At 71.6% G+C, this 41,751-nt stretch carries 31 protein-coding genes and 2 pseudogenes; 12 read left to right on the forward strand and 21 right to left on the reverse strand.

The genetic code is table 11. The features are described from left to right. The first annotated feature begins 124 nt into the window (after positions 1-124). Positions 125-646, forward strand: a complete 522-nt coding sequence (locus BMG523DRAFT_RS08225; protein WP_043590820.1) for a DUF2752 domain-containing protein — start codon at positions 125-127, stop codon at positions 644-646. Positions 647-656: 10 nt separating this feature from the next. Here BMG523DRAFT_RS08225 and BMG523DRAFT_RS08230 read toward each other — a convergent pair whose 3' ends face one another. Beyond that, complete coding sequence (locus BMG523DRAFT_RS08230) at positions 657-1,562, reverse strand: RNA methyltransferase (protein WP_043590821.1); 906 nt, start codon at positions 1,560-1,562, stop codon at positions 657-659. Between the two features lie 197 nt (positions 1,563-1,759). On the opposite strand from BMG523DRAFT_RS08230, the gene BMG523DRAFT_RS08235 reads away from it, so the two are divergent. Beyond that, on the forward strand, positions 1,760-3,271 hold the full coding sequence (locus BMG523DRAFT_RS08235; RefSeq protein WP_035941668.1) for an 8-oxoguanine deaminase: 1,512 nt from the start codon (positions 1,760-1,762) through the stop codon (positions 3,269-3,271). A 350-nt stretch (positions 3,272-3,621) separates the two neighbouring features. Next, complete coding sequence (locus tag BMG523DRAFT_RS08240) at positions 3,622-4,983, forward strand: aldolase/citrate lyase family protein (protein ID WP_043590800.1); 1,362 nt, start codon at positions 3,622-3,624, stop codon at positions 4,981-4,983. A 23-nt stretch (positions 4,984-5,006) separates the two neighbouring features. On the opposite strand, the gene uraH is transcribed toward BMG523DRAFT_RS08240, so the two are convergent. Beyond that, positions 5,007-5,333 carry a hydroxyisourate hydrolase gene (gene uraH, locus BMG523DRAFT_RS08245; protein ID WP_023841201.1) on the reverse strand — a complete coding sequence of 109 codons (327 nt, stop codon included), beginning with the start codon at positions 5,331-5,333 and terminating at the stop codon, positions 5,007-5,009. 122 nt (positions 5,334-5,455) lie between these two features. Between uraH and BMG523DRAFT_RS08250 the strand changes: the two are divergent. Then, a pseudogene (locus tag BMG523DRAFT_RS08250) lies at positions 5,456-5,740 on the forward strand (hypothetical protein); the annotation flags it as partial. Between the two features lie 40 nt (positions 5,741-5,780). Here the strand turns inward: BMG523DRAFT_RS08250 and BMG523DRAFT_RS08255 are convergent. The 7 genes and pseudogenes from BMG523DRAFT_RS08255 to BMG523DRAFT_RS24325 form a co-directional block, all read right to left on the reverse strand. After that, a complete protein-coding gene (locus tag BMG523DRAFT_RS08255) occupies positions 5,781-7,331 on the reverse strand; it encodes an allantoicase (RefSeq protein WP_011435293.1) in 1,551 nt (516 codons plus the stop codon). Positions 7,332-7,577: 246 nt separating this feature from the next. Continuing rightward, a complete protein-coding gene (gene allB, locus BMG523DRAFT_RS08260; RefSeq protein ID WP_023841199.1) occupies positions 7,578-8,939 on the reverse strand; it encodes an allantoinase AllB in 1,362 nt (453 codons plus the stop codon). Then, positions 8,936-11,281 (reverse strand): xanthine dehydrogenase subunit D, encoded by a 2,346-nt coding sequence (gene pucD / locus BMG523DRAFT_RS08265; RefSeq protein ID WP_043590803.1) that lies wholly within the window; start codon positions 11,279-11,281, stop codon positions 8,936-8,938. The genes allB and pucD overlap by 4 nt, the downstream gene beginning before the upstream one ends. Continuing rightward, positions 11,278-11,880 (reverse strand): (2Fe-2S)-binding protein, encoded by a 603-nt coding sequence (locus tag BMG523DRAFT_RS08270; RefSeq protein ID WP_011435290.1) that lies wholly within the window; start codon positions 11,878-11,880, stop codon positions 11,278-11,280. The genes pucD and BMG523DRAFT_RS08270 overlap by 4 nt, the downstream gene beginning before the upstream one ends. Beyond that, entirely contained in the window at positions 11,877-12,764 is an 888-nt protein-coding gene (locus tag BMG523DRAFT_RS08275; protein ID WP_049761047.1) for a xanthine dehydrogenase family protein subunit M, read from the reverse strand. Before BMG523DRAFT_RS08275 ends, BMG523DRAFT_RS08270 begins: the two co-directional genes overlap by 4 nt. Before the next feature lie 536 nt (positions 12,765-13,300). Beyond that, positions 13,301-15,106: an adenine deaminase C-terminal domain-containing protein gene (locus BMG523DRAFT_RS08280; RefSeq protein WP_235462951.1), complete on the reverse strand. Its 1,806-nt coding sequence runs from the start codon at positions 15,104-15,106 to the stop codon at positions 13,301-13,303. Between the two features lie 238 nt (positions 15,107-15,344). Beyond that, positions 15,345-15,437, reverse strand: a pseudogene (locus BMG523DRAFT_RS24325) (ABC transporter permease); the annotation flags it as partial. Positions 15,438-15,818: 381 nt separating this feature from the next. Between BMG523DRAFT_RS24325 and BMG523DRAFT_RS08285 the strand changes: the two are divergent. The 5 genes from BMG523DRAFT_RS08285 to BMG523DRAFT_RS08305 all read left to right on the forward strand — a co-directional run bounded on the left by BMG523DRAFT_RS08285 (position 15,819) and on the right by BMG523DRAFT_RS08305 (position 20,249). Then, complete coding sequence (locus BMG523DRAFT_RS08285; RefSeq protein WP_035732629.1) at positions 15,819-16,121, forward strand: urease subunit gamma; 303 nt, start codon at positions 15,819-15,821, stop codon at positions 16,119-16,121. Next, positions 16,118-16,498, forward strand: coding sequence for an urease subunit beta (locus BMG523DRAFT_RS08290; RefSeq protein ID WP_011435286.1), 381 nt, complete (start codon positions 16,118-16,120; stop codon positions 16,496-16,498). Before BMG523DRAFT_RS08285 ends, BMG523DRAFT_RS08290 begins: the two co-directional genes overlap by 4 nt. Further along, positions 16,495-18,222, forward strand: coding sequence for an urease subunit alpha (locus BMG523DRAFT_RS08295; RefSeq protein ID WP_011435285.1), 1,728 nt, complete (start codon positions 16,495-16,497; stop codon positions 18,220-18,222). The genes BMG523DRAFT_RS08290 and BMG523DRAFT_RS08295 overlap by 4 nt, the downstream gene beginning before the upstream one ends. A gap of 127 nt (positions 18,223-18,349) precedes the next feature. Next, positions 18,350-19,147 carry an urease accessory protein UreF gene (locus BMG523DRAFT_RS08300; protein ID WP_023841194.1) on the forward strand — a complete coding sequence of 266 codons (798 nt, stop codon included), beginning with the start codon at positions 18,350-18,352 and terminating at the stop codon, positions 19,145-19,147. 142 nt (positions 19,148-19,289) lie between these two features. Then, positions 19,290-20,249: an urease accessory protein UreD gene (locus BMG523DRAFT_RS08305; protein WP_011435283.1), complete on the forward strand. Its 960-nt coding sequence runs from the start codon at positions 19,290-19,292 to the stop codon at positions 20,247-20,249. 279 nt (positions 20,250-20,528) lie between these two features. On the opposite strand, the gene BMG523DRAFT_RS08310 is transcribed toward BMG523DRAFT_RS08305, so the two are convergent. Continuing rightward, positions 20,529-22,001 (reverse strand): glycosyltransferase, encoded by a 1,473-nt coding sequence (locus BMG523DRAFT_RS08310; protein ID WP_235462964.1) that lies wholly within the window; start codon positions 21,999-22,001, stop codon positions 20,529-20,531. Between the two features lie 466 nt (positions 22,002-22,467). Between BMG523DRAFT_RS08310 and BMG523DRAFT_RS08315 the strand changes: the two genes are divergently transcribed. After that, a complete protein-coding gene (locus tag BMG523DRAFT_RS08315; protein ID WP_011435281.1) occupies positions 22,468-23,145 on the forward strand; it encodes a TetR/AcrR family transcriptional regulator in 678 nt (225 codons plus the stop codon). Positions 23,146-23,339: 194 nt separating this feature from the next. On the opposite strand, the gene hpnH is transcribed toward BMG523DRAFT_RS08315, so the two are convergent. Together hpnH and BMG523DRAFT_RS08325 are read right to left on the reverse strand one after the other, a co-directional pair. Next, positions 23,340-24,344: an adenosyl-hopene transferase HpnH gene (gene hpnH, locus BMG523DRAFT_RS08320; protein WP_011435280.1), complete on the reverse strand. Its 1,005-nt coding sequence runs from the start codon at positions 24,342-24,344 to the stop codon at positions 23,340-23,342. 313 nt (positions 24,345-24,657) lie between these two features. Further along, a complete protein-coding gene (locus BMG523DRAFT_RS08325) occupies positions 24,658-25,233 on the reverse strand; it encodes a PaaI family thioesterase (RefSeq protein WP_011435279.1) in 576 nt (191 codons plus the stop codon). A 59-nt stretch (positions 25,234-25,292) separates the two neighbouring features. Here BMG523DRAFT_RS08325 and BMG523DRAFT_RS08330 point away from each other — a divergent pair, with 59 nt between their 5' ends. Then, complete coding sequence (locus tag BMG523DRAFT_RS08330) at positions 25,293-25,658, forward strand: helix-turn-helix domain-containing protein (protein WP_011435278.1); 366 nt, start codon at positions 25,293-25,295, stop codon at positions 25,656-25,658. A gap of 86 nt (positions 25,659-25,744) precedes the next feature. On the opposite strand, the gene ispH is transcribed toward BMG523DRAFT_RS08330, so the two are convergent. From ispH to BMG523DRAFT_RS08370, 8 genes are all read right to left on the reverse strand, one after another. After that, the gene (ispH, locus tag BMG523DRAFT_RS08335; protein ID WP_023841192.1) at positions 25,745-27,571 is read right to left on the reverse strand and encodes a 4-hydroxy-3-methylbut-2-enyl diphosphate reductase; all 1,827 of its coding nucleotides are present in this window, start codon (positions 27,569-27,571) and stop codon (positions 25,745-25,747) included. Continuing rightward, positions 27,568-29,808: a prenyltransferase/squalene oxidase repeat-containing protein gene (locus BMG523DRAFT_RS08340; RefSeq protein ID WP_043590807.1), complete on the reverse strand. Its 2,241-nt coding sequence runs from the start codon at positions 29,806-29,808 to the stop codon at positions 27,568-27,570. Before BMG523DRAFT_RS08340 ends, ispH begins: the two co-directional genes overlap by 4 nt. A gap of 100 nt (positions 29,809-29,908) precedes the next feature. Next, a complete protein-coding gene (locus BMG523DRAFT_RS08345; RefSeq protein ID WP_011435275.1) occupies positions 29,909-30,925 on the reverse strand; it encodes a polyprenyl synthetase family protein in 1,017 nt (338 codons plus the stop codon). Next, positions 30,922-32,631, reverse strand: coding sequence for a hydroxysqualene dehydroxylase HpnE (gene hpnE, locus BMG523DRAFT_RS08350; protein WP_011435274.1), 1,710 nt, complete (start codon positions 32,629-32,631; stop codon positions 30,922-30,924). The genes BMG523DRAFT_RS08345 and hpnE overlap by 4 nt, the downstream gene beginning before the upstream one ends. After that, complete coding sequence (gene hpnD / locus BMG523DRAFT_RS08355; protein WP_011435273.1) at positions 32,628-33,542, reverse strand: presqualene diphosphate synthase HpnD; 915 nt, start codon at positions 33,540-33,542, stop codon at positions 32,628-32,630. The genes hpnE and hpnD overlap by 4 nt, the downstream gene beginning before the upstream one ends. Beyond that, a complete protein-coding gene (hpnC, locus tag BMG523DRAFT_RS08360; RefSeq protein WP_043590808.1) occupies positions 33,539-34,618 on the reverse strand; it encodes a squalene synthase HpnC in 1,080 nt (359 codons plus the stop codon). The genes hpnD and hpnC overlap by 4 nt, the downstream gene beginning before the upstream one ends. Positions 34,619-35,057: 439 nt before the next feature. Continuing rightward, on the reverse strand, positions 35,058-35,837 hold the full coding sequence (locus BMG523DRAFT_RS08365) for an SDR family NAD(P)-dependent oxidoreductase (RefSeq protein ID WP_085014068.1): 780 nt from the start codon (positions 35,835-35,837) through the stop codon (positions 35,058-35,060). 994 nt (positions 35,838-36,831) lie between these two features. Then, positions 36,832-37,794, reverse strand: a complete 963-nt coding sequence (locus tag BMG523DRAFT_RS08370) for a TetR/AcrR family transcriptional regulator (protein WP_083494770.1) — start codon at positions 37,792-37,794, stop codon at positions 36,832-36,834. 158 nt (positions 37,795-37,952) lie between these two features. On the opposite strand from BMG523DRAFT_RS08370, the gene BMG523DRAFT_RS08375 reads away from it, so the two are divergent. After that, on the forward strand, positions 37,953-40,229 hold the full coding sequence (locus BMG523DRAFT_RS08375; RefSeq protein ID WP_043590810.1) for an MMPL family transporter: 2,277 nt from the start codon (positions 37,953-37,955) through the stop codon (positions 40,227-40,229). A gap of 280 nt (positions 40,230-40,509) precedes the next feature. Here BMG523DRAFT_RS08375 and BMG523DRAFT_RS08380 read toward each other — a convergent pair whose 3' ends face one another. Continuing rightward, positions 40,510-41,202 carry an NUDIX hydrolase gene (locus tag BMG523DRAFT_RS08380; RefSeq protein ID WP_043590823.1) on the reverse strand — a complete coding sequence of 231 codons (693 nt, stop codon included), beginning with the start codon at positions 41,200-41,202 and terminating at the stop codon, positions 40,510-40,512. Between the last annotated feature and the right edge of the window lie 549 nt (positions 41,203-41,751).

The following is a 41,751-nucleotide window of genomic DNA, read 5'->3' on the forward strand; positions in this document are numbered from 1 at the left end:
CCGGTCCGCCACCCCCGGTCCGCCACCCACTGGTCCGCGCCCCGGTTACGCTTCTCCGGTGGAGGTCGCGGCACCGCACCCAGACCACCCGGCACCCACGGCGTCGGAACCGACCGGCGCGGCCATGGCTCTGCGCACCCCGGGCACCCCGGGCACCCCGGGCACCCCGGGCACCCCGGGCACCCCGGGCACCCCGGGCACCCCGGGCACCCCGGGGACGATTATCGGCGCGGGCCGGGTCTGGTCACCGCGGGCCCGGTTGGCGGGTTTCGCCGTGCTCGGTGTAGCCGCCGTCGGCGTCTGCGGCCGGGTGTACCTCGTCGACCCCGCCCAGCCGGGCCACTACCCTATGTGCCCGTTCCGGTGGGCCACGTCCCTGGACTGCCCTGGTTGCGGCACCCTCCGCGGCCTGCACCAGCTCCTGCACGGACACCTCGCGGCCGCGGCCGACTACAACGTCTACTTCGTCATCGCCGCCCCGATGCTGGTGTTCGGCTGGATCGTGGCGGTGGCGCGGGCGGCCGGCTGGCGCCACCCGTTGCCCCGGGTACCGGCCCGCCTGCTTCCCGCCGTTCCGATACTGATCATCGCCTTCTGGGTGCTGCGGAACCTGCCGTTGCCCGGCTGCCGCTGGCTCGCATCCTGAACCCGGCGGCTCAACGGCGGCCCAGCAGGTAGCAGGCGATGGCGGCGGTCGCCGCGACGTTCAGCGAGTCGACCCCGTGCGCCATCGGAATCCGGACCCGGGCCGTCGCCGCGGCCTGTGCCGCCGCCGACAGCCCGGCGCCCTCCGTGCCCAGCAGCAGCGCGACCCGGGCCGCCGCCGGCACCGGCGCAGGTGCGGGCGCAGGTGCGGGCGCAGGTGCGGGCGCAGGTGCGGGCGCAGGTGCGGGCGCAGGTGCGGGCGCAGGTGCAAGCGCGGGCGCGGCGCGGGGGGTGAGTCCGGCCGCGAAGGAGCCAAGATCCTCGGCGTCCGCCGCCGGAGTCAGCGCCAGCAGCGTGAACCCGGCATCCCGCAGCAGACCAAGGGCCTCCGGCCAGGGTTCGAGCCGGGCGTAGGGGACGGCGAACACCTCCCCCATCGACACCCGCACGGAACGCCGGTAGAGCGGATCGGCGCAGCGCGGGCTCAGGAGCACCGCGTCCATCCCGAGTCCCGCGGCCGAACGGAAAATCGCCCCCAGGTTGGTGTGGCTCACGATGTCCTCACACACCAGTACCCGCCGGGCATCGACCAGGAGGTCGGCGGCGGCGCGGGGCGGCTGGCGGCCCATCGCCGCAAGCGCCCCCCGATGCACCTCGAAGCCGGTGATCGCCGCGAGCACGTCGGGTCCCGCGACGTACACCGGGACGTCAACGCCGAGGTCCGCGGGCACGGCCGCCAGGCGCGCCGGCGAGACCAGGACCGAGCGCGGCCGGTAGCCGGCCCGCAGCGCCCTGGTTATCACTCGTTCACCCTCGGCGATGAACAGCCCGTCGGCCGGCTCCCGCCGACGGCGCAGCGCGACGTCGGTCAACGAGATGTAGTCGTCGACCCGGGGATCACCCGAATCGTCGATCATGATGACTGGTGGGGTGGCCACGACCGTCACGCCGACCGTCACGCCGACCGGCCCGCCAGCCGACCCCGCACACCTGCTCACGTCACCTGGCACGCCACGACCTCCCGGGCACGGACGCTTCACCCGACCGTAACGTGCCGGCCGCAGAATCAGCGGCCATGGCCGATCCGCAGAAGGCCCCCACGCTGACGTCCGCCATGCCCGCCATGCCCACGTCCGCCACGCCCGCCGTCTCCCGTCCCGTCGCCGTTCCCGTTCCCGCCGACCTGGTCGTCGTCGGCGCCGAACTGGTCGCGACGGTGGACGCCGACCGCCGGGAGATCCGTGGCGGGTGGATCGCAGTGACGAACGGCCTGGTCAGCGCCCTCGGCGGTCCCGACGAGCCACCGCCTCCCGCCGTGCGCACGTTGCGGGCGGACGGCTGCCTGATCACTCCCGGCCTGGTGAACACGCATCACCACATGTACCAGAACCTCACCCGCGCGTTCGCTCCGGCCCTGAACGGCACGCTGTTCACCTGGCTGTCGACCCTGTACCCGCTGTGGTCCCGGCTGGACGAGGAGGCCGTGCACGTCTCCGCCTACGTCGGGCTCACCGAGCTCGCCCTCGGCGGTTGCACGACGACCACGGACCACCTGTATGTGCATCCGCGCGGGGGCGGAGACCTCGTCTCCGCCGAGATCGCCGCGGCGACGGCGCTGGGCATGCGCTTCCATCCCAGCCGCGGATCGATGTCGCTGTCGGTGAAGGACGGCGGACTGCCGCCCGACTCGGTGGTGCAGGACGACGACGAGATCCTCGCCGAGTCGGCCCGGCTGGTGGCCCGCCATCACGACCCCTCGCCGGGCGCCATGGTGCGGATCGCCCTGGCGCCCTGCTCACCGTTCTCGGTCAGCCCGGAGCTGATGCGGGCCACGGCGGAGCTCGCCGAGTCGCTCGACGTGCGGCTGCACACGCATCTCGCCGAGGACCCCGAGGAGGACGAGTACTGCCTCGCGCGGTTCGGCCGGCGTCCCATCGACCAGTTCGCCGAGGTCGGCTGGGGCGGCGACCGGGCCTGGGTGGCGCACTGCATCCGCCCGAACCCCGCCGAGGTGGCCCGGCTGGGCGCCTGGGGCACCGGGGTCGCGCACTGCCCGAGCAGCAACATGATCCTCGGCGGTGGGCTCGCCCCGGTCGCGGAGCTGCGTGCGGCGGGGGTACCGGTGGGACTGGGCTGTGACGGCTCGGCGTCGGCGGACTCGGCGTCGCTGTGGCTGGAGGCCCGCACGGCGATGCTGCTCGGGCGGCTGCGGCACGGCGCCGCGGCGATGTCGGCCCGGGACGCGCTGGAGATCGCCACTCGGGGCGGGGCCGGCTGCCTCGGCCGGGCCGGGAAGATCGGCGAGCTGTCCGTCGGGGCGGTGGGCGATCTGGTGGCATGGCCCCTCGACGGGGTCGGCTTCGCCGGGGCGCTGTCCGATCCCGTCGAGGCGTGGCTGCGCTGCGGCCCGGTCGCGGCCCGCCACACGGTGGTCGCGGGTCGCGCGGTCGTCCTGGACGGCCATCCGGTGCATCCCGACCTGTCGGCGATGCTCGCCCGCCACCGCGAGCTCGCCGCCGGCATGCAGGCAGCCTTTGACGATGCCGGCATCGCTGATGCCGGAACCGCTCCCGGCGCCGGGCGGGCCGCGGGTACGACGGGAGCCAGGGCGGCCGGGGCCCGGTGAACGCCGACGGGACCGACCCTGGTGGGATACCTCCGCGAGGTGTTTGATACAAAGCAATGGGCCAGTCCGGGTCGGTTGGCGACGTCACCCGTTCGGCCCCGGCGATGGCGTTCCGGCGACACCCGCCGGGACGTCACCCCCCAGCAGCCGCCGCCGGTGCCGCGTATCGACCCCCCCGATCGGTGCGCATCGCACCGGCGGCGGCCTCGACCGGTCCAGGACCAGGGCGGCCGCGGGCCGGATGAACTGCGCGCCTTCGCCGTCCGCGTGGGCGTGCAGCTGTAGAAGCGGACAGGGGCATCCCGCCGGGGGAGGTATCCGGCGGTGTACGTGAGGCCGACACTGGGGGCATGCCGACGTTGCCGACCGATGTCGTCGCCCGTCTGACCGCCGCGCTCGCACCGATCGATACGGCGGTCATCGCTCGTCATCCCGGTGATCCGGGAACCCGCCAGCCGGTGCACACCTGCTACCTGCCCGCCGACCGGATGCGCCCGGACATCGTGCTGGCCTGGGGGGAGGCAGCCCGGGAGCTCCTGGCCGCCCGCGGCACCGACCCGGCCAGGCTCGCCGCCGCCACCGGGGGCGACCCGGACCCGGTCATCGCCGAGCCGGTCCACGCACACGTGCTGCACGCGCTGACCGTTGAACCGGTGCAGGATCTGCGGATCGACCTGGAGGACGGCTACGGCGTCCGGATGGACGACACCGAGGACGCCGACGCCGTCGCGGCGGCCGTCGCCCTGCGCGCCGCCGCGGCGGCGGACGCCCTGCCCGCGTCCTACGGCCTGCGGATGAAGTCGCTGGACCCGGCCCTCCGGGACCGGGGACTGCGCAGCCTGGACCTCTTCCTCACGGCGCTGGCCGGCGACGACGGCCCACCCGCCGGGTTGGTGCTGACCCTGCCCAAGGTGAGCGCCGCCGCGCAGGTCGCGGTCTTCGCCGATCTGCTCGCCGAACTAGAGCAACGCCTCGACATCGCCCCGGTGCCCTTCGAGGTGCAGGTGGAGACCCCGGCCGCGGTTCTCGCCCTGCCGGCGCTGGTCGAGACCGGTCTTGCACTGGGCCCTGGACGCCTCGTCGGGCTGCACGTCGGCACCTACGACTACTCGGCGGCTCTCGGCATCACCGCCGCGCACCAGGCCAGCGACCATCCGGCGGTGGAGTACGCCACCACGCTGATGCAGCTCGTCACCGCCGGCACCGGAATCCGGGTCGCGGACGGGTCCTCGAACCTGCTGCCGATCGAGAGCCCGACGGACGCGACGGAGGGCACCGCAACTACGGAGGGCACCGCAACTACGGAGGGCACCGCAACTGTCGAGGACACGGCGGGCCGAGGTGTCCACCGGGCCTGGCGGCGGCACGCCGAACTGGTGCGCCGCGCCTGGTACCGGGGCATCTACCAGGGCTGGGATCTGCATCCGGGTCAGTTGGTGAGCCGGCACGCGGCGGTGGCCGGCTGCCTGCTGGCCGGGCTCGACGAGGCGCTGGGCCGGCTTTCCTCCTATGCCACCGCGTACGCCACCACGTACGCCACCGCCCGGCATCCGGGAGCGGTCGCCGACGAGCCGGCCACCGGCCGCGCGCTCGCCGGGCACGTCCTGCGGGCGCTCGACGCCGGCCTGCTGGACGACGCGAGCCTGACCGCGGCTGGTCTCGACCGGGTGACGGTCAACCGCTTCGGCGGCAGACCGGTCGCCGCGGGTTGACGACACCCGCCATCCAGGGCGGGTCAGCTCCCCCGATAGGTCGAATAACCGAACGGAGCGAGCAGCAGCGGGACGTGATGATGACCCGCCGGGTCCTCGATCACGAACGCGATGGTCACCTCGGGAAAGAACGCCGAGCGGCTCGCGGTGTCGAAGACGAGCCGCCAGGGGCCTGGGATGGTCGCCGGCAGATCCGCCACCCGGCCGTCGTCGTCGGTGACGGCCTCGGTGACCGCGATCCAGCCCGTGGTCGTGCCGTCAAGGGTACGCACCGCCCGTTCCAACCGGAGCGGCAGCCCGGCGGCTGGCCGCCCCGTGGCCGTGTCCAGGACATGGGTGGACAGACTCACCACGCCTCCTCGGTCGCGTCCTCCGTCGCCGCGGCCCGGGTCGGGCCTCGACCATCCCACCATCCGGGCTGACCATCGCACCACACCGCTCCTGGTCGACCGTGGTGGATACGCCGGTACCCCCGGCTGTCGGCGCCTACTGGAACCGCTCCAACACTGTCGAGATCGACGTCGTCGGCACCGACCGGGAACCGGTCGCCAAGGAGCTGTACTTCCTCGGCTCCGTCGCATGGCTGGAACGCGCACCGTTCGATGACCACGACCTGGCGGCACTGCGGAAACACCGGGCGGCGCTCACGAACCTTCCGCTGCCATTGGTCGCCATCGGCCGCAGCGGAGTTGCGGCCACCGGTCTCGCCGCATCCTACGGCCCAGCCGAACTCATCACCGCCTGGCAGCAAAGATGAACAGTATTGTGCCACGGTCGTTCGACCTAGGCGCCGGTGATCAGGCGCCGGTGATCAGGCGCCTGATGCGCAGGGCCGTGATCTCAGCCTGCTGACCGGCCGCGATGCGCAGCTCGTCCGCGGGATCGTTGTCCAGCCGTGCCCGCAGCAGAGCGAGCATCTCCTCCGCGTCGCGGCCCGCCGCCCGGACCAGGAAGATGTAGCCGAAGCGCTCCTCGTAGGCCGCGTTTCCCTGCTCGAAGGCCGCCCTGACTTCCGCCGTCGCCTGGTCCATCGCCGCCTGCTCCCGTCGGGGGGCGTCGAGGGACACCACGGTCGCCCTCGCCGTGGTGGGCGGGGCGGGCGTGTGGGCCGGGCGCTCCCCGATCCGGGGATGCGCGGTGAACGCCTCCAGCCAGGCCGATGCGGGCAGGTTCCACCATTCCTGCTCGGCTGCCGGCAGCAGGGCCGCGAGGGTCCCGAAGGGCCGACGGGCCGCCACGGCCGCAGCCCAGTCCTCGGACTCGCAGCAGGCCAGCAGCTCCTCGCGAGCCGCGTCCGGGGACAACGCGTCGAACCAGCGCATCGCGAGCGCCTCCCGCCCGACGGGCGTCGGAGCGCCGGTGAGCCGCAGCCTCGCCAGCCCGCCGTCGGGTATCGCGTCGACCCGCACGTGGGTGGCCTGGATCGGGACCTCGAGATCGAAAAGGTGACGGGTGTTCGGCTGCACCCGGGTCCGCGGCAGCATCGGGTACCACTCGGTGATCGCGGTGACGTCGTCGGGGTCGAGAAGGTCGGGGTTGTCCGCCGCCCAGAGGGCCACCGCCCGGGGCGCGTTGCCGCGGAAGTGCCGGGTGTCAACCTCGGCCCGCACGATCGTGCCCTGCGTCGCGAGCCGGACCACCGCCCAGTCGTGGCCGTCCCCACGGCGCCGGCGGGTCTCCCAGCCCTCTCCCATCGCCCGGGCCTCACCCGAGGCGTTCAGGTTATGGCGGTCACCGTAGTGCATGTCGCTGGCGGCCACCACGACACCGCCCAGGTAGGCGGCGGCGAGATCGGAGGTCACCCGGTCGAACATCCGGGGGTCCGGCACCACCGTGCCATGCACGCGCAGCCGGGCGACTCCGCCATCCGGGTGGATGGTCAGGCGCAGATGGGTGATGCGGGTCCGGCCCTGGTCAGCCACCGGCAACACGTTGGCCGCGTCCGGCACGATCGGCGTCCGCGGCACCAGCGGGACCCAGGCCACGGACTCCTCGGCGACCTCCGCCGCGGAGGGATACCCGGGCAGGGTGGCGCCGTGCACCTCGACGGCCCCGGGAGCGTTGCCGGTGAAGTGGGTGGTGTCCACGGTCACCGCGTGGGCGATGCCGGGTGAGCCCAGCCGGATGATGGCCCAGTCGGATCCGGGAAGATCCCGCCGCCGACGGGTCTCCCAACCGTCGGTCCACTGGCCCCGTTCGGTGAACACGCCCGGCCGCACGATCGGCGGTTCGGGCAGCAGCATCCGTTCGGCGAACGCGAAGAACTCGTCGTTGACGGCCACGACCGTACCGCCGAAACGGGCCGCCGCGAGATCGACAAGATTCGTCAGGTCGGGCGCGTCGCTCATCGGGTCCTTTCACGGGGTCAACCAGCCGTACGAAACCGGACTGTTCACGTGTCGTCGGGTGGCCGCACGGCCCGTCACCACCGTGCGGACCGGATCAGGTCAGGACGGGACGACGTGTTAGCGGGGCGCAAAGCGTACTTCGGGCCTGCTCCCTCGGGAGTGGTCCGCGTCGGTGGGTGCATCGGATCACATCCGTGGGGAGGGCTCCGGTACGCCGGACGGTCCCGCGGCCCGGCCGGGTGATGCCTACCTCTCTAATAGCCGCCCCCGCGGAGGACGATCCCCGTCCGCTCGCCGCCCCCGCAGATAGGTCGCCAGCACCACCCCGTTCAACACGCGTCCGGCATAGGGGGTGAGCGGGTGGCGGTGGCGCAGCATCGAGGGCTCCACCAGGAACGACGCATCCGCGTCGAAGATCACCAGATCGGCGTCAGCGCCGATCGCGATGCGCCCCTTGCCGGCCAGTCCTACCAGGTCGGCCGGTCCGGCGCACATCCAACCGACGACGTCGGTGAGGGTGTGCCCCCGCGCCCGGGCCTGAGTCCAGACCGCGGGTAGCCCGATCTGGACAGACGCGATGCCACCCCACGCCGCCGCGAAATCACCGGCGTCGATCTGCTTCAACGCGGGAGTGGACGGCGAATGATCAGTGACGATCCCGGCGAACAGGCCCTGGGCCACCCCGTCCCACAACCGGTCCAGATTCCTGCTGTCCCGGATGGGAGGTGCGCACTTGAAGACGGTAGCTCCGTCGGGGACCTCCTCGGCCGTGAAGGTCAGGTAGTGCGGGCACGTCTCCACCGTCATCGGCAACCCCGCGTCCCGCGCCGCGAGCACGTCGTCGAGGGCATCGGCCGCCGCCAGATGCAGCACGTGCAGGCGGGCACCGGTGGCGGCGGACAGCGCCGCCAGCGCGGCCACGGCCTCGGTCTCCGCGGCCGGCGGGCGCGACGCCAACCAGCTGGCGAAGGCCCGCCCCACGGTGGGAGGTGCCAGGGCGAGAACGGAGGGCGCCTCGGCGTGCACGACGGTGAGGGCCCCCATCCGGGCGGTGCGCCGGGCGGCGGCCCCGAGGACGTCCATCGAGACGTGCGGGAACTCCTCGACCCCCGACGGGGCCAGGAAGGCCTTGAATCCGAAGACCCCGGCGCCGTGCAGGGCGGCCAGATCATCGAGGTTGCGGGCGTCGGCGCCGATGATGCCGCCCCAGAAGCCGACGTCGACGGCGACCTGGCCGGCCGCCACCGCACGTTTGGCGGCCAGGGCGGCGAGCGAGGTCGTTGGCGGAACGGAATTCAGCGGCATGTCGATGATCGTGGTGACACCACCGGCCGCGGCGGCCCGGGTCGCGGTCGCGAACCCCTCCCACTCGGTCCGCCCCGGTTCGTTGATGTGCACGTGGGAGTCGACCACGCCGGGAAGCAGAGCCAGCTCGCCGAGGTCCGTGACCAGGGTCCCGGGAGGGATCTCGTCCGCGGCGGTGATCGCGGCGATCCGGCCGTCCGCGACGTGCACGGCTGCCGGACGCTCGCCCCCGGGCAGCACGACTCGCCGTGACCGTAGCGCCTGTGGCCGCTCCGGCAGAACGTCCGCGGTGGGCTCGTTCATGCCGCCGGAACACCTTGTCCCGGCGTCGTCGGAGGCGCGGTCGTCGGAGGCGCGGTCGTCGGAGAGATGGTGACGAGGTCCTCGGGTCGCACCGGAACGCGCCGCAGATCCCGTCCGACGGCGACCCGGATCGCCGCGATGATCGCCGGGGTCGCGGTACAGGTAGGCGCCTCCCCCACGCCCTTCACCCCGTAGGGCGCATCCGGCTGCGGATGGGTAACGGCGACGAAATCGAGGTCCGGGACGTCGGCGATGGTCGGCAGCAGATAGTCGTGAAACGTGGGATTGACCACCACCCCGTCCACCGTGACCAGCTCCTCCATGACGGCGAGGCCCAGCCCCTGGGCAGTTCCCCCCTCGACCTGACCACGCAGCGCCAGGGGGTTGAGCACCGTACCGCAGTCCTGGGCCAGCGCCATCGACACGACCCGCACGAGACCGAGGTCGACATCGACATCGACAACCGCGCGGTGCGCCGCGGCGGCGAAGGCCACGTGCGGATCGCCCTGTCCGTCGGCGTCCAGCGCGGAGGTACGCCGGTGGTGGAAGGTGTACTCCGCTTCGATCGGCCCGTCGGCCAGCGCCTCGGCGAGCGGAACCCGCAACCCGGCCTCCACCCCGACGATCTCCCCGGCGTTGACGGTCAGCGTCCGTCGAGGTGCCTCGACGACCTCCGCGGGCAGCCCCGCGGTGCGGGCGACCCGGGCGAGCAGGCGATCGGCGACCGCGGCGCAGGCTCCGCGCACGGCGCCTCCGCTCATCCAGGTCTGCCGGGACGCGCTGGTCGATCCGGCACTGCCGACCGCGGTGTCCGCGGGCGCCAACACGACCTGTTCGACGCCGAGCTCGGTGCGGGCGATCTGCCCCGCGATCGTCACAAACCCCTGGCCCACCTCGGCGCACGCGCTGTGCAGCCGGACCCGTACCGTTCCGTCCTCAGCCAGCTCCAGGCGGGCACGGGCGACGGAGGAGTCGTCCATGCCCTCCGAGAAGAGCAGGTTCTTGTAGGCCAGGGCGTAGCCGACCCCCCGACGGACCCGGCTCGGTTCGGCCGCGGCCGGTCGGCCGCCGGGCAACGCGGTCACCGCGACGTTCGCCGGCATCGCCGGCGGGAGCGGACGCGAGGCCACCGCCTCGATGACCTCCCGCGCCGGCAGCGGTGCGCCCATCACCTGACCGGTGGGCAGCACATCCCCCGGTCGGACGGCATTGCGGACGCGCAGGTCCACCGGATCCATGCCGAGGGCGTCGGCCAGCCGGTCCATCTGGGCCTCGTGACCGATGGTCACCTGCGGCACCCCGAACCCCCGCATGGCGCCGCACGGGGGGTTGTTGGTCCGCACGACGACTCCGTGCAGGTGGGCGTTCGGGACCCGGTACGGACCCGCGGCATGGGTGACCGCGTTCGCCAGCACCGCCGGCGAGGACGACGCGTAGGCACCGCCATCCAGCACCAGCCGTGCCCGCACGCTGACCAGGTTTCCGTCGGCGGTGGCGCTGTGCTGGAACCACATCCGGGCCGGATGCCGGTGCGGATGGCCCAGGAAGGACTCAACCCGGTCGTAGGCGATCCGCACCGGAAGCCCCGTAGCCCGGGCGAGCAGGGCGCCGTGGATCTGAAGGGTGACGTCCTCCCGGCCGCCGAAGGCACCCCCCACACCGGCCAGGGTGAGACGGACGAGCTCCTCCGGGAGACCGAGGCAGGCCGCGATCTGCTCCCGGTCCGAATGCAGCCACTGGGTCGCCACCCGCAGGTCCACCCCACCATCGGCGGCCGGCATCGCCAGGGCCGCCTCGGGAGCGAGAAACGCCTGGTCCTGCATCCCGACGAGGTACTGGTCCTCGACCACCACCGGGCCGAGCGCGTCGGGATCCCCGTGGCGCAGCTCGATCTCGCGGTACAGGTTGCCCGCCGGATGCAGCGGCTCGGCATCCGGCTGCCATACCCGGTCGGGGTCGGTCGAAGGTGCCAGCGGCTCGTAGTCCACCTCGATCGCGGCGAGCGCCCGGCGCGCGGTCCGGACGTCAACCGCGGCCACGGCGGCGACCGGCTCCCCTGCGTACCGAACCTCGGTCGCGGCGAACACCGGCTGGTCGGCGACGATCAGCCCGTAGGTGGCCATGCCGGGGACGTCGGCGGCGGTCACCATCCCCACGACGCCGGGCAGCCGGCGCGCGGCGTCGACGTCGACGCGCCGGATCCGCGCCCGGGCATGGGGCGATCGCAGGGTGCGGGCGTGCACCATCCCCGGAACACGCAGATCACCAACGTAGAAGAAGCTGCCGGTCACCTTGTCCGGCCCATCCGGACGACGCACCGGACGACCGATCCCCAGACTCATCGCCCCACCCCCCGGTGGGGCGGAGCAGGTGCATCCCCCGAAAGTAGGGTGCCCCGCTCAGCCTGCACTGTTCTGATGGCAGCGAGTATCCGGCCGTAACCCGTGCACCGGCAGATGTTGCCGGCCAGCGATTCCCTGATCTCCTCCTCGTCCGCATCCGGCCGCCGGGTGAGCAGGTCCGTCACCGCGACCACGAACCCGGGGGTGCAGAAGCCGCACTGCACGGCACCCTCCTCGAGGAACGCCGCCCGCACGGCCCTGGCGGGTCCCGCCGTCCTCAGACCGGCAACGGTGCTCACCTGGGCGTCGTTGGCGTCCGCGGCGAGCACCGTGCAGGACGCCACCAACCGGCCGTCCAGGAGAACGGAGCAGGCACCGCAGCGCCCCTGCTCACACGCGTCCTTCACCGAGGTCACCCCGATGACGTCCCGCAGGACGGTGAGCAGGGAGTCCCCGATCCAGGCGCCGGCCACCGTGTGCAGGAAGCCGTCGACATGGAGGTGATATGGCGCGACGACGCCGTCGTCCGGCCAGGACGACCCGGCCGGCGGTCCGGCCGGCGGTCCGGCCGGGACTTCCCTCGCGAAACGGGCGGTCATGGCCGGACGTCCCGCTCGACTCGGGGGTCCACCGGCGCCCCCGCGGCATCCAGGCATCGGGTGAACGCCCGGGCGGCCAGCACGCCGGCAGCATGCCGGCGGTAGTCGGCGGAGACCCGCGGACCCGCCGCGAGCTCCGGCCCGACCCGCGAGACCGCCTCGCTTACCAGCTCACCGAACCGGCGGGCCGCCGACGAGGACGCGGCCCCTGCGGACCAGTCCACCGCGTCGTGTGCGAACCGCTCGGCGACGGTCATCCGGATCGGCAGCCGACCCACCCCCCCGATCGCGCAGGCCAGTCGATGGCGCATCCGGTCGACGAGGACGGCGCACGACACCAACGCCTGGTAGGCGGCCTGCCTGCCCCCAATCTTGAGATAGCTCTGCGGTCCGGCCGGCCGCGGCAGCCTTACCGCGGTGACCAGGGCGTCGGGGGCGAGCCCGTCGGCGAGGAACGCGGGCAGCGTCATCCGGCCGGGTCCGCGCGGCGAGGCCACGAGGATCTCGGCGTCCGCGGCGGTGAGGAAGGTGAGCAGGTCACCGGTGGGACGTGCCGAGCCCAGCGCGCCACCGACCGTGCCGAGGTTGCGGATCTGCGCGGAACCGACCACCCGGGCGGCGAGGGCGAGGCCGGGCGACAGTGACCAGCCCGCGAGGTCGGTGTAAGTCACGCCCGCACCGACGGTGAGCGAATCCGCCCCGGCGCCGCGGACCCGCAGTTCCAGGACCCGGCGCAGGGCGACTACCGCCCCCGGCCGACGCTCGCCGGACCGGAGGGCGGGGACGAGATCGGTGCCGCCGCCCAGCAGATCGACCGCCCTGCCAGCGTCATGGGCGGTCGCCAGCATCTCCACTGCCTCCCCTACCGTACGTGGACGGAACATGACGGCCGTCGCACCGCTAGTCGTCACAGCGGCCTCCCCCGCCCGATCCGACCAATGGTCCGACCAGTGGAAGGAAGCGCGGGAGGGGATGACGCGGGAAGCCAGCCGGCGATCCGGGGGTCAGGCAGGCGGACGAACGCTGCATAAGAACCGACCATAACGGCGGAAGGTTACGTGGATGTTCATCAAGACAGACGCTCAGTGACGTAGTTCTGATCTTGCTTGGCGGCAGCGTTCATCACCTCACCTGCGCTATCTCACCCGTGTTATCGCCAGCTTCCACTCGCACCGACCCAGACCAACACCCCCAACGTTACCCAGTGTTACCTTACCGATGCTGGCGCGAACTGTGGAGAGGGATGCGACAGGTTTGAGGTGGACATGTCACGCCGTCTATCGACCCGGCGCTGCGGCACGGCTGGCGCTTCGTGGCCTCGGGTGAGTGCACCACGCTCCCCGCCCTGGGCCCCGGAGCGCCCGCTGATCCAGCGACGCCGGTCAGGGCCGGGTGTAGAGGTCAGGGTCGGGTGTGGAGGTCAGGGCCGGGTGTAGAGGGCGCAGCCCCATCCGGCCAGCGTGCGCAGCGGGAACGGCAGCCGGCAGCCGAGATCGGCTGCGGCCGTGTCCACCGCGGCCAGCTCTCCCAGCACCGCCTCCCAGGGTGCGTCACTCATCACCCCGAGCAGGGGCAGCGCGCACGCCGCCCGCACCCAGCCCTGGTCGACCACCACGTAGCCCCCGCCCATGCCCTCGAGGGCCCGAGCGGCGGTCACCATGTCGTCGTCCCGCGCCCCGACGACGATCAGATGCCCCGGCGGCTCCGCCGTCGTGACCGCGAGCGCGCCCCGGGTCAGCCCGCACCCGCGGAGCAGCCCGACGTCGATCTCGTCCGAGGAGCCGTCCCGACCGAAAATTGCGATCTTGAGAAGGTCCCGAGACGGATCGGCTACCGCCCAGCCGTCCCGCAGGGTGGGTTCCACCCGCACGGTACGGAGTCCACGCGGGTGGGAGAGGCCGGAGACCTGGCCCGTCCCGGTCATCCGCAACGCCCGCGCTGGTCCACCGACGGGCGGCGCCGTCCCCGGGTCGCGGGGGGGATCGACGCTCACCACGACCACACTGGCATCCTGCCGGTGGGACCGTCGCAGGCCGAGTGATGTGAAGGAGCCGGCGTGCAGGTTCGCCGGGAGTCGTGTCCGGCTGGTGGCCCAGGCGGGCGAGATGTCGAGGTTGTCGAACAGGGGTCGGCCGCATTCCGCGGCGATCCGGCCACCCGCCACCACCACGTCGGGCGGCGCGGTTCCGGCCAGGGAGGAGACGACCTGGAGATCAGCGAAGCGGGTGGGCGCGATTGACCCCAGGGTGGGTTCCAGATCGTGCCTGCGGGCGGGGAGCAGGGAGAACCGCCGGATGGCGTCGATCTGGCCCATCCCCCGACCGACCGCGAGTCGCACGTCGTGATCGAGATGCCCGACCGTGGCAAGCTCCGCGACCGATCTGGCCCTGCCCCGGACCGGCTCGGCCCCGCTGCCGGCCGCCCACAGCAGACCGCCGGCCTCCGTGGCGGACGACTTGACGGGCGCCGCCCCTACCGAGGACAGCGCGGTCAGCGCGGAGGCGGGCGGTATCGGAGGCACCTCGACGACCGGGGCTGCGGGCGCCCCGGTCCCGGGGACCTGCCTCCCGGGGACCTGCCTCCCGGGCACCTGCCCCGCTCGGACCAGCACCCGCAACGGGGTCGAGGATCCCGTCACCAGATCCACACCGCGCAGACCGCCCAGCGCGACCAGGACGGCCGGGTCGGTCACCAGGGTGACGGTTCCCCGCGGGACGATCAGGCGAGCCAGTTCCCCCGGAGTGAGCAGCGTCTCCTCGACGCGCAGGCCGGCGTCGACATAGGCCGGCAGGACGAATCTGCCGGCGGCGTCGAGCGAGCGCCGACCCGCCAACGTTCCCGGCTTCGTGACCGCGGCGATGTAGCACCCCACGATCAGGATGTCCCGCGCGGCCACGGCACCGCTGTGGACGGCGACGACAAGCCCACCGCGTATGACGAGGTCGGCTTCCTCCTCACCCGCGGCCACCCGACGCAGTCGAGCGAGCTGTGCCTCGGACGGACGCAGCAGGTCCGCGCCGACCACGGGTGCCTGCCCGGTCGGACCAGGAGCCGCCGCCGGATCACGCGGGTCGACCGCGGGAGCGGTGGTGGAGGTCGTGCCCGACGCCGCCGTGCGGGCCGGGGTCGCCGATCGGTGGGGCGTGGCAGAGGAGACGGTCGGCTGGGACGCTCCGCCGGACACCGTCATCAGTCGGGGTCCCCGGCTGGAGCGTTCGGCGTTCATGGCGGCCTCTCGTCTGCCGGTCAGCACCGAGTCTGCATCCGATGGCGGCACGCCCGGAACGGGATCACGTATGACCAACGGCGAAATCACCCCCATTACTTCCTTTACTCCAAGACAAGCCGGGTGTCCCCGGAGTCGGCGGACCGGCACCACCCGCCGGGAGGGCGGCGATGGCGTGATTGTTGTTTGCCACGTGTCATTACCCACCATGCGCCGGAGCCAGCCGGTAACGCGGGTGGAACACCATGTTGACCAGGGACGGGAAGAACACGACGATCCCGGCGATCATGCCGACCGCGGCGCGGCCCCGCCCGAAGACCAGTGTGAGCAACCGAACCCCTGTCAGCCTCATTCCGGGCGTACCCCCACCTGCCGGTCGGTCCGACCGGCCCGAGCGGTTCCCCGGACGCCAGAGCGGTTCCCCGGACGCTAGAAAGGATGCGTATCGGTCCCATCGCGCCCGGGTGAATTACCAGTAACTCCATTCTTACTGTTGACGGCACCACGCTCCCGCGGCGTCCCCGGCAATGTCGGGACAGAAACCTGGACGAAACTTTTCTTGGGTTGCGAGAGCGTCGCCGTTCACCTGACCGTCACATTGCGCCCCGATATGTCCGACGAGCATCGGGGCCGGAGCGTCGCCGGCATGTCGTGGACCGCGCCGAACCGAACCAGGCCGGCGGCATTCCCCGACCTGCTAGGCTTCGCATTCGTGCTGCTGAGCCCCCATGAACAGGAACGACTGCTGATCCATGTGGCGGCCGGGCTCGCCCGTGAACGGCGAGCCCGTGGGCTGCGGCTGAACCATCCCGAAGCGACCGCGATCATCACCTCGTTCCTGCTGGAGGGCGCGCGGGACGGTCGCGGCGTCGCGGACCTGATGAGCGCCGGGCGAACCGTGCTCACCCGGGACGACGTCATGGAGGGCGTGCCGGAGATGCTCGGCGAGGTGCAGGTCGAAGCCACCTTCCCGGACGGCACCAAGCTGGTCACCGTCCACCGGCCGATCCCGTGATCCCCGGGGAGATCCTGACCGGCGACGATCCCGTCGAGATCAACGCCGGACGCCCGGTACGCACGGTGCTGGTCCGTAACATGGGCGACCGGCCGGTGCAGGTCGGCTCGCACTACCACTTCGCCGCGGCGAACCCCGCTCTCGACTTCGACCGGGCGAGTGCCTGGGGCCACCGGCTCGCGGTGCCCGCCGGCACCGCGGTCCGCTTCGAACCCGGCGTGGAACGCGAGATCGAACTGGTGCCGCTGGCCGGCGCCCGGGTCGTGCCGGGCCTGCGGCCGGAATCGGCCGGCCCGTTGGACGCCGCGAGCGGCACCCGGATTGCGGACACCGCGACGATCGAGGATATATCGGGCTTTCAGGGAGAGGGTTCGTGAGCCGACTCGACCGCTCCCGCTACGCGGCGCTGTACGGCCCCACGGTCGGCGACCGTATCCGGCTCGCGGACACCGACCTGTTCATCGAGGTGACGGAGGACCGCAGCCGCGGGCCGGCGGGCACCGGGACCGGTGACGAGGCCGTCTTCGGGGGCGGCAAGGTCATCCGTGAGTCGATGGGGCAGTCCCTGGCAACCCGCGCCGAGGGTGCGCCCGACCTCGTCATCACCGGCGCCGTCGTTCTCGACCACTGGGGTGTGGTCAAGGCCGACGTGGGGATCCGCGATGGCCGGATCGTCGCGCTGGGTAAGGCCGGCAACCCGGACACAATGGACGGCGTCCATCCCGAGCTGGTGATGGGGCCCGGCACCGAGATCATCGCCGGTAACGGGAAGATCCTCACCGCCGGCGCGGTGGACTGCCACGTCCATCTGATCTGCCCGCAGCAGGTTCCGGAGGCGCTGGGCGCCGGCATCACCACGCTGATCGGCGGCGGCACCGGCCCGGCCGAGGGCACGAAGGCGACGACGGTGACGCCCGGATCCTGGAACCTGGCGCGGATGCTGTCCGCGCTGGACGACTGGCCGGTCAACGTTGTCCTGCTCGGCAAGGGCAACACGGTCAGCGACGAGTCGATGTGGGAACAGCTGCGCGCCGGGGCGGCCGGCTTCAAGCTGCACGAGGACTGGGGGACGACGCCGGCCGCAATCGACGCCTGCCTGCGGGTCGCCGACGCCGCCGGCGTCCAGGTTGCGCTGCACTCCGACACCCTGAACGAGGCCGGCTTCGTCGAGGACACGCTGGCCGCCATCGCCGGTCGGGCGATCCATGCGTACCACACCGAGGGGGCCGGCGGCGGGCATGCCCCGGACATCATCACGGTCGCGGCCGCCGGCAACGTGCTGCCGTCATCGACGAATCCGACCCGCCCGCACACCGTCAACACCCTCGACGAGCACCTCGACATGCTGATGGTCTGTCACCATCTCAACCCCAGCGTGCCCGAGGACCTGGCCTTCGCCGAGAGCCGGATCCGGCCGTCGACGATCGCCGCCGAGGACATCCTGCACGACCTGGGCGCGATCTCGATGATCGGTTCGGACTCGCAGGCGATGGGCCGGATCGGCGAGGTCGTCCTGCGTACCTGGCAGACCGCGCATGTGATGAAGCTCCGGCGCGGGTCCCTGGCCGGCGACGATCGGGCCGACAACACCCGGGCCCGACGCTACATCGCCAAGTACACGATCTGCCCGGCGGTGGCGCACGGCCTGGACGCGGAGATCGGCTCGGTGGAGCCCGGCAAGCTCGCCGACCTGGTGCTGTACGACCCGGCGTTCTTCGGGGTGCGGCCGTCGCTGGTCCTCAAGGGCGGGTTCATCGCCTGGGCCGCGATGGGCGATGCGAACGCCTCCATCCCGACCCCGCAGCCGGTGCTGCCCCGGCCGATGTGGGGAGCCGCCCGTGGTCCGGCCGCCGCGTCGTCGTTGATCTTCGTTGCCCCGGCGGCGATCGAGGACGGGCTGCCCGGACGGCTGGGGCTCGCCACCCCGGTGGTGCCGGTCGCGGATGTGCGCCGCCGCGGCAAGGCGGATCTTCCCGAGAACACCGCGACACCGGACATCCGGGTGGACCCCGACACGTTCACCGTCACGGTGGACGGTGAGGCGATCGAGGCGGATCCGGTGAGCGAACTCCCGATGACCCAGCGCTACTTCCTGTTCTGAATGTTCTGATTCTGAGTGTTCTGACGGTTCTTACCACGGCTGTCACTGCGTATCCAGAGGCTTCCGGGCCCGATGAATGTAAACGCCACAGCGGTTCGGACACTGACTAACGCCGGGAGCGGCTACGGTGACGATTGAGGGCGATACCGCACGGGACGGCGGGACCGAGGACGTGGCTGGTCCGACCGGGCGATCCGGACGGCGGGCGACGCTGCTGGTCCTCGCGGACGGCCGGATGCCCACGGGAGGTCACGCCCACTCGGGCGGTGTTGAAGCAGCGGTGACGGACGGGAGTCTGGCGAACCTGTCCGACCTGGCGGCCTTCCTCGTCGGACGGCTCACCACGACCGGCCTGGTCGCCGCGGCCTTCGCGGCCGCAGCCTGCCGGGCCGGCACGCAGCCGGGTCCCGCGACGCGGGCGCCACACGCCGACCACGTCCCCACCGCATCCGTCACACCCGTCACCATCGTCACACCCACCACCATCGCCACCTTGGACGCCGAGCTCGACGCCCGGATGCCCTCCCCCGCCCAACGCGACGCGAGCCGGGCTCAGGGGCGCACGCTGCTGCGAGCGGGCCGGGCCGCCTGGCCCGTGCCGCCCGGTCCACGTGCACCGCACCACCCGTGCGCACTAGGCATGGTCGCCGCGGGCGCGGGCCTGCGTCCCTCGGACGCCGCCCTGGTCGCCGCCCACACCACGGTCACCGGACCCGCGACCGCCGCGACCCGCCTGATGGGGCTGGACCCCTTGGCCGTCACCGCCGTGCTCGCCCGGCTCGCCGACGAGGTCGAGGCGATCGCGCTGGCCGGCGCGGAGGCTTCCCGACGCCCGCCCCGGCTGCTGCCCGCCGTCACCGGTATCCGCCTCGATCTCCTGGCCGAACGGCACCGCACCACGGCGCTACGGATGTTCACATCCTGACCGGTGCCCGCCGACTCGTCGTCATCGGTCCCAGACCCGGCCCGTCGGCTACTCGCATGGTCGGCTACTCGGCCGATCGCGATCGCGCGGCGCCGGGTGGACCCGCGGGCGCCGGCCGATCCCGTCGCCCCCGGCTGGCACCATGGCAGCCATGAGACGGGGGGTCATCCTGGGCGGGGTCGCGGCCGGGCCGGAGGGCCCCCTCGTCACGGCCGCCCGAACGGGCCGCACGGCCGTACGGGCACGGGCCGTCATCCGGGTCGAATCGGCTCCGGACGGCACGGCGAGGCTCATCGAGTTGCGCTCCGACGTGCCGATCGTCCTGCGCCAGACCGGAGCATCCCCTGGTCGGACCAGGGCCCCGTCTACGGTGCCCGCGCTATCCGCGGACGCGCTGCCGACCGCGACGGTTCACCTGGTCAACGCGACCGCCGGACCGCTGGCGGGTGATGATCTGGGACTCGACATCTCCGTCGGCAGCGGGGTGCGCCTGGTGGTGCGTTCGGTGGCCGCGACGGTGGCCCTGCCCGGTCACGGGCCCGGGCCGTCCCGCTTCACCGTGTCGGCACGGGTGGCCCCGGGTGGCGCGCTGGACTTCGCGCCGGAGCCGACCGTCGCGGCGCGGGGCTCGGACCATCTCCTGGTGACCGATGTGCACTTGGCGACCACGGCCTGGCTACGGCTGCGCGAGGAGATCGTGCTGGGCCGATTCGGGGAGACGACCGGATCGATACGTAGCACCCTGCGGGTGGACATGGACGCCCATGCGGAGGTGGATCCGCCATCCGAACCGACCCCCCTGCTGCGCCAGGATCTCGTCCTCGGTCCCGAGATACCTGGCCTGACCGGACCAGCCCTCCTCGGCTCGGCTCGTGCCCTCGGGTCGCTCCTCGTCGCGGGGCCCGATCCGGTGGGCTCTCCGGCAGCCCGGCGGGAGTCCGTGCCGGCAAAGAGGGCGGAATCCGGCGCGCAAGCGGCCGTCGCGGACGGGGTGGCGCTGCTTCCCCTGGCTGGTCCGGGTTATCTCATCTCCGCCCTTGCCGAGAATGCGGTTACTCTCCGACGTCGTCTGGAACAAGGGCCGGCTCCTGCCACGGTCTGACTCGGACGGGCAGTCAGGCGCGGGTGCGGTGCCGTAGAGCCGATAGAACAGCGCGACCGCCTGTCCGGCGCGGGCCCGGCGGTTACTGTCGCGGTCCAAGCCGGAGGCCGACCCAGCAGGGCGACGATCTGCCTGTCGCGGATGGTGAGGCCGACCGCCAGCCGGTCCTGTTCGACTGTCCCGGCCGGGATGGATGACTCACTCACGCGACGGAGCGTTCCTAGCCACCGCCCTCTACCGACTCGGCCACGGCACCCCGTCCTAGCTCGGGACCACCGGCTAGGTCCGGGGCTGATCGGTCGATCCGCCCCGGACCGGCGGCGAGGCCGATGACGATGCGGGCCACCGCGTGGGAGTGGGCGTCGGTATGGACGTAGGCGTGGGGGAAGCCGGCGCCACGGCCGGCGCGGGGACCGCCGAGGATGTCGCCATTACCAGGGGTGTTGCGGGCACCGTGGACGAGGCGGATGGCAAAGCCGATGAGCCGCCGGCGGAGGCCGATGAGCCGCCGGAGTCGGGCGGCCCGGCCACCGAACCCTCACGCCGTTCACCCGGGCCGTTCGGATACTCGGGGGCGGCGGCCGGGGCACCGTGATCCTGGTAGGTACGTCCCTTCCAGGCCGCTCCCCGCCCGGCCCGCTTGAGCCGCGCCGAGTCCACCGTCATCGCGAGGTACAGCACGGCCACTCCGGGGAGCAGCAGGGCCAGCGGCAGCGGCTGACAATAGTAGCGGGTCATCGGCAGATAGGTGACAGTCATGATCAACCAAGCGATCCCACCGACGAGAGCCGTGGCGACGTCGCCGGTCACGATGCCCACGATGGTCGCGACCACTGGGATGACGAAGACCAGGCTCAGTCCCAACACGGTCCCGACCAGCAGCGACGGGGAGTGCCGCAACTGCGCATAGGCGCTGCGGGACACCATCTTCCACAGATCCGCGAGCCGCGGATACGGGCGCTGGCTGTGGACCTGCTCGGCGAGTCCGAGCCACGTCCGCCCGCCCGAGCGCTTGATGATCCGCGCGATCGCCACGTCGTCGATGACGGCGCCGCGCACCTCCGCCAGTCCACCGGCCGCCGCAAGGGCCTCCCGGCGGATCAGGGAGCATCCGCCGGCCGCGGCGGCCACCCGCGAACCCGGCCGGTTCGACCACCGGAACGGGTACAGCATCGCGAAGAAGTGCACGAAGGCCGGGACGATCAGACGCTCCCAGCCGGTCTGCACCCGTAGCACGGCCATCTGCGACACCATGTCCAGCTTCTGGGAGGTCGCCGACTCGACGAGCGCGGTCAGCGATCCCGGGCGGTGGGAGATGTCCGCGTCGGTGAGGAGCAGGAAGTCGACGTCGCCAGCGCACTCGATGCCCCGCCGCAGCGCCCACAGCTTCCCGGTCCAGCCAGTGGGGGGTTCGGTGGATGTGGTCATGGCCGGCGTCACGTTGGTCTCACCACGCGTGGCGGCCTGTTCCGCCAGGTCCCGGGCAACCTCCGTGGTCCCGTCGGTGGAACCGTCGTCCACCAGGATCAGCTGGACAGGACCGGGATAGTCCTGGGCAAGCAGCGTCGGAAGCGTCACGGGAAGCACGTCGGCCTCGTCCCGAGCCGGCACGACGATCGCCACACTGGGCCAAGCGGTCGGCGCCTGCCGGGATGGCAGGCGCTGATCGGTCCGCCAGAAGAACCCATGGCCGACGGTCAGGTAGAGCCAGGCGAGCAGAGAGGCAACGGCGACCCACAGCAGCACTGTCACAGAAAGTGATACTGCCACGGGCCCCTCAAGGGCGTGCGGGCGCCCCGGGTAATGCGGGGTTACAAGGCTTCCGTCCCGGTCTGGCCGAGCCGGTATGGAGATCTCCCCCCCGAAACTCTCCTGCCGCGCCACCATGAAATCCCAGGCCTCCGGCCGGCGGCGGGGTAGCCGACATGAGCATCGACGATGGTGCCCACCACGCCCCGCGGCAACAATGAGCACCTCCCGTAACCTCATGATCGACAGGGGTGATCGGAGATACCCGACTGCAACCAGTTGAAAACGAAAAGTGATCGGCGATGCGCGACGAACGGCTGGCGAGGGCGCGACCAGGGGGCGAGGCAACAGCCACGGATCGGCGTCCGTCGGCGGTTGCGGGTGCATCGGAGCAGCTTCGTCACGACCAGGCCCGCTCGTGCCGGGACGGTAGTGGGTACAACGGCCTCGGCTACACCATAATCAAGGGGTGACACGAAGCCGTCGTACCGAGCAGACGGCTGACACCCGTCAGGCCCTGATCTCCGCCGCCCGCCGTCGGTTCGCCGAACAGGGGTTCGCCTCCACCGGCACCGAGGAGATCGTCGCCGACGCGCAGGTCACCCGCGGCGCGCTTTATCACCACTTCCGCGACAAGGCCGCACTGTTTCGCACCGTGATGGAACAGGTCGCGACGGAGGTGGCCGAACAGCTCGTCGCCGGTGAACTTGCCCGGGACGCGGAGCTTCCCAGCGACGCCTGGACGCAGCTCCGGTCCGGGTTCCAGTCCCTGCTCGACATCTCCACCGCGGACAGCGACTTCCAGCGCATTGTCCTCGTCGACGGTCCGGCCGTGCTGGGCAACGACGCCTGGGATGCGCTCGTTGAGAAGCACGGCTACCGGCTGCTCTCGGAGTGGCTGGAGCGCGCGATGGCCGAGGACCGCATCGACCCGCTGCCAGTGGTCCCGCTGACCAGGCTGGTCGCCGCCCTGCTGTCGGAGGCGAGCATCTACACCGCCGGCGCCGCGGACCCGGACACCGCCCGCCTCGAGGTCGGCACCGTGCTCGACCGGCTGCTGCGCGGGCTCGGCCGCGGTGGCGATCTCGCCGAGCAGCCGCCGGTCAGTGCCGACGGCGGCGCCGGCTCCCGCGGGACCGCCGGCTAAGGCCGGCTGGCGTCGTCAACGCCAGCGAAACCCTGCTCCCGCCGGCCCTGCTCCCGCCGACGCGAGGCGGGGCGGCACAGACGACGACCGCCCCGACCGGGTGAACCCGGTCGGGGCGGCGACCTGCCGGCCGGACGACGTCACCTGACGGTGACGGTGGCGCCGTGAGCCGGCTCAGACCACGATGAGCCAGCTCAGACGCTGCGGGCCGCTCGGATGGACTCCTTGAGGGAACCCATGGTGGCCAGCACCGCGGAGGTCTCATAGCCGCAGTGCGCCATGCAGTTCGCGCACCGCGGGTCCTTGCCACGACCGTAGGCGTCCCAGTCGGTGGTCTCGACGAGCTCCTTGTAGGACGAGACGTACCCGTCACTCATCAGGTAGCAGGGCTTCTGCCAGCCGAAGAGCGAGTAGCTCGGGATGCCCCACGCGGTGCAGCTGAGCTCCCTCTTACCCTCCAGGAAGTCCAGGAAGACCGGCGAGTGGTTGAGCCGGAACTTCTTGCGCCGGCCGTCCGCGAAGACCTTCGAGAACATCTCGCGGGTCTCCTGGACCCCCAGGAAGTGCTCCTGGTCGGGCGCCTTCTCGTAGGCATAGCCGGGTGAGAGCTGGATCTGGTCGACCTTGAGGTCGTCGTTGAGGAACGTCAGGATGTCGATGACGTCCTGCGGGCTGTCGTTGTTGAAGAACGTCGAGTTGGACCCGACCCGGAAGCCCGCGGCCTTCGCCGCGTGGAAGGCACGGACGCACTCGTCGAACGTGCCCTCCTTCTCCACCACCGCGTCGTGCCGCTCACGCAGACCGTCGATGTGCAGGACGAAGGTGAAGTACGGCGACGGGGTGAAGTTCTTGAGCTTCTTCTGGAGCAGCAGCCCGTTCGTGCAGAGGATCACGAACTTCTTGCGCTTGACCAGCTGGTTCACGATCTCGTGGATCTGCGGGTGCATCAGCGGCTCGCCGCCCGCGATCGCGACCACCGGAGCACCGCATTCCTCCACCGCGGCCAAGGCGTCGTCGACGCTCATCCGCTGCTTGAGCACGGACGCCGGATGCTGGATCTTGCCACATCCAGTGCAGGACAGGTTGCAGGCAAACAGCGGCTCCAGCTCCAGTACGAGCGGGAAGTGCTTGCGACGAAGCAGCTTCTGCTTCGCCAGGTAGGTCCCAATCCGGAGCTGGTACCGCCACTCGACCGCCACGGCTGGCCCCCTCTCGTTAGGTCACCAGTGGATGAGCGATGATCTCTGCATTGACCATACAGCGTGTACGTACAGACTGCATGTGGATCGTCCGATGAACTGCCCCACAAGGGTGTCCGTTAGCCGACCCCGCCGAGTTGCGGACACCGGGAAGACAAGGCCGGGACAGCGCGGACACGGGTTCGGGACAGTCCACGGACGATGTCGGGCCAGCAGCCCGACGACGTGCCCGTGGTCGCATCCGGCCCGGCCGAGCGTCGGGTCGGGTCTCCGGCCAGGCCGCGGAATCAGGCCATGGGATCAGGCCATGGGATCAGGCCGTCTCACCCATGATCAGACAGGTGCTGCTGGCGGTGGCCACGACCTTGCCCTGGTCATCCCGGACGTCTCCCTCAGCGAAAGCCACCCGCCGTCCCGGCCTGGTCACCCAGCCGTGCGCGGTGAGCCGGCTCGGCCGGCCGACGACGACGCGTACCGGCCGCAGGTAATTAACCTTGATCTCGATGGAGGTATACGCCACCGCGGCCGCCAGCGTGGAGTGCACCGCGCAGGCAGTCGCGGTGTCCAGGATCGTGCAGACCAGGCCACCGTGGACGAGGCCGATCGGGTTGTAGGCCGACTCGTCCGGCAGACAGGTGAAGACAACGTCTCCCGGCGCGACCTCGACCGGCCGGAAGTCGAACAGGCGGGAGATCGGGGGCGGCGGAATGCGCCCGTCACGCATCGCGGACAGGAACTCCAACCCGCTCAGCGACGCCGCCGCCGCGGCGACCGGCAGCGGGTCGTGCCAGGTGATCGTCTTGCTCCGCGGCTCGCCCCAGGCAGCCGGGTCGTGCGGGTGGCCTGAGGCGGATTCGGGCCGCGCGGATTCGGGCTCAGTCGTGGTCATGCCCGCAGCCTAGACTGGCTGCATTCAGGATACGTACCCAGTATCGATAGGATGCACCGATGCAGGAATCGTCCGACGGCCCGCGGGCCTGTCCGATCGCGCGGACGCTGGAGGTCGTGGGTGAGCGCTGGTCCCTGCTGGTCATCCGGGAGATCACGCTGGGGGTCCACCGCTTCGAGGGCATCCGGGCCGGCACCGGGGCGCCCCGAGCCGTGCTGGTCGAGCGGCTGCGGGCGCTGGAGCGCGCGGGGGTGCTGGAGCGTCAGCCGTACCAGGAGGCGGGCGCCCGGTCCCGGCACGAGTACCGGCTGACGTCCTCCGGCCGGGACCTGGCACCGGTCCTGCTGGCCCTGCGCCGGTGGGGTGAGCGGCACGCCGCACCGACCCGGCCGCCCGCGGCCGATCGCGGCGCCGCATCCGGCTGAACCGAACCCCACCGTGTCGCCCGGGCGACGCCACCGGCTTCGCCCTCGCCGGGCCGCACCTCGGGACCGCCCGGGAGCCGGGCGCACTATGGCCCTGGAACGGGCGCCGGGGCCGGTCGGCGCAGTTCCTTGGGCAGGTGGAAGGCGAGCGTCTCGGTGCCGACGGAACGCACCGAGACGTCCGTCGCGCCGAGACCCGACAACGCGGTCAGGAGCTCGTTGACGAGGGACGGCGGGGCCGAGGCGCCGGCCGAGATGCCGATCGTGTCCACGCCGGCAAGCCAGGACAGATGCACGTCCCCGACGTCCCCGACCAGATGCGCCTCGACGCCGTCGCGCCTGCTCACCTCGACGAGCCGCACGGAGTTCGCGCTGTTGGCCGAGCCGACGACGAGGACGAGCTGGGCCTCCTCGGCAACCTTGCGGACCGCGTTCTGCCGGTTCGAGGTCGCGTAGCAGATATCGGTGGAGCCCGGCCCGACGATCGCCGGGAACCGCTCCGTCAACGCGTCGACGACCTCCGCGGCCTCGTCCAGGGCCAGCGTGGTCTGCATGAGGTAGGTAACGCGCTCGGGATCGGGAACGTCGAGGGAGCCGACGTCGGCCGAGGACTCGACCAGCGTGATGCGGCCGGGCGCCTCGCCGAGGGTTCCGTCCACCTCCTCGTGGCCGGAATGGCCGATGAGCAGCACGGTGTCCCCGCGGGCGGTGAACCGGCGGGCCTCGGTGTGCACCTTCTCCACCAGCGGACAGGTGGCGTCGATAACGGACAGGCCGCGCTCGCCCGCCTGGTCCCAGACGGCCGGGGCCACTCCGTGCGCGGAGAAGACGACCGTCGAGCCGCCGGGCACCTCGTCGAGCTCCTCGACGAAGATCGCTCCACGGCTGGCCAGGTCGGCTACCACGTGGGCGTTGTGCACGATCTGCTTACGGACGTAGACCGGCGCGCCGTAGATCTCCAGGGCGCGCTCGACGACCTCGATCGCCCGTTCGACGCCGGCGCAGAACGCCCGCGGCTCGGCGAGCAGAACCTGGCGACGGCCGACCGCGGCGGCCCACGCCTCGATGGGGCGCCCGAGCGGACGCATCGTGCGCAGACCACGGATTCCGCGGCGGGCCAGGTCGATACGTCCCAGCGGCTGCGCCGCCGTGTCGACGATGACGCGGACGGCGGCGAACGGCACGTCGCCGACTCCCGCCGCCAGCTCCGCGGACTCCATGTCGACGGCAAGGGCCCCGGTCGCGGCGAGTTCCGCGCGGGCCGTGCCGCCGACGAGCCGCGGCACGGTGACGATCGGGCCGACGTGCACGGTGAGCCCGAGCCGGCGCAGGTCGCCGGCCAGCAGGGGCGCGGCCGCGCAACGGCCGGCGACGGTGCCGTCGGCGTTGCGGATCTCGCTGGCCACGACGACGTCACCGGGCTCGATCCCGGCCGCCAGTCCCCCGGAGAGACCGACGAGGGCGACGGCGTCCGGGCCTGTGTCGCGCACCAGCCGGGCGGCCTTGCGCGCCCGTTCCGGACCCATGCCGGTGCGCACGATGACGGTGTCCGCGCTGAGGCCCGACCGACCGGCGGCCATTGCCTCGACCCGCAGGGCCGCCGCGACGACCAGCCGCGCCCGACCGCGCACGGGGGTTGGCTCCTGCTCCGGGACGACCGCCGCGGCCGGCCGGTGGACCGACGCCGGGAGCGCGGCCGACGGCAGGGACGGCGACGACGACTCCTGCGCCGGGATCTCGGTGGGGGAGGCCGGAACGGTCCTGATCCCGGCACCCGCGGCCGCGGCGACGGCCCTCTGAGCCGCGCTCGTCGTGGCGGCGGACGCGCCGTCCCCGGCGGACGCGCCGTCCCCGACGTCCCCTGCGCCCCCGGCGTTCCCGTCGCCGCCGGCCGCGGATGCGAAGATGTTCATGGCGTGGCCACCCCGGTGAGGGTCACGTACCGACCAAGCGCGGTCAGCGGGAAGACCAGCCGGTACAGGTGGTAGTTGAGGTAGAAGTCACCGGGGAAACCGGTTCCGGTGAACTGGGGCTCGTCCCAGGTCCCATCCGGCCGCTGGGTCTCGCACAGCCAGCGCACTCCCCGTTTGACGGCCTTGCTGTGCGGGTCGACAGCCAGCAGCGCGAGCAGGGCCCAGGCGGTCTGCGAGGCGGTGAGCTCACCCCGACCGATCCAGGCCGGATCGTCGTAGGAGCGTGGGTCCTCACCCCATCCACCGTCGGGCGACTGGTGCTCCAGCAGCCAGCGCACCGCGGCTGTGATCGCCGGGTGGTCGGCGGGAACGCCGGCGGCGATCAGCGCCGGAACCACGGCGCCGGTGCCGTAGACGTGGTTGATCCCCCACCGGCCGAACCAGGAGCCGCCCGGTTCCTGGTTGTCCAGCAGCCACTGCACCGCCCGCCGGGTGATCGGGTGGTCGGAACGGCCGAGGTCGGCCAGCATCTCCACGATGTGGGCGGTGACGTCCGCCGACGGCGGGTCGACAACCTCGCCGAAGTCGCAGAACGGGATCTTCGCTGTCAGCGTCCGCACGTTGTCGGCGTCGAAGGCACCCCAGGCCCCGTCCGACGACCGCATGCCGACGCTCCAGTCGACCCCACGGGCCGCGGCCGCGCGCATCGCCCCGGCCAGCTGCGGGTCGACCGCCGCGAGGCCGCGGGAGGCGCGGTCACGCGCGGCCGGCGAGAGCTCGGCGGTGCCGCCCGGGGTGACGCTGCCACTCGGGGTGACGGTGCCACCCGGGGTGACATGGCTGCCACCGAGCAGGCGACGCAGCGCCAACACGACCTCGGCGGTGTCGTCGGTATCCGGGTAGAAGTCGTTGTCGAACTCGAACGCCCAGCCGCCAGGGGCGAGCGCCGGACGGCGGACCGCCCAGTCCCCGGCCACCCTGACCTCTTCGTCGACCAGCCAGCGGCCGGCCCGCACCATCGCGGGATGGTCGGCGGGGACGCCGGCGTCCGAGAGCGCGACCACCGCGAGCGCGGTGTCCCAGACCGGCGACTGGCATGCCTCGATCTGGGCGGTCGGCCCCTCCGGGGTCTCGCGCCGGATGATGTAGCGTTCCATTCCCCGGAACGCCGTGGCGATCACCGGGTGGTTGAGGGGGTATCCCATGAGATGCAGCGCCATGACGGAGTAGATCCACGGCGGCTGGATGCCCCCCCAGCACCCGTCGGCCTCCTGGCGGGCGACGACCCACTCGGTGGCCCGGCGCAGCGCCAGGGTGCGCAGCACCTTGATCGGCCGGCGCTCATAGCGGTGCAGGATCGCGTCCAACCGCTCGAAGGCGCCTTCCCAGCTGTGCAGCGGGGCCGGCTTCGGCGGCGTCACGGGTGCCGCGACCTTGATCTCGTCGATGCTGAAGCCGAGGTCGCGCACGGGCCGGAGCGACCCGACGATCGTCAACGCGACGATCGTCTGGCGGGCCCAACAGCCGAAGTCGTAGACGTTCAGCGGGAACCAGGACGGCAGGAAGATCAGTTCCGGCGGCAGGACGGGCACGTCGTCCCAGGACCACTCGCCGAAGGTCGCCAGCCAGATGCGGGTGAACACCCGGGCGGCCGCCACCCCGCCCTGGGAGCGGATGAGCGCGGCCGCCGCCGCCATGTGCGGGGCGTCGGGCTCGTCACCGGCCAGACGCAGGGCGATGTACGCCTCGACCGTGGTGGACAGCTCGGCCGGTCCGCCGTAGTACGTGGCCCAGCCGCCGTCCGCGAGTTGCTGGGACCGCACCCACCGGGCGATCGGCTCGGTCTCCTCCTCGGTGCGGATGCCGAGGAACTGCTTCATGAACAGGTGTTCGGCGTCGATCGTGACGTTCGTCTCGAGGTCGCCCTTCCACCAGCCCTCCTCGGACTGCAGCCCGAGGAGGTGGTCCCGAGCCTGGTTGGCCGCGGTCATCGCCGCGGCCAGGTCCGGATCGACCGAGGTCTGCGTCGTGGGCGGGGTGCCGTCGGCGGTCGCCGCGCCACCGCCGGACACACCACCGCCGGACACACCACCGCCGGACACACCACCGCCGGACAGCGGTGGCGAGGACCGGGAGATCCCGTAAGCGTCGGGCGTGGCGGGCGCGGGAATGTTAACGCGCTTCGAGCTCTTCGCGGCCTTTGGAGCAGCCGGGGACGGGTCCGAGGTCAGGCTCATCGACGACTCCCCTCGTCGTACATGCGATGGTCATGAAGACGATCAACGTGCTGATCGCCGGGCCGGGCGGGAACGGCGACTGCACTCACCCGTCGTCTCCTCAGCGGTCTCGTTCGGTCACGAAGCGCGCGAGGGCCAGCAGTTCCGCCTCGATCTCGGCGGGCATCGACAGCGAGCGGAGCACGTTCTCGCAGGCCTTCAGCTGGCCGTCGGCCTCGGCGGTGGTCCAGTCCCGCCCGCCGGCCCGCTCGATCAGGTCCGCGATGTGCGTCAGCTCCGCCTCGGTGGACTCCCCGGTGCCGGTGAGGAACGCCCGCAGCTCCTCGGCCGCGGCTCCGCCGGCCTCCAGGGCCACCACGACCGGCACCGACTTCTTGCGGGAACGCAGGTCCGACAACACCGGCTTGCCGGTCACCGAGGGATCACCCCAGATACCAAGCAGGTCGTCGATGAGCTGGAACGCGGTGCCGAGCCGGGAGCCGTACTCGGCGAGGGCGTTGACCATGTCGTCACCGGCCCCGGCGAGCACGGCGCCGAGGGAGGCCGAGCAGGCCAGCAGCGCGCCGGTCTTGCCGTCCTCCATGTGCAGCGTCTCGGCGACGCTGACGTCCGACCGTTTCTCGAACATCAGGTCCTCGGCCTGGCCACGGACGAGGTCCTGGACGCCCGCGCCCAGGATCAGCGCCGCACGACGGCCGGGCTCCCCCTCGACCTCCAGCAGGACCTGGGTCGCGAGGCCGAGCAGCGCGTCCCCGGCGAGGATCGCGCCGTCGGCACCGAAGATCGTCCAGGCCGTGGGCCGGTGGCGGCGCTCGGTGTCGCCGTCCATAAGATCGTCGTGCAGCAGCGAGAAGTCGTGCACCAGCTCGACGGCGACCGCTGCCGGCAGCCCGGTCTCCGCCGGGGCGCCGGCGGCCTGCGCCGACAGCAGCGCCAGCGCCGGGCGTACCAGCTTGCCCCCGCCGCCGGACAGTGGCGCGCCCTCGGCGTCGACCCAGCCGCGGTGGTAGGCGACGACGTGACGAAGTCGTGGGTGGAGCCGATCCACCGTGGCGCGCAAGGCAGGCACGGTGAGGGTCCGCCCACGCTCGATCGCATCCGGAACCGTCATGGTCATACCGGGAATCCCCCTGTGGATGTGTGCCTTGGCTGGCCGGACGGAAGCGGCCGGACGACCGCCGCCGATCCGGCGGGAACCGCGTTGTCCCCTCGTGGATCCTGTGGATCCCGCACCTGCGCGGCCGTGGCGCCGCCGCCCGGTGCGCTCACCGATTCAGTGCCTACCGGTACCGACTCACCCACCTGCTCGGGGAGCCGTCCGTCCGTCCTTCGGGCCTGCGGGCCCGGCCCGCGTGGCTCGTTGACGTCGACCCCCATACCGGCCAGGTTCTCACGGACAGCAGTGAGTCCGCTACGCACGGCCGACTCCATGGTCGCCGGCCATCCGGTGTCGGTCCAGGTCCCGGCCAGGGCGAAGCCGGTCAGGCCGGTCGACGCGCCCGGACGCAACGCGAGCGAACCGGGCACCTGCCGGAAGGTCGCCGTACGTTCCCGAGTGACGAAAACCTCCAGTGGCCCGGCCGCCCGCGCGGCCGGGAACAGCCGGGCCATCTCCTCGACGAACAGGGTCCGCAGCTCGTTCGCCGGACGATCGACCCATGGCTCCGCCGCGGACTGCGACAGCGCCAGGTACTGGGCACCGGGCGGGCCGGCAGCGGCGAGCCCGGAGGAGACCGTGCGATCGAAGATCCATTGAATGGGCGAGTCGACCACGGCCAGGAACGGGCCGTCGATCACCGGTCGAGGATAGATCATGTGCACGTTGATGATCGGCGAGTCGCCGAGCTCACGCAGCCGGGCCGCCTCGGGTTCGGCGCCGGCTGGCAGAAGGGACGCGGCGGCGGGCGGCGGCACCGCGAGCACGACCGCGTCCGCCCGCAGCACGCCGCGGTCGTCGGTGCCGGGCACCGCCGCGCCGCGACCGGTCCCGCCCGCGGTGACGGCCAGTTCCCATCCGCTGCCCGCGGCGGTGATGGACCGGACCTTCACCCCGGTGCGCACGTCGGCGCCGGCCGCGGTGAGCGTCTCCATCGCCGCGTCGCCGTGCAGTCGGGACAGGGGGACCTCGGCCCAGCCGAGGTCCCCGGCGGCGGCGCCCTCCAGCAGACCGGTCCGCACGACCTTGGCTGCGAGGCCGAGGGAGGCGTCGGCGGCGGGCACGTTCAGCGTCGCGACCGTCAGCAGTTCCCACAACGCCTTCGTCGCCGCGGGGCCCTGGCCGTGGGTGGACAACCAGGTGCCGAACGACTGCTCGTCCACCGCCGGGGAGCGCTGGTCGAGCCGCCCGAGCTGAAACGCCGCGAGCCCGGCCCGCAGCCGTTCGGCGATCGGCAGCGCCTGGTACCCCAGCAACGCCGGGGCCAGGTGCAGTGGCGCCGGCAGCGGGACCCTCGTCCGGCGCAGCCGGGTCCGGGTCAACGAGTCGCCGAGCAGCACCGGCACGTCCAGCCGGGACTGCAGGGTGGTCAGGTGTTCGACGCCGAGTCGCTGCAGCAGCCCACGGTAGGCCGTGCAGCACCGCATGAACACGTGCTGGCCGGTGTCGATCCACAGCTGCCCGCGCCGGAACGACGTCGTCGCCCCGCCGAGGCGGGGACGTGCCTCCAGCAGGGTCACGCGGGCCCCGCTGTCCACGGCCAGCAGCGCCGCGGCCATGCCCGCGAGCCCGCCGCCGACGACGGCGAGATGCGGGCGTTCGTCCGTCCGCCCGGCGGGCCGCGTCCCCCATGCCGGCGCGACGTCCGCACCGGCACCCGTGGTCATGCCGCCCTCATCTCGGGCCGCCCCGCGAGGCTGCGGGCGGCGACGACCGCCTTCTCCCAGCCGGGCAGCGCCAGCCGACGATCGAGCACCGCGGACGGATCGGTCTTGATCCGCCGGTTGAGCCGCAGGTAGATGCCGGCCATCGCCCCACAACAGGCCGCGCTGCGCCGGTCGAGCAGGTCGAGCAGGACGAGCCCACGCCCATACCACTCCTCCGCTCGCTGCGCCGACGTCCGCAGGTACGCGATGAGCGCGTCGGGGGGGCCGCCGAGGCGACCGGTCGCGTCCACCTCGAGTTCGACGCCGGCGGCCTTCAGCTCCTGGCGCGGCAGGTAGATCCGGCCGCCGAGCAGGTCCTCGCGCACGTCCCGGAGGATGTTCGTCTGCTGGAGTGCGACCCCGAGGGCGTCCGCGACCCCCGAGGCGTCGCGGTGGGAGGTGGCCCGCTCGCTGCCAAAGATGCCGAGCGAGAGACGCCCGATCGTCCCGGCGACCAGGCGGCAGTAGCCGACGAGATCGTCGAACGTGTCGTAGGTGGTGCCGCGCACGTCACTCTCGACCCCGTCGGCGAGTTCGATGAACGCCTCCAACGGGATCGGGAACCGGCGGGCGGCGTCGGCGAGGGCGACGAAGACCGGATCATCGGAGCTGTTCGTCCCCAGCTCCTCGACCTCCGCGCGGACCTGGGCCAGCCCGGCGAACTTCGCCTCCTCGGGAAGATCGCCGTCGCCGATGTCGTCGAGGCGGCGGGCGAGCGCGTAGACGGCGCTCAGCGCCCCCCGCTTCTCGGCCGGCAGCAGGCGAATGCCGTAGGAGAAGTTGCGTGCCGCCTCCTTGGTCACGGCCTCGCAGGCGGCATACGCCTCCGCCACGGTCGGCCGGCCCGCGGGGAACTGCGCCGCGGTACTCATCGAACCTCACCCATCTCCGGAAGAACGGACTGTGCTGCGGGGACGCCGGCCTGGGTACTCGTCGCGGCGGTGCCGCCGTGGGCTGTGGAACCGGAACCGGAACCGGAACCCGGCCAGGCCCCGGCCGCGCTGGTCGCGGTGGCGACGGCGGCCGCCGTGTGCGCCACCGCCGACGCTCCGGGAGCCAGCGACCGGGCCAGCGCCGCCAGCGCGAACTCGGCGACCCGTGGCTTCGTCGCCTTCGGTGGCCCACCGAGCACGTCGTAGTCGGCGCGCCTGATCGCGTCCAACGCCGCCCGGCCCCCGCCCACGAAACCGGCCAGGGCCAGCCGCAGCCGCCCGGGCACCATCGACACCAGGGGAGCGCCCTGGTCGATCACCGTACGGGCCCGAGCGACCTCGAAGGCCATCAGATGGCGCACGGCCGGACTCGCGACGGAAGCCCGCAGATCGGCCTCGGTCACCCCGAAGGTGTCCAGATCCTCCAGCGGCAGGTAGATCCGGCCGGCGGCGAGGTCCTCGGCCACGTCCTGCCAGTGCTCGGCGAGCTGCAAGGCGGTGCACACCCGGTCCGACAGCACGACCCGGTCGGGGGTCGCCAGCCCGAAGACGCCCAGCACCATCCGTCCGATCGGATCGGCCGAGAGCGTGCAGTAGCGGACCAGGTCGTCGAAGGTCTCGTAACGGGTGACCCGCTGGTCCTGCCGGTTGGCCTCGACGAGGCGCTGGAACGGTTCGGCGGGCAGGTCACAGTCCCGCACGGTCCGCGCGAGCAGGCGCAGGACCGGCAGCTCCGGCTGCCCACCTGTCCAGATCACCTCGAGGTCCGCCGACAACCGGTCGAGCAGGGCGAGCCGGTCGCCGGCCGCCTCGTCGCCGAGGTTGTCGACGAGCCGGCTGAAGGCGTACAACGCGTTGAAGTGGAAACGAACCGCCGCGGGCAGAACGAACGGCGAGACCGGGAAGTTCTCCGCCGGGGCGGCGCGCAGCAGCTGCTCGGCGGGAGTTGCCAGGCCCGTCGCGGCCGGCTGGGCAGGCGTGCGTGATGGGCTGGTTCGGGCGTCGATGGCTGTCATACGCCTCTCCTTCGATGGCGGTCTGCACTACGGACGCGGTCGGGTCGGATCCCGCATCCCCGGATGCCACGACCGGCGCGGACGTACCCGCAGAGCCCGGGTTCGGAAGGCTCTTCGGAAGGCTCCGCGGTGGGGGTGGCTGCCCGGGTCTCGCCGAGGCGATCAGGATGCGGATCGCACCGGGTGGTCATGGGCACGATCAGCGCGGGCCGGTACGGGAGATGGGCCGGCCCTGGGCCGGTATCGGGATGAGCTCCGCCTGGCCGGCCCCCTTCGGTTGGTCCTCACAGGTCCGTGGGCGGAATGATGCTCCGGCGGCACCACCTGGGCGGCCTGCGGCCGGTGGCCGCCCGTCGGCCGCGGCACTCTCATCGTCGGTGTCGCTCACCCCCAGGGCCGGTCGGAGAGCCGGAAGCGGCCGGGTAGACCACGCCGCGGATCATCCGAAGACACCCGCCAGCCTGCGGTAGACCGACGGGATCGCACCGTGGACCCGCACCGCGCCGAGTAACCAGCGTGGCACCCAGATCTCAGCGTCGCCGCGTCCGGTGGCCGCCAGCATGCGCTGCGCGACAAGCCCGGCCGGTATGGGCCGGGGCCAGCGACGGACGTAGGGCGCGCCACGGCGGTGGAAAAATGGTGTGTCGACGACACCAGGTAGACACAGGGTCACCGTCACACCGCGACCGGCAACCTCGGACCGCAACGCGTCGGCGAAACCGAGCAGAGCGGCCTTGGTTGCGGAATAGGCGACCTCACCGCGCACTCCCAGCGCGCCGGCGATGCTGCCCACCAGCAGGATGCGCCCCTGGCCGCGGTCGAGCATGGCCGGCAACATGGCCCGGACCAGCATCATCGGCGACAGCACGTTGACCGTGACCAGCTCCGCGATCGCGGCCGGGGACATTACCTCGAACGGGCCCGCCGCCCCGAGGCCTGCCGAGCACACCAGCAGGTCGACCTCGCCGAGAAGCTCGGTCGCCCGGGAGGAGACCATCAGTTCCGAGCCGGGACTAGACAGGTCGACCGCGATCCGGTGCCCCTCGGTCGCCGCGGCCACCTCGTCAAGCGCGGCCCCGTTGCGACCGACCAGCAGCGACCGGCATCGGTCCGCGGCCAGCAGCAGCGCGGCCTCCCGGCCGATACCGCTGGATGCTCCCGTGATGACGGCGGTCCGGGGCGGCCAGGTCGAGACGACCGAGCCGGCCCGTAGGGCCAGCCCGGTGAGAGATGTAGACACTCCGTTACCGAAAGCGGGGCGAGACCGGGTGCTCACGACACACCGCTTCCGGTCATTCCCCTCACGCCGTTCTCCCCCGCGGGCACTGGTTGCACGTCACCTACAACTTTCCCTACTCGTCGCCCCGCGTTGCGAGGTGGTCCGACCGAAGGTGATTCGGTGTGGTCCGCTGGCACGAACTCGCCGGCCGGATCGTTGCGTCGGCCACCCTGGCGGGCGGCACCGATCCGAACAGCCACTGCTCATCTCATCAACGCCGGGCTCCGGATCCGCGGCGCGTTGGTAACTCCGCGCCACCGGGCTCACGACTGCCACCATTCCACCGTCCCGTCGCCGGATCGTCCATGGTCAGATGGGCGACATCGGACGGCGGGGGCCTAGCGCGACTCCGGACTCCCTATCACACTCCCTCATCCCGACCGTCCGGCGTCGCCCGATATGACAGCGGTCCGATCGATTCGGAATCTGCTCTCGGAGACCTTCTTCCGGGGACTTCGAACTGGCTCCACATCGACGACTGGGTATTGCGGACTATTTACAACCGCATTGCCTCCGGAGGAAGGACGCGCCGACGACACCTTGCCGACTCGATGCCGGTACACGGCGTCAGGGTCATGGTCGGCCTGCTCCGACGCCAACACCCTCCCGTCAGTCCGATCCGGTCACCACAGGATCACCGGTCGCGACGGAGGCAAAGCCGCCGAGACCTACCTCCGGCGGCAGATGTGTCGACCCGTCCGCGGCGTGCGCCGGACAGGCGGAAGGCTCATCATCCAAACGCTGATCCATCCTCCACACGCGACCACCCTACCGCCCCAGACAAACAAGAGCGAAAGCGGCATTTGCCACGACCAAATAGACGGACCACCATCTACGAACGTCTGAAGAGTGAGATGAGGCACATGAACCGCGAAGGTGGGTGGATACGAAGGGGTGATGCACCGGATCGCTCACGGTCCGGCGCATACAGTCGTCAGTGGAGCCGGACGGAGGCCAGGTCCGGCGCGGGAGACCGGTGAGGCGCCGCGGCCTCCCGGCACGCGGGACGTTCTTCGTGCGCCGGGCAGGATGTCTCGACCGGACCCGCGTCGGCGACCGGACCCGCGTCGGCGACCGGAGCATCCCGTGACCCGGTCAGGTCAGCACCGGAGGGAGACCTGTCACTTTCATGCCCCTCATCACCCACCGCGCCGCAGCCGCCGGAACCAGCGGCGGAGACGGAGACGGAGTCGGCGGGATCGTCACCGAGAGCGGCGAGGGCGGCAGCCACGATCTCCCCCTGCTCCGCGGCGGAGACCAGCGGGGTGAATGTCCTCGATACCTGCGAGACAAGGACCCGGATGCGCTCGGAGCAGGTGACCGCCTCGCCCGCGCCGCTGCGGCGCTCCTCGTCGGCGCTGGTGGACTGCCTGGCGGCGGCCTGGGCACGTTCGATCGCCATCCCGATGATCCCCCCCCGCAGGGATCCGACCGCGCAGTACGCGCGCAGCAACCCGAGATGGGTGGGAGCCGGCCCCGCGAGCCCGTGCACGAGGGCCTGCTGCAGGGACAGTATGTCGCTCTTGCCGATCTTACGGTGAATCACCGAAGGGTCGTCGGCGAAGACGAGCAGCACGCCACCGGGGCCCGCCAGCGCCTCGACGAATCGCTCGATGATGATCCGGGGGGGCGGCGGCGGGGACTGCCGAACGAGATCGACAAGTCGACCCAACTCGGACACGAAGGGCTCCAGCAGAGCGTCGAGGATCGACTCCTTCGACGGAAAGTGGTAATAGAGCGCCGCCTTCGTCACTCCCAGCCGCTCGGAGATGTCCCGCACCGAGGTGCCGGCATACCCCTGTTCGCTGAAGAGGCTCATGGCGGCGGCGAGGATCCGCGATCTGGTATCGCCCCGTGGATCGAGCGATGCCGGATCGGGCGATGTCGGCTCGGTCATGGCGGCCATACACCCCCCCGATCGAGTCCGCGACGGATGTTACCCTCAACTCTACCTACTGAACGACCGGTAAGTTTCTCGGTAGCAATCAGCAGCAAATCGTCAGCATGACGTCGCAGGTAGCGACACCACCGATCACCAACGCCCGAGGGGAAACCGTGGCCTCGCTCGCCCGCTGGTGCTTCCGGCACCGTCGGCTCGTCCTGTTCCTGTGGATCGTCGCGCTGCTCGGGCTCGGCGGCATCAGCCAGGTGGCCGGAAGTAGTTACAAGGACGCCTTCTCCCTGCCCGGCACCGATTCGCAGAAGGCCATCGACCTCCTGCAACGCGACTTCCCGGCGGCGTCGGGAGACAGCGCCACCATCGTGCTGCACAGTGACAAGACTCGTATCACCAACCGTGCCATCTCCGATCGGGCCAGCGAGATGCTCGGCGAGCTCGCCAAGGTCCCGCACGTCACCGGGATCACGAGCCCATACGGGCCGCGGGGCGCCGCCCAGATCAGCAAGGACGGGCACACGGCCTTCGCGACCGTCGACTTCGACCTGCAGGGCATCGAGCTGCCCAAGGACGACATCCAGCGGTTCGTCGACACCGCTCGAGGCTACGGCGGCGACGACCTGCAGGTGGAGGCGACCGGTCAGGTCGTCTCGATCATCGAGCAGCAGCAGCAAAGCTACAGCGAGCTGATCGGCATCATCGCCGCGGCGATCATCCTCTTCGTCGCCTTCGGCTCGTTGCTGGCCGTCACTCTGCCCCTGATCACCGCCATCATGGCCCTCGGGGTCGGCAGCATCCTGATCATCCTGCTCTCCCACGTCCTCACGATCGCCGAGTTCAGCCCGGTCCTCGCGACCTTGATCGGACTGGGCGTCGGCATCGACTACGCCCTGTTCATCGTCAACCGGCACCGCATCGGCCTACGCGCAGGCAAGAGCCCGGAGGAGGCCACGGTCACCGCGGTCAACACCTCCGGGCGCGCCGTGCTCTTCGCCGGCATGACCGTCTGCATCGCGCTGCTCGGCATGTTCGCGCTCGGCGTGAGCTTCCTCTACGGCGTGGCGATCTCGGCGGCGGTAGCCGTGGCGATGACGATGACCGCGGCCGTCACCCTGCTGCCGGCCCTGCTCGGCTTCTACGGCATGAAGGTGCTCAACCGGCGCGACCGGCGCAGGCTGGCTGAGGAGGGCCCGGTGCACGAAAGCACCTCGGGCTTCTGGTGGCACTGGGCGAAGCGGCTGGAGGGGCGGCCCCAGTTGTTCGCGGTGGTCAGCGCGGTGGTCATCGCCGTCATCGCGATCCCGTTCCTCTCGCTGCGGCTCGGCTCGTCCGACCTCGGCAACGGCGACACCGCCAAGACCACCAAGCGCGGCTACGACCTGCTGGCCGAGGGCTTCGGACCGGGGTTCAACGGTCCGTTCAGCATCGTCGCCGAGATCCATTCGCCGCAGGACACGGCAAGCCTCCGCGCTGTGGTGGCGGCGGCCCGCGCGACACCAGGCGTCGCCTCCGTCTCGGCCCCGCGGCCGAGCCCAAACGGGCAGGCGGCGATCGCCACCCTGTACCCGACGACGAGCCCGCAGGCCGAGGCGACCTCGAAGCTGCTCAACCAGCTGCGCGACCACGTGATCCCGCAGGCGAACCAGGCCGGCACCGGCATCTACGTCGGCGGCATCACGGCCACCTTCGAGGACTTCTCCAGCACGCTGTCGGGCAAGCTGCCGCTGTTCATCGGGATCGTGGTTCTCCTCGCCTTCCTGCTGCTGGTAGCGGTGTTCCGCAGCCTGCTGGTCCCGTTGACCGCCTCGCTGATGAACCTGCTCGCGGTCGGGGCGGCCTTCGGCGTGGTCGTCGCGGTGTTCCAGTGGGGCTGGGGCGCATCGCTGTTCAGCATCAGCGGCGGCCCGGTCGAGGCGTTCATCCCGGTGATCCTCTTCGCGATCCTGTTCGGCCTGTCCATGGACTACGAGGTGTTCCTGGTCAGCCGGATGCACGAGGAGTGGACCGCGCGCCGGGACAACCGGATCGCCGTCTCGCTCGGCCAGGCCGAGACCGGCCGGGTCATCTCCGCGGCTGGCGCGATCATGATCCTGGTCTTCGCCTCGTTCATCCTCGGTGACGAACGAGTGATCAAGCTGATGGGCCTCGGGCTCTCGACGGCGATCCTCATCGACGCCTTCATCATCCGGACCGTGCTGGTGCCCTCGCTGATGCACATCTTCGGCACGGCGAACTGGTGGGTGCCGGCCTGGCTCGACCGGGTCCTGCCGCGGATCTCCGTCGAGTCCGCCGAGGATCTGGAGGAGATCCGGCACACCCCGCTGCCCGAGGACGCCGTCGCGGGCCGTCCCGCGGCCGGGGGGCCGGTCCGCCCGCTTCCCGGGCAGGCAGCCCGCGAGGAGCGGAGCTCACGCACCGGCGAGCCCATGCGCTGATCTTCACGGGACCACCCGAACACTGCGGGACCACCCGAACAGTGACAGCCCGCGGGGCGTCCGCCTGGCCGGCGGGCGCCCCGCGGCGCTTGGCCTGCCGGGATCGGCCAGGATGGTGAGCCGGCCGAGGACACGTTCGTCGCCATCGAAGGAACCACGAGCGCGACCGCGACGGTACTGGGCACGTTGTTCCCCTGTGCCCGGGCCCGGTTGGGGGCGTGGGTGCGCAACCGTCACGCCAAACCGGCGGTGCGCCGGATCCTCACCGAGACGCCGGCGGTCATGCCTCCATCACCTCGTTCGCCAAGCTGGACATCATCACCGCACCACATGCGGGTGGCCCCGCGAGCACCTGAGCCGCGCCCGCGCCCCGAGCATCCGGTTCACCGAGCGACGCGACGCTCACCGAACCACCGACGGACTCGGGAATCTGATTACCGAACTCCAGATATCCGCTACGCTGCGGCACCCCCCGCAGGGCCGCGGCGGCACGGACCCGTCGCGCGTGCGGGGACGGCAGCAACCCGCCCACCTCGTCCACGGGGACGAACGCGCAGTTGATGATCTCGTCCATGTCCAGCCGGATGCGCTCCCGCCATGAGGCAGGCAGCACACCGCCGTCGAAGACGAAGGCCAGCATCTCGCTGTCGAGCCACCCGTCGTTAAGACATGGCGCCCAGTCGATCGCGAGCAGACCACCGATCGGTGGGGCGATACCGAGCTCCTCGGCGACCTCCCGTACGCACGCCGAGTAGGGCGATTCCCCCGGTTCGACAAAGCCTCCCGGAATGTCCCAGCCCGGCTTGTACGACGGTTCAACGAGCAGTATGCGGTCTTCTTCATCGAAGAACAGGACACCCGCCGCAGCGTAGGGTCGCGCCATCGGAGGTCGGTTCAAGCTCGCCTCGGTGCCGTGGTCAGGACGCTGCCGTGGGGTGGCCGGCGGCTTCGAGGACATCGCCGACCGCAGCATCAGACCGTCACCGGGTACGCCGGCCGGGTCCGACAGAGCCCGGTCGACTAGGGAAAAGTCAAGATCCTTCTTCATATTATCACACACTTCACATAGTACTGACGAACGGAATTGATGTTCCTGCCGCCGAGTGGTGGGCGACGCGGTGGACCACTAACGATAGGCGACCACGAAGGGACGCGACCCGCCAGCGTTTCGCGGAACTAAGGTAAAAATAATAAAGACGAACCGGCAAGGAGGGCGGGTGCGGTTACCCCGCCGATCCATATCCGCAACGCGGACCGGACGACGATACGACAGAAAGAATTGTGTCGATAGCGGTCGGTGACAGAGATGACCGGTCAACGCGGAACGGACCGGGAGAACGGGCCGAGGCGGAGCGCGGACCGGCCGTCTTCACCCACCTGCGCCGGCCGGCCGCCGAATGGGTCTCCCCCACCGGAACTTGTCAAGATTTTTAGGACAAGATTCTTTGTGAACTAGCCTGTGTTCCGTCCCTGTCGTGATCTCGGTCGAGGGATGACTTCTGATCGTTCGGGCACGCCGTCG

The organism is Frankia sp. BMG5.23 (assembly GCF_000685765.2).
GTDB lineage: Bacteria > Actinomycetota > Actinomycetes > Frankiales > Frankiaceae > Frankia > Frankia casuarinae.

Bases quoted from the DNA above. Each gene is read 5' to 3' on its own strand.
- BMG523DRAFT_RS08225 (WP_043590820.1), top strand. From the start codon at position 125: ATGGCTCTGCGCACCCCGGGCACCCCGGGCACCCCGGGCACCCCGGGC.
- BMG523DRAFT_RS08230 (WP_043590821.1), bottom strand. From the start codon at position 1,562: ATGATCGACGATTCGGGTGATCCCCGGGTCGACGACTACATCTCGTTG.
- BMG523DRAFT_RS08235 (WP_035941668.1), top strand. From the start codon at position 1,760: ATGCCCGCCATGCCCACGTCCGCCACGCCCGCCGTCTCCCGTCCCGTC.
- BMG523DRAFT_RS08240 (WP_043590800.1), top strand. From the start codon at position 3,622: ATGCCGACGTTGCCGACCGATGTCGTCGCCCGTCTGACCGCCGCGCTC.
- BMG523DRAFT_RS08255 (WP_011435293.1), bottom strand. From the start codon at position 7,331: ATGAGCGACGCGCCCGACCTGACGAATCTTGTCGATCTCGCGGCGGCC.
- allB (WP_023841199.1), bottom strand. From the start codon at position 8,939: ATGAACGAGCCCACCGCGGACGTTCTGCCGGAGCGGCCACAGGCGCTA.
- pucD (WP_043590803.1), bottom strand. From the start codon at position 11,281: ATGAGTCTGGGGATCGGTCGTCCGGTGCGTCGTCCGGATGGGCCGGAC.
- BMG523DRAFT_RS08270 (WP_011435290.1), bottom strand. From the start codon at position 11,880: ATGACCGCCCGTTTCGCGAGGGAAGTCCCGGCCGGACCGCCGGCCGGA.
- BMG523DRAFT_RS08275 (WP_049761047.1), bottom strand. From the start codon at position 12,764: ATGTTCCGTCCACGTACGGTAGGGGAGGCAGTGGAGATGCTGGCGACC.
- BMG523DRAFT_RS08280 (WP_235462951.1), bottom strand. From the start codon at position 15,106: ATGAACGCCGAACGCTCCAGCCGGGGACCCCGACTGATGACGGTGTCC.
- BMG523DRAFT_RS08305 (WP_011435283.1), top strand. From the start codon at position 19,290: ATGGCAGCCATGAGACGGGGGGTCATCCTGGGCGGGGTCGCGGCCGGG.
- BMG523DRAFT_RS08325 (WP_011435279.1), bottom strand. From the start codon at position 25,233: ATGACCACGACTGAGCCCGAATCCGCGCGGCCCGAATCCGCCTCAGGC.
- BMG523DRAFT_RS08330 (WP_011435278.1), top strand. From the start codon at position 25,293: ATGCAGGAATCGTCCGACGGCCCGCGGGCCTGTCCGATCGCGCGGACG.
- ispH (WP_023841192.1), bottom strand. From the start codon at position 27,571: ATGAACATCTTCGCATCCGCGGCCGGCGGCGACGGGAACGCCGGGGGC.
- BMG523DRAFT_RS08340 (WP_043590807.1), bottom strand. From the start codon at position 29,808: ATGAGCCTGACCTCGGACCCGTCCCCGGCTGCTCCAAAGGCCGCGAAG.
- BMG523DRAFT_RS08345 (WP_011435275.1), bottom strand. From the start codon at position 30,925: ATGACCATGACGGTTCCGGATGCGATCGAGCGTGGGCGGACCCTCACC.
- hpnE (WP_011435274.1), bottom strand. From the start codon at position 32,631: ATGACCACGGGTGCCGGTGCGGACGTCGCGCCGGCATGGGGGACGCGG.
- hpnD (WP_011435273.1), bottom strand. From the start codon at position 33,542: ATGAGTACCGCGGCGCAGTTCCCCGCGGGCCGGCCGACCGTGGCGGAG.
- hpnC (WP_043590808.1), bottom strand. From the start codon at position 34,618: ATGACAGCCATCGACGCCCGAACCAGCCCATCACGCACGCCTGCCCAG.
- BMG523DRAFT_RS08370 (WP_083494770.1), bottom strand. From the start codon at position 37,794: ATGACCGAGCCGACATCGCCCGATCCGGCATCGCTCGATCCACGGGGC.
- BMG523DRAFT_RS08380 (WP_043590823.1), bottom strand. From the start codon at position 41,202: ATGCTGCGGTCGGCGATGTCCTCGAAGCCGCCGGCCACCCCACGGCAG.